The 57671-nt window shown below is 51.6% G+C and carries 41 protein-coding genes (1 of these 41 running past the window's edge); 29 read left to right on the forward strand and 12 right to left on the reverse strand.

From position 1 onward, the window contains the following. Nucleotides 1-151: 151 nt before the first annotated feature. The 8 genes from yegS to ACPUC8_RS18530 form a co-directional block, all read right to left on the reverse strand. Complete coding sequence (yegS, locus tag ACPUC8_RS18495; RefSeq protein ID WP_039333829.1) at nucleotides 152-1051, reverse strand: lipid kinase YegS; 900 nt, start codon at nucleotides 1049-1051, stop codon at nucleotides 152-154. A 231-nt stretch (nucleotides 1052-1282) separates the two neighbouring features. Continuing rightward, a complete protein-coding gene (gene trhP / locus ACPUC8_RS18500) occupies nucleotides 1283-2650 on the reverse strand; it encodes a prephenate-dependent tRNA uridine(34) hydroxylase TrhP (protein ID WP_039333831.1) in 1368 nt (455 codons plus the stop codon). A gap of 140 nt (nucleotides 2651-2790) precedes the next feature. Continuing rightward, nucleotides 2791-3498, reverse strand: coding sequence for an envelope stress response regulator BaeR (baeR, locus tag ACPUC8_RS18505; RefSeq protein WP_494926974.1), 708 nt, complete (start codon nucleotides 3496-3498; stop codon nucleotides 2791-2793). Nucleotides 3499-3501: 3 nt separating this feature from the next. Next, nucleotides 3502-4893 carry an envelope stress sensor histidine kinase BaeS gene (baeS, locus tag ACPUC8_RS18510; RefSeq protein ID WP_494926975.1) on the reverse strand — a complete coding sequence of 464 codons (1392 nt, stop codon included), beginning with the start codon at nucleotides 4891-4893 and terminating at the stop codon, nucleotides 3502-3504. Further along, nucleotides 4890-6296, reverse strand: a complete 1407-nt coding sequence (locus tag ACPUC8_RS18515; RefSeq protein WP_494926976.1) for an MFS transporter — start codon at nucleotides 6294-6296, stop codon at nucleotides 4890-4892. Before ACPUC8_RS18515 ends, baeS begins: the two co-directional genes overlap by 4 nt. A 122-nt stretch (nucleotides 6297-6418) precedes the next feature. Continuing rightward, nucleotides 6419-9490 (reverse strand): multidrug efflux RND transporter permease subunit MdtC, encoded by a 3072-nt coding sequence (mdtC, locus tag ACPUC8_RS18520; RefSeq protein ID WP_494926977.1) that lies wholly within the window; start codon nucleotides 9488-9490, stop codon nucleotides 6419-6421. Continuing rightward, nucleotides 9487-12609 (reverse strand): MdtB/MuxB family multidrug efflux RND transporter permease subunit, encoded by a 3123-nt coding sequence (locus ACPUC8_RS18525; RefSeq protein WP_494926978.1) that lies wholly within the window; start codon nucleotides 12607-12609, stop codon nucleotides 9487-9489. Before ACPUC8_RS18525 ends, mdtC begins: the two co-directional genes overlap by 4 nt. Beyond that, nucleotides 12609-13835 carry an MdtA/MuxA family multidrug efflux RND transporter periplasmic adaptor subunit gene (locus ACPUC8_RS18530; protein WP_039333843.1) on the reverse strand — a complete coding sequence of 409 codons (1227 nt, stop codon included), beginning with the start codon at nucleotides 13833-13835 and terminating at the stop codon, nucleotides 12609-12611. Before ACPUC8_RS18530 ends, ACPUC8_RS18525 begins: the two co-directional genes overlap by 1 nt. Nucleotides 13836-14074: 239 nt before the next feature. On the opposite strand from ACPUC8_RS18530, the gene ACPUC8_RS18535 reads away from it, so the two are divergent. Continuing rightward, nucleotides 14075-15037 (forward strand): aldo/keto reductase, encoded by a 963-nt coding sequence (locus tag ACPUC8_RS18535; protein WP_058969265.1) that lies wholly within the window; start codon nucleotides 14075-14077, stop codon nucleotides 15035-15037. A 214-nt stretch (nucleotides 15038-15251) separates the two neighbouring features. After that, nucleotides 15252-16592: a carbohydrate porin gene (locus ACPUC8_RS18540; RefSeq protein ID WP_039333847.1), complete on the forward strand. Its 1341-nt coding sequence runs from the start codon at nucleotides 15252-15254 to the stop codon at nucleotides 16590-16592. A 659-nt stretch (nucleotides 16593-17251) separates the two neighbouring features. On the opposite strand, the gene yegD is transcribed toward ACPUC8_RS18540, so the two are convergent. From yegD to ACPUC8_RS18555, 3 genes are all read right to left on the reverse strand, one after another. Beyond that, the gene (gene yegD / locus ACPUC8_RS18545) at nucleotides 17252-18604 is read right to left on the reverse strand and encodes a molecular chaperone (RefSeq protein ID WP_494926979.1); all 1353 of its coding nucleotides are present in this window, start codon (nucleotides 18602-18604) and stop codon (nucleotides 17252-17254) included. Between the two features lie 75 nt (nucleotides 18605-18679). After that, nucleotides 18680-21244, reverse strand: coding sequence for a diguanylate cyclase (locus ACPUC8_RS18550; protein WP_494926980.1), 2565 nt, complete (start codon nucleotides 21242-21244; stop codon nucleotides 18680-18682). A gap of 148 nt (nucleotides 21245-21392) precedes the next feature. Continuing rightward, nucleotides 21393-22007 carry a phosphatase PAP2 family protein gene (locus ACPUC8_RS18555; RefSeq protein ID WP_039333851.1) on the reverse strand — a complete coding sequence of 205 codons (615 nt, stop codon included), beginning with the start codon at nucleotides 22005-22007 and terminating at the stop codon, nucleotides 21393-21395. Between the two features lie 230 nt (nucleotides 22008-22237). Here ACPUC8_RS18555 and udk point away from each other — a divergent pair, with 230 nt between their 5' ends. From udk to asmA, 3 genes are all read left to right on the forward strand, one after another. Next, a complete protein-coding gene (udk, locus tag ACPUC8_RS18560; RefSeq protein WP_039333852.1) occupies nucleotides 22238-22876 on the forward strand; it encodes a uridine kinase in 639 nt (212 codons plus the stop codon). 88 nt (nucleotides 22877-22964) lie between these two features. Next, on the forward strand, nucleotides 22965-23546 hold the full coding sequence (gene dcd / locus ACPUC8_RS18565) for a dCTP deaminase (RefSeq protein WP_084935026.1): 582 nt from the start codon (nucleotides 22965-22967) through the stop codon (nucleotides 23544-23546). A 53-nt stretch (nucleotides 23547-23599) separates the two neighbouring features. After that, nucleotides 23600-25399, forward strand: coding sequence for an outer membrane assembly protein AsmA (asmA, locus tag ACPUC8_RS18570; protein WP_039327787.1), 1800 nt, complete (start codon nucleotides 23600-23602; stop codon nucleotides 25397-25399). 98 nt (nucleotides 25400-25497) lie between these two features. Here the strand turns inward: asmA and ACPUC8_RS18575 are convergent, their stop codons facing one another. Then, nucleotides 25498-27063: a TerC family protein gene (locus ACPUC8_RS18575; protein WP_058973674.1), complete on the reverse strand. Its 1566-nt coding sequence runs from the start codon at nucleotides 27061-27063 to the stop codon at nucleotides 25498-25500. A gap of 790 nt (nucleotides 27064-27853) precedes the next feature. Here ACPUC8_RS18575 and wbaP point away from each other — a divergent pair. The 24 genes from wbaP to ACPUC8_RS18695 all read left to right on the forward strand — a co-directional run. Further along, nucleotides 27854-29287, forward strand: coding sequence for an undecaprenyl-phosphate galactose phosphotransferase WbaP (gene wbaP / locus ACPUC8_RS18580; RefSeq protein WP_039327791.1), 1434 nt, complete (start codon nucleotides 27854-27856; stop codon nucleotides 29285-29287). 286 nt (nucleotides 29288-29573) lie between these two features. Beyond that, nucleotides 29574-30704, forward strand: coding sequence for a polysaccharide export protein (locus tag ACPUC8_RS18585; RefSeq protein ID WP_102136004.1), 1131 nt, complete (start codon nucleotides 29574-29576; stop codon nucleotides 30702-30704). Between the two features lie 9 nt (nucleotides 30705-30713). Then, nucleotides 30714-31148: an arsenate reductase/protein-tyrosine-phosphatase family protein gene (locus ACPUC8_RS18590; protein WP_039327795.1), complete on the forward strand. Its 435-nt coding sequence runs from the start codon at nucleotides 30714-30716 to the stop codon at nucleotides 31146-31148. A 12-nt stretch (nucleotides 31149-31160) separates the two neighbouring features. Beyond that, nucleotides 31161-33338, forward strand: coding sequence for a tyrosine-protein kinase Wzc (wzc, locus tag ACPUC8_RS18595; protein ID WP_039327797.1), 2178 nt, complete (start codon nucleotides 31161-31163; stop codon nucleotides 33336-33338). A 331-nt stretch (nucleotides 33339-33669) separates the two neighbouring features. Next, a complete protein-coding gene (locus ACPUC8_RS18600) occupies nucleotides 33670-34587 on the forward strand; it encodes a glycosyltransferase family 2 protein (RefSeq protein ID WP_039327799.1) in 918 nt (305 codons plus the stop codon). A gap of 73 nt (nucleotides 34588-34660) precedes the next feature. Beyond that, a complete protein-coding gene (locus ACPUC8_RS18605; protein ID WP_494926981.1) occupies nucleotides 34661-35413 on the forward strand; it encodes a glycosyltransferase family 2 protein in 753 nt (250 codons plus the stop codon). A gap of 152 nt (nucleotides 35414-35565) precedes the next feature. Continuing rightward, the gene (locus tag ACPUC8_RS18610; RefSeq protein WP_494926982.1) at nucleotides 35566-36600 is read left to right on the forward strand and encodes a glycosyltransferase; all 1035 of its coding nucleotides are present in this window, start codon (nucleotides 35566-35568) and stop codon (nucleotides 36598-36600) included. A gap of 179 nt (nucleotides 36601-36779) precedes the next feature. Continuing rightward, nucleotides 36780-38990 (forward strand): phage tailspike protein, encoded by a 2211-nt coding sequence (locus tag ACPUC8_RS18615; protein WP_494926983.1) that lies wholly within the window; start codon nucleotides 36780-36782, stop codon nucleotides 38988-38990. Nucleotides 38991-39271: 281 nt separating this feature from the next. Further along, complete coding sequence (gene wcaK / locus ACPUC8_RS18620) at nucleotides 39272-40534, forward strand: colanic acid biosynthesis pyruvyl transferase WcaK (protein ID WP_039327807.1); 1263 nt, start codon at nucleotides 39272-39274, stop codon at nucleotides 40532-40534. A 3-nt stretch (nucleotides 40535-40537) separates the two neighbouring features. Beyond that, a complete protein-coding gene (locus tag ACPUC8_RS18625) occupies nucleotides 40538-41761 on the forward strand; it encodes a glycosyltransferase (protein ID WP_039327809.1) in 1224 nt (407 codons plus the stop codon). Beyond that, complete coding sequence (locus ACPUC8_RS18630; RefSeq protein WP_283226376.1) at nucleotides 41758-43098, forward strand: lipopolysaccharide biosynthesis protein; 1341 nt, start codon at nucleotides 41758-41760, stop codon at nucleotides 43096-43098. The genes ACPUC8_RS18625 and ACPUC8_RS18630 overlap by 4 nt, the downstream gene beginning before the upstream one ends. Before the next feature lie 456 nt (nucleotides 43099-43554). Then, the gene (galF, locus tag ACPUC8_RS18635) at nucleotides 43555-44448 is read left to right on the forward strand and encodes a UTP--glucose-1-phosphate uridylyltransferase GalF (protein ID WP_494926984.1); all 894 of its coding nucleotides are present in this window, start codon (nucleotides 43555-43557) and stop codon (nucleotides 44446-44448) included. Nucleotides 44449-44492: 44 nt separating this feature from the next. Then, a complete protein-coding gene (gene galE / locus ACPUC8_RS18640) occupies nucleotides 44493-45506 on the forward strand; it encodes a UDP-glucose 4-epimerase GalE (protein WP_058973878.1) in 1014 nt (337 codons plus the stop codon). 438 nt (nucleotides 45507-45944) lie between these two features. Further along, nucleotides 45945-47024, forward strand: a complete 1080-nt coding sequence (gene rfbB, locus ACPUC8_RS18645) for a dTDP-glucose 4,6-dehydratase (protein ID WP_039327818.1) — start codon at nucleotides 45945-45947, stop codon at nucleotides 47022-47024. Beyond that, nucleotides 47024-47911, forward strand: a complete 888-nt coding sequence (gene rfbD, locus ACPUC8_RS18650; protein WP_494926985.1) for a dTDP-4-dehydrorhamnose reductase — start codon at nucleotides 47024-47026, stop codon at nucleotides 47909-47911. The genes rfbB and rfbD overlap by 1 nt, the downstream gene beginning before the upstream one ends. Before the next feature lie 37 nt (nucleotides 47912-47948). Further along, nucleotides 47949-48830, forward strand: a complete 882-nt coding sequence (rfbA, locus tag ACPUC8_RS18655; RefSeq protein WP_039327823.1) for a glucose-1-phosphate thymidylyltransferase RfbA — start codon at nucleotides 47949-47951, stop codon at nucleotides 48828-48830. Then, nucleotides 48830-49378 (forward strand): dTDP-4-dehydrorhamnose 3,5-epimerase, encoded by a 549-nt coding sequence (rfbC, locus tag ACPUC8_RS18660; protein ID WP_494926986.1) that lies wholly within the window; start codon nucleotides 48830-48832, stop codon nucleotides 49376-49378. Before rfbA ends, rfbC begins: the two co-directional genes overlap by 1 nt. Nucleotides 49379-49430: 52 nt before the next feature. Beyond that, nucleotides 49431-50360 carry a glycosyltransferase family 2 protein gene (locus ACPUC8_RS18665; protein ID WP_494926987.1) on the forward strand — a complete coding sequence of 310 codons (930 nt, stop codon included), beginning with the start codon at nucleotides 49431-49433 and terminating at the stop codon, nucleotides 50358-50360. 17 nt (nucleotides 50361-50377) lie between these two features. Continuing rightward, nucleotides 50378-51667, forward strand: a complete 1290-nt coding sequence (locus ACPUC8_RS18670; RefSeq protein WP_494926988.1) for a rhamnan synthesis F family protein — start codon at nucleotides 50378-50380, stop codon at nucleotides 51665-51667. Further along, nucleotides 51667-52467, forward strand: coding sequence for an ABC transporter permease (locus ACPUC8_RS18675; RefSeq protein ID WP_058973883.1), 801 nt, complete (start codon nucleotides 51667-51669; stop codon nucleotides 52465-52467). Before ACPUC8_RS18670 ends, ACPUC8_RS18675 begins: the two co-directional genes overlap by 1 nt. Before the next feature lie 4 nt (nucleotides 52468-52471). Beyond that, a complete protein-coding gene (locus tag ACPUC8_RS18680) occupies nucleotides 52472-53245 on the forward strand; it encodes an ABC transporter ATP-binding protein (RefSeq protein WP_058973884.1) in 774 nt (257 codons plus the stop codon). Between the two features lie 130 nt (nucleotides 53246-53375). Continuing rightward, a complete protein-coding gene (gene gnd, locus ACPUC8_RS18685; RefSeq protein ID WP_039327832.1) occupies nucleotides 53376-54785 on the forward strand; it encodes an NADP-dependent phosphogluconate dehydrogenase in 1410 nt (469 codons plus the stop codon). Between the two features lie 173 nt (nucleotides 54786-54958). Then, the gene (locus tag ACPUC8_RS18690) at nucleotides 54959-56008 is read left to right on the forward strand and encodes a hypothetical protein (RefSeq protein WP_494926989.1); all 1050 of its coding nucleotides are present in this window, start codon (nucleotides 54959-54961) and stop codon (nucleotides 56006-56008) included. Then, nucleotides 56008-57671: the 5' portion of a capsular polysaccharide export protein, LipB/KpsS family gene (locus ACPUC8_RS18695; protein ID WP_494926990.1), read on the forward strand. The gene runs 148 nt beyond the window's last position; 1664 of the gene's 1812 nt are visible here — the first part of the coding sequence; the start codon lies at nucleotides 56008-56010; its stop codon lies beyond the right edge, outside the window. Before ACPUC8_RS18690 ends, ACPUC8_RS18695 begins: the two co-directional genes overlap by 1 nt.

The following is a 57671-nucleotide window of genomic DNA, read 5'->3' on the forward strand; positions in this document are numbered from 1 at the left end:
GATGAAAAAGCTGCTGCAGCTGGCTTATGGAGTGCTGAAATCAGGCCGCCCGTTCGATGCAGAAATATGTCTTGCCAGGTAACTGGCAAGACGGTATCTACGAATACAGAACCGAACCCTTGTAGGGTGCGCATTTATGCGCACCAGGTCACTAAGCCAGTAGCGGACACTGTGGTGGCAATCGGCAGCTCAACGCGCCGGGCATCACCTCAATCTCGAACTCGCTGCCGGTCAGCGGTTCACCATCCAGATTAAAGGTCATCTCGTGCGGTGAGCGGATAGTTAATGACTGCAACTGCGCGGTGGTGATATTCGGATTCTCATCATTACGCGTCAGCGAATGCAGCAGAGTCGGTAGCAACTCCTGCGCGGTGACGATGCTGAGATTCAGTTGCCCATCATTGATCAGCGCCTCCGGGCACAGCTTCTGCCCACCGCCTGCCTGACGGCCATTACCGATGCCAATCACCAGCGCATCACCTTGCCAGTTAAAGCCAGGACCGCTGATCTCACAGCTGTCGGGTTTCAACGCATCGACTCGCATCAAACCGTGAATAAAGTAGGAGACGCCGCCCAGTGCAGATTTCAGCTTCTCCGGGGTTTCGGTGGTAATGCGTGTGCCGAAACCTCCGGTCGCCATATTGATGAAGTAGCGATCGCCATTGACGCGGGCTAAATCAATTGCGCTGGCTTTGCCTAACACAGCAAGACGCAGCGCCGGTTCCATTTCGGGCGGAATGCCGACGCTGGTGGCAAAATCATTGGCGGTACCCAACGGCAAAATGCCCAGTGCGGGACGTTTTTCAGCGTCGATGGCGGCCAGAGCCGCGGCAATTTCATTGATGGTGCCATCGCCACCGCCCGCCACCACGGTTTCAGCTTGCAGGTCTACCGCTTCTTGAACATAACGGTCGCCGTCACCTTTTTCCCAGGTGACACGCACCGCCAGATTGAAACCTTCATCTCGCAGCGTATTCACCGCCGCGCGCAAATCTTCATTACCAGCACCTTTACCATTGAGGATCAGCAGGGTGAGCGGTTTGTTTTGCATAATCAGTTCCTTGAGGCGAAAAACGATGCAGTGGTTATAGCATAGCTGGGCGGGGAACTTTATCGGCGGGCGACGAAAAAAGAAAACCCGCACGGGGGAGCCGGGCGGGTGAATGAGGTGGTTCCTGGTACTACCTGCTGTTTATTGTTACTCGTTAGCAGCAGGCAGGATTCTAAAGCGAGGCGCAGCGGCGGTCTGTGATCCTGTTCTAACTTCGCTGCATTCTTTTCATTATGTGCGCTTTTTTCCGTGCGGATCGTAAGTGCTGTTGCCATCGGTGAAGTTACGCAGCAGCAGGGCAAACGACAGATCCACCGTTTCGGGGACCGGGATCCACACCCGATGACCATCCCCTGGCGCCACGTCCACCGCTGCACCTTTATCATTCTGCATGGTTTCCAGCGTACAGTTCAGGTTGCCTTCGGGTGTCATTATCTCAACCGAATCCCCCAGCAAGAACTTGTTCTTAACGGCAATTTGCGCCCAGTCACCGCGACGTTCGCCGGTAAACTCTCCGACAAACTGCTGGCGTTCTGAGACCGAGAACCCTTGCTCATAGTTTTGATAACTGTCATGAGTATGGCGGCGTAAAAAACCTTCGGTATAGCCGCGATGCGCCAACCCTTCTAAAGTCTCCAGCAGCGCGGGATCAAAAGGTTTCCCCGCCGCCGCATCATCAATGGCACGGCGATAGACTTGCGCAGTGCGCGCGCAGTAGTAAAACGATTTGGTGCGCCCTTCAATTTTCAGCGAATGCACGCCCATCTGCGTCAGGCGCTCAACGTGCGCCACCGCGCGCAGATCTTTAGAGTTCATGATGTAGGTGCCGTGCTCATCTTCAAAGGCACTCATCACCTCGCCGGGCTTCATTTTCTCTTCCAGCAGGAATACGCGGTCTGTTGTCGTGCCGATCCCGAGCGTCGGTTCCTGAACGGCAACCGGTTGATGGAAACCGACGATATTGCCGATCTCATCCTGCTTGCCTTCCTCCACGTTGTATTCCCAGCGGCAGGCGTTGGTGCAGGTTCCCTGATTGGGATCGCGTTTATTCAGATAGCCAGAGAGCAGGCAGCGCCCTGAGTATGCCATGCACAATGCGCCGTGGACGAAGATCTCGATCTCCATTTCGGGTACCTGCTGGCGGATTTCCGCGATCTCATCCAGCGACAGCTCGCGCGACAAAATCACCCGCGTCAGCCCCATCTGTTGCCAAAACTTCACGGTCGCCCAGTTAACGGCATTGGCCTGTACCGAAAGATGGATCGGCATCTCGGGGAAGGCTTCACGCACCAGCATGATCAGACCGGGATCGGACATAATCAGGGCATCGGGTTGCATGGCCACCACGGGTGTTAGATCGCGAATAAAGGTTTTTAGCTTGGCGTTGTGCGGCGCGATGTTGACGACCACATAGAATTTTTTACCGAGCTGGTGGGCTTCTTCGATGCCCTTCGCCAGCACCTCGTGGGTAAATTCATTATTACGCACGCGCAGGCTGTAGCGGGGTTGCCCGGCATACACCGCATCAGCGCCATAGGCAAAGGCATAGCGCATATTCTTCAGCGAACCCGCTGGAGACAGAAGTTCAGGTTTAAACATGGGGGATTTCTCACTGATGTCAGGTCAGCATGCCATCACGGATGGCAGGTGCAGAGGCCGCGCTAAGCGGCCCTGCAAAAGGTGGGGAATTGTAGGCGGGCCCGCACCCTGAGTAAATTGATCTGGATCAGTGAAAAGGGCTACAGCAGACGGCAAACATCCGCTTCCCAACGATATCCCATGCCGTACACCGCGCGAATAAACGGTTGGTCGGCATCCAGGTTCTCCAGCTTGCGCCGCAGATTTTTGATGTGGCTATCAATGGTGCGGTCGGTGACCACGCGGTAATCATCATAGAGATGGTTCAACAGCTGTTCGCGTGAAAACACTTTGCCCGGTTCCAGTGCCAGCGTCTTTAACAGGCGGAACTCAGCAGGCGTCAGCTCCAGCTGCTGTTCGCGCCAGCTGGCCTGAAAGCGACCTTCATCGATCTGCAGATGCGAGGCTAACTGCGCTTCCTCCGGCGAACGCTTCACGCGGCGCAAAATGGTTTTCACCCGTGCCACCACCTCACGCGGGCTGAATGGCTTACAGATATAGTCATCCGCGCCAATCTCCAACCCGAGCAGGCGATCAATCTCTTCAATACGCGCGGTGACCATAATGATCGGCAATTCGGAGAAGCGACGTATCTCGCGGCACAGGGTTAAGCCATCACGACCGGGCAGCATCAGGTCCAGCAGCATCAAATCGGGTGGGGATTGCTGGACATAGTTAAGCGCCTCGTTGCCATCGGCAATGTGGTGCGTGCGATAGTTAGACGCCTGCAGATAATCAATCATCAGTTGCGCCAGTTTGGGTTCATCTTCAACAACAAGGATCAGGGGATCGTTATTATCCGGGCTCATAAGCTATTTCTGGTGAGGAACATACGGCAAGTTTAGCGTGATTTGCAGTCCACCTAAATCAGAGTGATCCGCAGAAATGCTGCCGCCATGTGCTTCAACAATGTTTTTACAGATAGCTAATCCCAATCCAGAGCCGCCGCTGGCGCGATTGCGCGAGTTTTCAGCACGGAAAAAACGTTCAAAAAGTTGTGCCTGATGTTCAGCATCCACGCCGGGGGCGCTGTCGGCAAAGCGTAATTGCCAGTAATTATCCTGCTGCTGCAGACTGATACGTGTTTCGCCACCGGCATCGGTGTAGCGCAGGCTGTTTTCCAGCAGATTGGTAAACAGTTGCATCAGGCGATCGGGATCGCCAAAGCTATCAGCCTTGGGGGGCAGCGCCAGATTGAGGGCCAACTCACGGCTGCGATAGCGCTCGCTAAAGCTGCCAGCCACGACTTCCAGCAAATTCACTACATCCACCGGCTGCTTGCGGTAGGCGAGGGCACCGGCATCGGAAAGGGCAAGCTGATGCAAATCGTCCACCAGTTTCGTCAAGACCACCACTTCACTTTGCAGCGAGGTAATGGCTTCCGGCGTCATTTTACGTACGCCATCCTGCATCGCTTCCAGTTCACCCCGCATAATGGCGAGCGGCGTGCGTAATTCGTGAGAGATATCCGCCATAAAGGCACGACGATTGCTCTCATTCTTCTCCAGCGAACTCGCCAGCTGGTTGAAGTCACGCGCCAGTTGGCCAATCTCATCGCTGCTGCCGACTTCCACTCGCGCGGTAAATTTCCCGGCAGCCAGTTCGTGGGTGCCGTCCACCAGGCGTTTCACCGGTGCCAGTAGACCGCGCGCCAGCAGCCAGGTGACCAGTGCGGCCAGCAGGGTGGTAAGCGCGACGATCATCCAGCTGGTTTGCCGCTGCTGCTGATCAAAGTTGATGTCGGTGCTGCGCGTCAGGCGCTCGGCGGGCGAGGCGATCACCCAACCCACCACTTTGCCGGTGCTGGTGGTGATATTGCGCCGCGTGCCCTCCGGCGGAACCGGTGAACGTGGACCCGACAGCACTTTGTATTGCTGATCGATAATCCAGAACTGGGTGCGCCAACCGTGCGGTGGCAGCTGGTTACTGCTGCCTGGGTTTTGTTCCAGCGAGCGCAAAATGGTGAAAATTAACCGGTCATTGTTGCGCAGAAAATCCCAGTCGCCATGCTGCTCATACTGATCGGCCAGCGCATCACTCAGCAGCGTCAGACGCTGCTCGTTGCCCTTCTTAATGTAATCGACAAAACCATGCTCAAAGCTGAGGCGCACGCCCCAGTGCATGGTGATGATCACCAGCATGCAGGTGGAAAAAATCGCCATAAACAGCTTGGCGCCAATGCCCAGTTTGACTGGCTGCTTCATGCTTTTCTCCTGCCTCTGAGATCGACGTTTTTACTGACATCTTTCGGTACGCGCCAGAACACCAGGGCGGGCAATATAATCACCAGGGCCATACTCAGATAGGTGTAAATAAAGGTTTGATGGGCGGCTGCGCTGTCGGTCACCGCGCCGTGCCCAAAGGCACCAAGCAGCAAGCCGGCAACGGTGACGCCAATACTCATTGATAACTGCATGATCATCGACAACAGGCTGTTGCCGCTTGACGCTAAATCATCCGGGAGCTCTTTAAGCGTCAATGTGTTCATAGATGAGAAGCGGATGGCGTTCACCATGCCTTGCAGCAGCAGGACCACGGGCAGCGCCCATGTCCAGCCCAGTAACGCCACCACAGGGAACAGCAATACCACTAAAGCCAGTGCAACGGTCGCGCCGACCAACGCATTGCGATAGCCAAACAGATTAACGATGCGCACCACTACGCGTTTGGTACCCATGTTGCCGAGCACCATCGGGATCATCATTAAACCGGCGTGGAACGGGCTGTAGCCGAGGCCCACTTGCAGGAAGATCGGCGTCATAAATGGAAGCATGCCGCTACCGATACGCCCGGTAAAACTGCCAAGCAGACCAATAGAGTAGATGCGGTTGTCAAACAACTTGAGGCTAAACAGCGCGTTGTCGTTGTTGCGGCCATGCATCAGATAGAACAGCAGGGAAAACACGCCAACCAGAATCAGTGCGCCAAGCAACAGCGGTGAGCCACCGGTGCTACGCTGCCCGTCCAGCGCCAGGGTCAGTGTCGCCATGCCCACCGCCAGCAGCACAAACCCCAGGAAATCGAAGCGTTTGGTCTGCATGGTGTAGTTCGGCATCAGCGTCAGGGTAGCGATAGCACCAATAATCCCGACCGGAATATTAATCAGGAAGATCCAGTGCCAGCTGGCGTACTGCACCAGAATCCCGCCCAGTGCCGGGCCGAGCAGGGGACCGACCTGGCCGGGTGTGGTGACAAAGGTCATGGCCGACATGTACTGCTCTCGCGGCACGATTTTCATCACCGTTAAGCGCCCAACCGGCACCATCATGGCACCGCCTACGCCTTGCACCACGCGTGCCATCACTAATTGATCGAGCGAGGTTGAAAAGGCACACAACACCGAACCGATACTGAACAGCACGATGGCGCAGAAGAAGATGTTACGCACACCAAAGCGGTCAGCCAGCCAGCCGCTGATCGGCAGCGTCACGGCCACCGTCAGCACATAGGAGACAATCACCGAATGCATATTCAGTGGGCTGACGTTCAGGTCGCGCGCCATGGACGGTATCGCGGTGTTCACGATGGTGGTGTCCAGCGACTGCATAAAGAAGCCGAAAGCGACGATCCACAGTTGCCAGCGCACGGTGGCGTTTTGCGAGTTCATAGCCATTCCTGTGTTAAACCAATTTCATCAATCGCATCCATCGTAGCGGCGTGATTTATCACGCTTATCTGTAGCGGCGGTGCGGCTGATACATGCGCAATAAATTGCGCCGCTACGGGTCATTACTCAGCGATTAACACACGTTTACTTCTACGCCGGCTCAGCTTGTCCATCATCAGATACACCACCGGCGTGGTGTACAGCGTCAGCAGCTGACTCATCACCAGCCCGCCGGCGATGGTGATACCCAGCGGTTGGCGCAGCTCCGCACCATCACCGCTGGTCAGCACCAACGGCAATGCGCCAAACAGCGCGGCCAGCGTGGTCATCAGAATCGGGCGGAAACGCAGCTGGCAGGCCTGGAAAATTGCGTCACGCGCGGAAAGATTGCCGTTGCGCTGCGCCTCTAGCGCGAAATCCACCATCATAATGGCGTTCTTTTTGACGATACCGATCAGCAGCAAAATGCCGATTAACGCAATCAGGCTGAAAGGCGTGTTAAACAGCTCCAGCGCCAGCAGCGCCCCGACGCCCGCCGAGGGCAAGGTCGAGAGGATCGTCAGCGGATGCACGTAACTTTCATACAGAATCCCCAGCACGATATACACCGCTGCAATCGCCGCCAGCATCAGGTAAAGCTGGTTGGATTGGGACTGCTGGAACACCTGCGCCGTACCGGCAAAGCTGCCGCGCACGCTGGAAGGCACGCCGAGTGCGGTGACGGTACGATCAATGGCGTCAGACGCCTGAGATAACGACACCCCTTCCGGCAGGTTGAATGAGATGGTGGACGCGGCGGACAAGCCCTGATGATTGACGGACAGCGGGGCGTTGGCTGGCTGCCATTTGGCAAACCAGCTCAGCGGGATCGCCTTGCCATCACTGTTAATCACGAACATCTGATCCAGTGCACTGATATCCTGGGTATAGCGCGGATCGACCTCCATCACTACCTTGTACTGATTAAGCGGCTGATAAATGGTGGAAATCTGACGTTGCCCGAAAGCGTTATTGAGCAGGGCGTTAGCGGCTGACACATCAATACCTAAGCGCGCCATGCTTTCGCGGTCATAGGTCAGGTCCATTTCGCTGCCGTTATCCTGTTGATCCGAGTTAACGTCTGCCAGCTCAGGCAATGCGGCAAACGCCTGACGGATTTTCGGCTCCCATTCCCGCAGATCAGCGAGATTATCCGACAGCAGGCTGTACTGATAGCTGGCGTTGGATTCACGGCCACCGATGCGGATATCCTGCACCGCGTTGAGATACAGGTTGGCACCGGGTTCCTTCGCCAACTTGGTGCGGAGGCGGGCAATCACTTCCTGTGCGCTTTCGCTGCGCTCTGACAGCGGCTTCAGGGAGACGAACATCGAGCCGCTGTTAGTGCGTGAACCGCCAGTAAAGCCGGTGACATTATCCACCGCCGGATCAGCCTTGATGATGTTCATGAAATCCTGCAATTTGCCGCGCATCGCCTGAAATGAAATGCTCTGATCCGCCGAGATAAAGCCGTTAAGACGGCCGGTATCTTGTTCTGGCATAAAGGTTTTCGGGATCGAGATAAACAGCCATACTGTTAGCCCCACCGTGGCCAGCAACAGCATCAGCACCCAGATGGCGTGATTCAGCACCCATCCCAGTGAGCGCGCGTAGCCGTTTTGCACTCTTAACATCACCTTCGCAAACCCACGCGTGCGCGGCTGGCTGCGTTTCGCCTGGGGTTTGAGCAGGTAGGCGCACATCATCGGCGTCAGGGTAATGGAGATAAACAGTGATATCAGGATCGCCACTGATAGCGTGATAGCAAATTCAGAGAAGAAGCGGCCAATGATGCCGCCAATCATCAGCAGCGGCAGGAACACGGCAATCAACGACAGACTCATCGACAAGACGGTGAAGCCCACTTCGCGCACGCCGGTAAGCGCGGCTTGCAGCGGTTTCATCCCTGCCTCAACGTGGCGCGCAATGTTTTCCAGCACCACAATCGCATCATCGACCACGAAGCCAGTGGCGATGGTCAGCGCCATCAGTGACAAATTATTCAGGCTAAAGCCGCACAAATACATGGCGGCGAAGGTGCCGATCAGTGAAACCGGCACCGCCGCTGCTGGAATCAGCGTGGCGCGCCAGTCACGCAGAAACACAAACACCACCAGAATCACCAGCGCCACCGCGATGATTAATGACTGTTCCACCTCCTGCAACGAGGCACGAATGGTGGGAGAGCGGTCCTGGGCAATTTGCAGATCGATGGCGGCCGGGATCACCTCATGCAGCAGCGGCATCTCACTGCGGATACGATCCACGGTTTCGATGATGTTAGCATCCGGCGACTTGCGCACAATCAACAGGATGGCGGGCTTGCCGTTAGTCATCCCGGCATTGCGCACGTCCTGTACCGAGTCCTGCACATTAGCCACATCGCTGAGTCTGACAGCGGCACCGTTGTTGTAATGCACCACTAACGGTAGGTATTCGCTGGCGGTTTGCAGTTCATCGTTGGTGCGTACTTGCCACCGCTGCTGCACATCATCAATCGCGCCCTGAGGACGTCGCTGGTTGGCGTTGCTGATGGCGGTACGCACCGCATCCAGCGAGACGCCCTGGTTGAACAATGCCTGAGGATTGAGATCGACACGCACCGCAGGCAGCGAACTGCCGCCGACGGTAACGTCCCCCACGCCCTGAATTTGCGACAGCTTCTGCGCCAGCTGTGTTGAGGCATAATCATAAAGCTGACCGGGATTATAAATATCCGAGGTCAGCGTCAGGATCATGATCGGTGCATCGGACGGGTTCGCTTTGCGATAGGTTGGGCGGCTCGGCATGCCGGTGGGCAGCAGGCTTTGCGCGGCGTTAATCGCGGCTTGCACGTCACGCGCGGCACCGTTGATGTCACGATCGAAGTCGAACACCAAAATCACTCGCGTGCTGCCGAGTGAGCTGGTGGAGGTCATCTCACTGACCCCGGCGATACGGCCAAGCGAACGTTCCAGCGGCGTAGCCACTGAAGCAGCCATGGTCTCAGGTGACGCACCGGGCAGTGAGGCGGTGATAACGATCACCGGGAAATCGAGTTGCGGCAGCGGTGCCACCGGCAGCAAGCGGAAGCCAAGAATCCCGGCCAGCGCTATCGCCAGCGTCAGTAGCGTGGTCGCTACCGGGCGATGGATAAACAGCGCGAAGAACTTCACGGCTGCGCCTCCGAGCGCTTAAAGCGACGGCGCGTGGCGTGAGCCAGACGATCAAACAGCAGATAGATCACCGGCGTGGTGAACAGCGTCAGTACCTGGCTCAGTACCAGCCCACCGACCATGGCAATCCCCAGCGGACGCCGTAACTCCGCGCCAACGCCGGCACTCAACATCAGCGGCAGAGCGCCGAGCAGCGCGGCCAGGGTAGTCATCAGAATCGGGCGGAAGCGCAATAAACACGCCTGATAAATCGCCTCACGCGGTGCCATGCCTTGTTCTCGCTCTGCGGCCAGCGCAAAGTCGATCATCATGATGGCGTTTTTCTTCACGATACCAATCAGCAAAATAATGCCGATGATGGCGATGATATCCAACTCGTTGCCGCTCAACATCAGCGCCAGCAGCGCGCCAACGCCCGCGGTGGGCAGCGTGGAGAGAATAGTGATCGGATGAATAAAGCTTTCGTACAGCACGCCGAGCACGATATACATCGCCACTACAGCGGCGATAATCAGCCACACCGTGCTGGTAAGCGCGGCTTCAAAGGCCAGCGTGCTGCCCTGGAACTGCGTCATCATCTCGGCGGGCATGCCCACCTCATCTTCCGCTGCGCTGATGGCTTTCACCGCTTCACCCAGCGAATAGCCTTCGGCCACGTCAAACGAGAAAGTGGCGGAGGGGAACTGATCGAGATGATTGATACTTAACGCCGCATTACGCTCCTCAACCTGCGCAATGGCGCTGAGCGGCACGCTGCCGCCTGCACTGCTGGCGAGGCGAATGCCGTCGAGACTGGCCAGCCCCGGCGTTGCCTCACTGTTCTGCTCCAACACCACGCGATACTGGTTGGCTTGAGTGTAAATGGTGGAGATCAAGCGTTGCCCAAAGGCGTTATACAGTGCGTTATCCACATCCGCCATGGTAATGCCGAGGCGGCTGGCGCTGTCGCGATCCACGCGGATAAAGGCTTCGAGCCCTTGATCCTGCCAGTCACTGCTGACATCGCGCAGTTCTGGCAAGGTATTTAATTGCGCCAGCAGTTTCGGCACCCAGGTGCTCAGCGATTCCAGCGAGCCGGATTGTAGCGTGAACTGATAGGGCGTGCGGCTGGCCTGGGTTTCAATGGTTAAATCCTGCACCGGCTGCAACCACAGCGAGACGCCGGGCACTTTATCGATCTCCTGTTGCAGCCGTTTTTGCACCGCAGGAATACGATCGTCACGCTCACTCAGCGGTTTAAGGTTGATCTGCAAGCGTGCGCTGTTCAGCGCCGCGTTGGTGCCATCGACACCGACAAACGACGTCAGGCTCTGCACCGCCGGATCTTTCATGATGACCGAGGCCACATCACGGGTGCGCTGCGCCATGCTGGTGTACGACACCGATTGGGGTGCCTGTAAGGTGCCCTGAATAATGCCGTTGTCCTGCTGCGGGAAGAAGCCTTTCGGGATAACGATCCACAGCAGCACCGTGAGCAGCAGCGTACCAAAGGCGACGGATAAGGTCAGCCACGGATGCTGCAACACACGCGTCAGCCAGCGACCATAACCGGCAATCACCCGATCAAACATCGCTTCACTGGCTCGCGAGAAGCGGTTCTGCTTGCGCAGCGATTCTGCACTCAACATGCGCGCGCACATCATCGGTGTCAGCGTCAGTGACACCACCGCCGAGATCAGAATCGCTACCGCCAGCGTCACGGCAAATTCGCGGAACAGGCGACCAATAACATCGCCCATAAACAGCAGCGGGATCAACACCGCGATTAACGAGAAGGTGAGTGAGATGATGGTAAAACCGATTTCGCCTGCGCCTTTGAGGGCTGCCGTCATCGGCTTCTCGCCTTTTTCGATATACCGCGAGATGTTCTCGATCACCACGATGGCGTCATCCACCACAAAGCCTGTAGCAATGGTCAACGCCATTAACGTCAGGTTGTTGATCGAGAACCCGAGGAAATACATGGCGGCAAAGGTGCCCACCAGCGACAGCGGCACAGCCACCGCCGGAATAATGGTGGCGGGGACGTTACGCAGGAACAGGTAGATGATCATCACCACCAGCCCAATCGCCAGCATCAATTCGTGTTGGGTATCCGCCACCGAAGCACGGATGTTGGTGGTGCGGTCGGTAAGCAGTTTCACATCCACCGATTTCGGTAGCGTTGCGGTGAGCGAAGGCAGCAGCGCACGAATACTGTCGGCGGTGGCGATGATATTGGCACCCGGCTGGCGCTGCACATTGAGCACAATGGCAGGCTGGCGGTTGGCCCACGCACCCAACCAACTGTTTTCCGCACCCTGTTCGATAGTGGCGACATCACCCAGTCGCACTGGTGCGCCATTGTTATAGCTGATGATCAGCTTGCGGTAATCCTCTACCGAGGTCATCTGGTCATTGGCGGCCAGCGTAATCGAGCGCGTTGGGCCATCAAGACTGCCTTTGGCGGAATTGACGTTGGCATTGGTAATCGCGGTGCGCACCGTTTCACTGGTTAAGCCGAGTGCGGCCAGCGCCTGAGTGTTCATTTTGACCCGTACCGCTGGGCGTTGCCCACCCGATAACGTCACCAGTCCGACACCGGAAACCTGGGAAATCTTCTGTGCCACGCGGGTTTCCACCATGTCCTGCACTTGCGTCAACGGCATGCTGGTGGTGGTGACCGCCAGCGTCATGATCGGCGGATCGGCGGGGTTAACTTTGCTGTAGACCGGCGGGTTTGGCAGATCGCTCGGCAGCAGATTGGTGGCGGAGTTGATGGCCGCCTGCACCTCTTGCTCGGCGACATCCAAGGAGAGCGTCAGTTGGAACTGCAGAGTCACGACGGAAGCGCCACCGGAGCTTTGTGACGCCATCTGTTTCAGCCCCGACATCTGACCAAACTGACGCTCCAGTGGGGCGGTGATTGAGGAGGTCACCACATCCGGGCTGGCACCCGGATAGAGCGTCACCACCTGAATCGTGGGGTAATCCACTTCGGGCAGCGCGGACACTGGCAGAAAACGGTAGCCGAGCACGCCTGCCAGCAGAATGGCGATCATCAATAGCGTGGTCGCCACCGGGCGCAGAATAAACTGGCGAGAGGGTCCGCCGCTACTGTCTGGAGGCATCACCTGCATTATTGACGCTCTCCACGGGCAGGCTGGGCCGCGCGGGTGCTGTGCGTGGCGGTGCTTTGCGGCGATACCACTTCAACCGTTGCCCCTTCCGTCAGGCGGTCGAGGCCATCCGTCACCACGCGGTCACCCGCTTCCAATCCGGCACTGATCACCACTTTCTGGCTGTCTTGTAATCCGGCGGTGACGCGTTTTTTACTCACTTTGTTTTCGCTGTTCACTACCCAGACAAAGTGCCCGTCATTGCTCATCTGCAAGGCTGCAGTGGGGATCACCACCGCATCCTGCAACGTATCGACTTTCAGCCGCGCATTGACAAACTGGTTAGGGAACAGCGTGTCATCTTCATTAGTGAAGCGGGCTTTGAGTTTGATGGTGCCGGTGGTGGCGTCAATCTGGTTATCCAGACTGAGCAGGCTGCCGCTGGTGAGCAGGGTTTTGTTGCTGCGATCCCAGGCTTCGACAATCAACGGCTGGCCGCTTTTCTGCGCCTTCAGGATCTGGCTGATGTTGTTTTCGGCGACGCTAAAGACCACGTCGATCGGGTGCGTTTCAGTGATCACCACCAAACCGGTGGTATCGCCAGAGGTGATGTAGTTGCCCACGTCGACCTGTTTCAGCCCGACACGACCGGAAATTGGTGCGGTGATGCGGCTGTAGGTGAGATTGAGCTGGGCGCTGGCGACGTTGCCTTCATCGGCCTTAATGGTGCCGAGGGTTTCACTCACCAGCGAACGCTGAGTATCCAGTTCCTGCTGCGAGACTAAGGAGGTTTTCGCCAGTTTTTCATAGCGGCTGAGATCGCGTCGCGCATTGGCGAGTGTTGCCTGGTCTTTTGCTAACTGGCCCTGCGCCTGGATTAAGGCCACCTGATAAGGTCGTGGATCGATCTCGGCCAGCAGTGCGCCCGCCACCACCTGCTGCCCCTCCTGGAAGTGCAGCGCCATCAATTGCCCGTCAACGCGGCTTCGCACCGTGACGGTATTCGCGGCGGTAACGGTGCCGAGACCGCTGAGATAGTAGGGCACGCTCTGAGTGGTTGCCGCAGAGGCCTGAACCGGCGCTAGCGGGCGACGTCCCGCACCGCCTGCGCCGCGTCCATGATGCTGTTGCCCCTCGGCCTGCGGTTGCTTACTCGGCTCTGCTGGATGCTGCCACCAGTAATATCCGCCGGCCAGTGCGGCAATCACGACAACGGTTATCAGACTTTTTTTTAATCGGCTGCTCATGGCTAAGTTGCTCTCCAGCGGTTTCGTTTTCCCCACATGCGAAAGCAAAATAACCGTTTCGCAAACGAAATGATTGTAGTCGCCCGTGCCGGGCAAAAATTGAAGGAATTAAGAATATCGTCCTGCGCGCGCTAAGTATTCATATTACGTAAACATTTTGGCAGGAAAACGCATAAGCGCAGCGATTTCCTTTGCTAAGCTCAAAGACAGTCCTGTCTCGTTTCAATAAGGAGAACAAAATGAGTCAACAGAAAACCCGTCAGCTTGGCGATAGTGGTATTCAGGTTCCGCTTCTCACTTTTGGCGGCAACGTTTTTGGCTGGACAGTGGACGAGAAGACCTCGTTTTCGCTGCTGGATGCGCTGGTGGAGAAAGGGTTGTTCTTTATCGACACGGCAGATGTCTACTCGCGCTGGGCACCGGGTAATGAAGGGGGCGAATCCGAAACCATTATTGGTAAATGGCTGAAGAAAAGCGGCAAGCGCGACAGCATCGTGCTGGCCACCAAAGTCGGCATGGAATTGTCCCCTGAGAAAACCGGATTAAAACCGGCATACATTCGCCAGGCGGTGGAAGATTCGCTGCGCCGTCTGCAAACCGATGTCATTGATCTCTATCAGGCGCATCGCGACGATCAGGATACGCCGCTGGTGGAGACCTTAAAGGCCTTCGATTCGCTGATCAAGGAAGGCAAGGTGCGTGCGATTGGTGCTTCAAATTACAACGCTAAACGTCTGCAGGAAGCCTTGGATATCAGTAAGAAAGAGGGACTGGCACGCTACGAAACCTTGCAACCAGAATACAACCTCTATGACCGTCAGGAGTACGAAAGCGGTCTTGAGCAGGTGGCGGTGAAAAATGGTTTGGGCGTGATCAACTATTACTCGCTTGCCAGCGGTTTCCTGAGCGGTAAATACAAAAAGCCCTCTGATGCCAGCAAGAGTAAGCGCGGGCAGGGCATTGTCGAGAAGTATCTCAATGAGCGCGGCTCCCGCATTATTGAAGCGCTGGAAGATGTAGCGGCTTCACATGACGCCTCGGCCACTCAGGTTGCACTGGCATGGCAAATCGCGCGTCCGAGCATCACCGCGCCGATTGTCAGCGCCACGTCGCTGCAACAGATTGATGAACTGGTAAAAGCCACCGAGCTACAGCTGAGTAAGCAAGAAATCGAAGAACTGGCCAGTGCCAGCAAAGCCTAGAGAAGCCTGGGGCGCTGCGGTGCCCCACCTTATCTTTCTTTTTTTGCCATGCAAAAAATGCCATTTTTGTAAAAAGATATTCATTCATAGACCATTGTCACAATTGCGTTAATTAACTATCAGCTGTTCTTTCACTGCGCACATATTTGCAAAAATTGACATATCCCCAGCACTATCCTCTGTTCGATCCTTTCCAGTAACTCACAAAAGAATAATGATCATGAACAGAAAAAAAGCAGTGCAGCATATGCCCCGCCTGGCAGCGGGAACCCTGATGTTTGCGATGCTGAGTGCATCTGCGATGGCCGCCGATGCATTCAGCGCTGACTCACCGTACATGTTTGGTGACTGGGGTGGTTACCGAACGCAGCTGGAGAATGACGGGATTAAATTCGACGTCAACTACACCATGGAAAGCGCCTCTAACCTTGGCGGTGGCGCGGATACCAACACCTCTATGCGTTACAGCGACCAGTGGGCGTTTGGCGCAAACTTTGACCTGGAAAAACTGCTGAACTGGCAGGATGCCGAGTTCCAGATGACCATTACCGACCGTAATGGCCAGAACATCTCCGATCAGGTGGCTGACCGTCGTACCGGCATGCTCTCATCCGTGCAGGAAGTGTATGGACGTGGGCAAACTTGGCGCCTGACGCAATTCTGGTTGCGTAAAGGTCTATTCAACGATGTGGTCGACCTGAAAGCCGGTCGCGTTACCGTCGGTGAAGACTTCGATAACTTTGACAGTAAGTTCCAGAACCTGGCATTTGGTAGTGGCCAGGCCGGTAACTGGCGAGGTGACCGTTGGTTCAACTGGCCGGTTTCCCAGTGGGGCGGTCGCGTAAAAATCAACATCACGCCTGAAGTGTTCTTCCAGGTCGGCTTCTATAACCAGAACAGTTCGAACTATGATCGCGGCGATGGTTTCCGCCTCGACACCAGCAATTCCGAAGGCAACATGGTGCCAGTGGAACTGGGCTGGAAACCGACCTTCGGCGCGGACAAACTGCCGGGTAATTACCGTATTGGTTATTACTACTCGTCAGCAAACAGCGATAACTACGGTAGTTGGAGTAATGGTGCTTACCAGAGCCAGGATCACGCCTACGGCGGCTATGTGCTGTTACAACAGCAGTTGACCGCGCAGGGTGGCGATGCCAGTCGTGGCTTGGGTGTGACTGTTCAGGCAGTCATGAACGATCATAAAACCTCGAAAACCGATAACTACCAGTCCATCAGCTTTACCTGGAAAGGGCCGTTTGATGCGCGTCCACAGGATGAAATTGGTGTGGGTGCCGCACGTATTCATGTCAACAGCGCCTATACTCGCTCGCTACGTGAACAGAACAACGCTAACGGTGAAACGGACTTTAATAGCCCAACCTATCTGCCGATTCAGGATGGTTCAGAGTACAACTACGAGATTTACTACAACGCTCAGCTGACCAAATGGCTGCAACTGCGTCCTAACCTGCAGTATGTGGTGGCACCGGGTGCCGTCAGTGAAGTGAAAGACGCCTTTGTTGGCGGCATCGCAGCGAATATTAATTTCTGATTCGCGGATGCAAACAAAAATGGCGGCCAGGTGGGCCGCCTTTTTTATGACGGGGCGCCATGAATGGCGTAATGCTCATTAGTTAAGCGACTGACGATAACGCCGTCTGGAGCCGCACCGGGGCAGGCGGTCCTCACGCCGCTACGCGGTACCTTCACTTCATTCGTCTGCCTTACGGACCGGTGCCGATGGAACATCCATGTTCCAGCGCCACCTTCGCCCGCGTCCTGCGGGCTCTCCTGGCATACTCACGCCGTTCAGCGCTGCGGATGCCTGCCCCGGTGCGGCCCCAGCCGGCTCATTAGCTTCAGTGCGCGTTGTCAAAAAGGGCACATTGCCTGAAGCTCTGACGCCTCTGCTGCCCCCTCAGGGTTATCCGCAGCGCTTAGACTTTTACGTTGGGCCAGGAGCCCCACGCGGGGAGGCGTGGGGCAGTTCGCGGCCGACCATGGATGGTCATCCGCGAACGGTCCGTCCGGCACGACGTGGAAGTCGAAGGCACCGCTTTAGCGGCGCGAGGACGGCCCAGAGGGGGCAGTAGTGGCGGCAGAGCCCGCACAGAAAAAAAAGGCCACTTATCAATAAGCAGCCTGAGTTCTTAACTGACGAACATTACGCCATGAAGGGTGACCTTACGACGAGCGTGCGCACCGGATTTATCAACGGAACATCACCTCGGCCCAGCGCGCCAGACCGGCGGTGACCGATCCAAAATCATCGCCACCGGCAATAGGTGTATCCGGAAGCGCCTGTTGCAGTGCCGCTCGCAGCACCGGAGAACGCGCGCTGCCGCCTGTCAGATAAATCACTTCAGGTTTGGTTTCGCATGTCGCCAGAGCCAGATGAACCTGCTCCAGAATACGCTCCAGCGGCTGATTGATGGCTTCTTCCAACTGTGCGGCGCTGATTTCAGCCTGCAAAGATTGCGCAATAAACGCCAGCGACGCATCGGTCTCATTCTGTTCAGACAGGGCGATTTTGCTCTCTTCCGCTGCACGCACTAAACGATAGCTCAGCTTCTGCTGCCATACCTTAAGCAGGTGTGCCACTTTATCCGCTTCTTCGGCATCACGAATCAGGTCGCGCAACAGTTTGCCGCTTGCCGCTGAATAAAAATCGCTCTGCGCCGGAACATCGTTAATCGCCACCGCATTCCACCAGGGGAGCGCGGGCAGGGCGGTGCCTTTTTGCGTATTGCCGCCTAGACCCAGCAGCGGCATCAGGGTTTTGAACGCCAGGATAATATCCAGATCGTTTCCGCCTACGCGGCAGCCGCTGTGACCTAATAAACTCTCACGACGATCGGTTTTATTGCGCCATTCTGGTCCCATCAACAGCATCGAGCAGTCTGTGGTACCGCCGCCGATGTCGACCACCAGCACGCGTGTCTCTTTCTCCAGCGTGGCTTCAAAATCCAGCCCTGCAGCCACCGGTTCAAACTGGAATTCAACGTCACGGAAGCCCGCACGTTTCGCGGCACGCAGCAAAATCCCCTGTGCCTGCTGGTTGGCGTCTTCGCCACCTAAGCCCTGGAAGTTAATCGGGCGACCAATCACCGCCTGCTCAATCGGGCGGTCAAGCTGGGTTTCACCCTGCTGGCGGATGTGCAGCATCATGGCGCACACTAAATCCTCAAAGAAAGCAATTTGCTGCGGCTTGAGACCGTTGGCACCAAGGAAGGACTTTGGTGATTTCACAAACCACACGTCTTCAGGGTCAACCATATATTGTTGCAGTGCGGTGATGCCGAACTGCACGCTACCCGGCGTGACCTCGATATCTTCTTCACGGTTGAAACGCAGCGCGCGTTGCAACAGCGCCGTGCCTTCACTGTCCGGTGTCGGCACCTGATGATGACGATGCAGCCATTCGCTGATCGCTTCGCGCGTGGGCGCACAAATCATGGAGGGAAGCAGGCGCTGACCCTTCTCCAGTGTCAGCAGGCGCGGTGTGCCGTTATCGCTCACTGCGATAGAACAGTTAGCCGTGCCGTAATCGAATCCGATAAACATAATGATCCCCCATGCCAGAAAAAAAGGGGGCGACTTTAGCGCAGCCAGCGCGGGCTGGCAATAAGCAGGTGGTGATTACATCTGCACTTCCTGGTAAACGTGATATTGACCACGTCCCGCGTGTTTTGCGCTATAGCAGGCGACATCGGCCTGCGACATCACCACATTACTGATGCAGTTGTGCTGATCAATCTGCGTCACACCGGCGCTGGCACCCACGTGATAAGGCTGTTCATGCCAGATAAAGGTGAAGTCATTGACGGCAGAAACAATGCGTTGCACCACATCGCGCATCTGATCGACATCGCTGTTAGGCAGTAACACACCAAACTCATCGCCACCGAGACGCGCCAGAACATCGCTGCTGCGCAAATACTTTTGCATCAGATCCGCCAGTTCACGCAGCAAGGCATCTCCCGCGGCGTGCCCGGCGCTGTCGTTGACAGCTTTAAACTTATCCAGATCGATAAACACCAACACGTGCTGGTTTTTATTCGCTGCGGCATCATTTACCAGCCGCTTGAGCCGTTGTTCGAAGCTGTGGCGGTTTGGCAGACGGGTGAGCATATCGTGTGACGCGCTGTAACTCAGTCGCTTCATCATTCTGCGCGATTCACTGACATCCTGGATAACCATCACCGCGCCAATGCTGGCACCGGTCAGGGTTTTCAGCGGGGTGATGCTGTAGTGGATTTCTACTTGTGCGCCATCCGGCGTATGCAGCACCAACTCCTCTTCCAGGTCAGGCGAGGTTTTTTCATCGGGCAGGGTGCAAAGCAGCAGATTCTCCACGCGCGGTCCCTGTACCCCGCGCGTGATATTTAACAGATCAGTAATCGGGATGCCCGCCGCTTTACTCTGCGTCCAGCCACTCAGGGTTTCAGCCACCGGGTTCATAAAGGTCACGCGCATTTCATCATCGGTGCTGATTACCGCTTCACCAATCGAATCCAGGGTGATCGCCATGCGCTCTTTTTCCTGGAACAGCGCTTCATTCAACGCGCGCAACGAGGTGATGTCCTGACAGATGCCAAGCATGCGCTCTATCTGCCCATCCTGGCTCAGAATACGGTTGGCCTCGGTGCGGATATAACGCGGACCAGTAGGCAGGTTCACGCGATACTCCAGATGAAACGCTGTACGGCGCTCAATCGCCTGCTGGACAGTCAGAGCAGCAGATTCACGCTCGGCGGGTTCCAACAAATGCAACCAAAGGTCGTAAGTCGGGGTCTGATGGGGGCCTAGCGCGAACAACTCATACATGCGCTTATCCCACAGCATTTCGCCATTCAGCAGATTCCATTCCCACACGCCAATTCCGCCCGCTTCGTTGGCCAGCGTGATGCGTTCCATCAAGCGCCGATTAACTTGCTCACTCTGTTTCAGTTCCGAAATATCGATGATCTGGGCGATGAAATAGAGCGGTTGTGAATTGGCGTCACTGACCATCGAAACCGTTAAACGCGCCCAGACAATCTCCCCATCCCGGCGGAAATAGCGCTTCTCCATGGTGTAGGTCAGGATTTCTCCCGCCACGAGCCGCTCTAACTGTTGTAAGTCGATATTAAGGTCGTCGGGATGGGTGATTTGCTGGAACGTCAGTTTCTTTAACTCGTCAGCGGGATAGCCCAGTGTTTGACACAATGATTGGTTGACCTGCTGCCAGCCGCCGCTGGGCGACACCAACGCCATACCAATCGCCGAATATTCCATGGCGTTACGGAAGCGGGTTTCACTTTCGCTGATATGGTGTTTTTCACGCTGGAAGGCATCCATCACCAGCGCCATGACATGGCTGGGCAGCAGCACCAGCAAGAAAGGTAACCAGGTGCTGACCTGGCCGAGCAATAAACCCGTTTGTACCAGGTTCACCCAGCCAAAAGCCAGCAGAATAGAGATAAAACTGGCATTCAGGAAGAACAGCAGGAATGCCTCGAATTTCGGCAATCGCACTGCGCACCAGAACAGGATCACGACAATAAAGGTAAAGGGCCACGGCAGGAAACGCAGTGAAAGATAGCTGGCGAAAAGCGTGAAGATCAGCGTCAGTAAGGTTTCCAACTGGCGGCCGGGAGTAATCAACTGGCGCAATGGCTTGTTGGGCCACAGTAATAGCACGGGGCCAAATGCCAGCACGCCGATGATTTCTGAAATCACCCAGGTGGAAAAGAACGGCAGTGACGCTTTATGACCCACGTGCAGCATCCACAGCGCCAGCACTCCCCCGATCAGTGGGGCAATCAAGCCCGCGCACAAGGCAAAACGCACCCAGTCGAGCAAAGAGTTCAGCGGGGCTTTGCGATCGAGCAGTGCGCGCAGCATCAGGCCAGCGAGCACACCCTGCACCATGTTTAAAATGGCAAATTTAAGGTTGCTGAACGCGGGTCCAATCACCAGCAAGTTAGCTAATGACGTGCCAATGACACAGCTCAGCAGCAGTAAGGGAACACGTTTGGAGGGAGCACGAAACACCACCACGGTCATTAAAGCCGTGGAATACCAGAGCGGGGAAATACGCCCACTGACGACAATCAGTTCCAGACAAAACAACGTCAGCAAAAAGGCTAAAGCACCCAGCAATAAGGCGTTGAGCCAATTTCTTTGCGGTCTATCCTGTGAGGTCAATATCTCAAGGGTCATGCACGAATCCAGCTTCGCGCATCCGTTATACGACGAAAAATGCGCCATTCAATCTCTGCTTTGCATGCTAGCACATCTGCATAAGATGTCTGCGCAGAAATCAAATTTAGTCGCTATTCAAACGATTGACTGGCCCTTGTGAACCCGGTCACTGGCGGTAAAGATCCGCGCGGGTGAAGGGCTTTTCTAAACCGGCGAGATTGGCGGAAAAACGTTCGAGAAATTGCTGCGTGGTGGCAACGCGGCCATGGCCCATTAATACCACTGGCACTAATAACGCCACACACACTTGCGCCAGACTAAACCCTTTTAGCGCTGTGCGGCGTTGAGTGACCAGGAAGGCGCTGCTCAAGGTGAAGCCCAGCATCAGGCCGGTTAACACTTCGCTAAAGGAGTGAGCATGGATGACCAGGCGCGAGAAGCCCACCATCATCGGGATAAGATATCCCACACCAATGGTGACGGTACGCCAAAAAGCAGGGAAGCGGCCGGAGACCAGCCACATCATCACCGGCCAGAGTGTCGCTGACATGGCACTGTGTCCGCTGAAACCGGTGAAGTTAAATCTGGCGCTACCAATGCCAAAGCCGAGAAACAGGATTTTTGAGATGCTGACCAGCAAACCCGCCAGACCAAAGGCCAGCAGCCAATACCACACGGTTTGGCGGTTGTCGCTTTTCCAGGGCAGTATCAGCGCGATGATCACCGCAGTGGGGATCAACAGCATGCTGTCACCAAAATAGGTCAGGGTTTTCCAGCTCATACATTTCCTTGTGGCTACGTTCGGTCAACCTGCGCTGGACAGAGCACAGGCAGATGAACAGTGTATCGATTATCTGTCTGGCTGCAAAAGGGGATATTCTGAAAAGCCTTGGGTCCATTTCTCTGGCATCAAACCGGTGAAATACCTATAATTGCCGCCAACTAACCCTCTCAATCGGCCCATTGTCGTTTCGGCTCCAATTGGCTCCAGTTATCAGGTCTTAAAAAAGTATGACTGACAAGTCTCATCAGTGCGTGATCGTTGGCATTGCAGGTGCATCCGCATCCGGAAAAAGTCTTATTGCCAGCACGCTCTATCGTGAAATCCGTGACCAGGTCGGTGACGAGCATATCGGTGTCATCCCCGAAGATGCCTACTATAAAGATCAGAGCCACCTCACCATGGAAGAGAGGGTGAAAACCAACTATGACCATCCGAGCGCGATGGATCACGACCTGCTGTTGCAGCACCTGCGTGCTTTAAAGGCAGGGCAGGACATTGAGTTGCCGGTTTACAGCTATGTTGAACATACCCGCACCAGCGACTGCATTCACCTCAAGCCTAAAAAAGTCATTATCCTTGAAGGGATTCTGCTGTTAACGGATTCGCGCCTGCGTCAGGAGATGAACTTCTCGATTTTCGTGGATACGCCGCTGGATATCTGCCTGATGCGCCGTATGAAGCGTGACGTCAATGAGCGCGGTCGCTCGATGGACTCGGTCATGAGCCAGTACCAGAAAACCGTGCGTCCGATGTTCCTGCAATTTATTGAGCCTTCGAAGCAGTACGCTGACATTATCGTGCCGCGCGGCGGGAAAAACCGCATCGCCATCGATATCCTCAAGGCAAAAATCAACCAGTATCTTTAATTCACTCTGTCCGGATATGGACGTGACGCGCTAAGGTTGTCACAACAGTGGTGACCTTTCGCTACACTTAAATCATGGAGTACCAGCGATGAGATTGTGCGATCGCGATATTGAAGCGTGGCTCGACAACGGTAAATTAGCCATTGAACCACGCCCACCCGTGGAACGCATTAATGGTGCCACCGTGGATGTGCGCCTTGGCAACCAGTTCCGTACCTTTAGTGGTCATACGGCACCCTTTATCGATTTGAGTGGTCCAAAACACGAAGTCAGTGCGGCTTTGGATCGTGTGATGAGCGACGAAATCGTGCTGCCGGAAGGCGAAGCCTTCTTCTTGCACCCCGGTGAGTTGGCGCTGGCGGTCACGCTGGAGTCGGTGACGATTCCAGATGACTTAGTGGGCTGGCTGGATGGACGTTCTTCACTGGCTCGTCTGGGCCTGATGGTGCATGTCACCGCGCACCGTATCGATCCCGGCTGGCAGGGGCGCATCGTCCTCGAGTTCTACAATTCCGGTAAGCTCCCCCTGGCATTACGTCCAGGCATGTTGATTGGTGCTTTGAGCTTTGAGCCGCTGTCTGGCCCGGCTGCACGTCCGTATAACCGCCGCGAAGATGCAAAATATCGTGGTCAGCAGGGCGCAGACGCGAGCCGTATCGACAAAGACTGATAGTGCGCAGCCAAGGCTGCTGCAGTTCGAAGTAACACGGTAACTGAGGGATTATGAAGAGACTGATAACGACGCTGGCCATCCTGTTAGTGGTGGTGGTCGCGGGCATGACGGCACTGGTGTTGCTGGTCAATCCCAACGACTTTCGTACCTATATGGTGCAACAGGTACAGCAGCGCAGCGGTTATCAGCTTGAAGTAAGCGGCGATCTGCGCTGGCACGTCTGGCCGCAACTCAGTATCCTCGCCGGACGCATGAGCCTGACCGCACCGGGCGCCAGCCAGCCGATGGTCACCGCAGAAAACATGCGGCTGGATGTGAACCTCTGGCCGCTGTTGTCACATCAGTTGAGCGTCAGCCAGGTGATGCTGAAGAATGCCGTGATTCGTGCCACGCCGGATAGTGCTCCGCAAAAAATCAGTGGCTCTCCGGTGGGGCCGCGTGACGCGGAACCGGTGAGTACGGGCACAAATGGTTGGTCATTTGATATCGCAAAACTTCGCGTCGCCGACAGTCTGCTCATCTGGCAGCAACCGGGCGGTGAAGAGTACAACTTCCGCAATCTCAATCTGAATCTCGATCAGGATGCCAGCAAAAACGCCAGCATTGAACTTGCCACGCGTATTTCGCGTAATCAGCGTAACGTCAGCGTCAATCTCAAAGGCCAGATGAATGTGGCGCAGTATCCACATCGGTTAGTGGGCCAGCTAGATGAGCTGGATTACACGCTGGATGGCGCCAATCTGCCACCGCAGGGCATCAAAGGTACGCTGAGCGGGCAGGGAGAATGGAACGGTGATAAGCAGCAGTTTTCAATGCAGAAGATGCAACTGACGGCCAACGACAGCACGCTGGATGGTTCGGCAGAAGGGCGCTTAACCCTGCCACAACAGCTTAACCTGGCGCTGCATGCCACCACATTAAATCTCGACAACCTGATGGCCAGCGCGCCAGCCAGCGATAACAGCACGGCGCAGCACGCCAGCGTGATCCGCACGCCGGTTATTGCCGAGCCGCGCAACCGGGAAAATGCGGATTCCCCGCTGAATTTGATGGATCTGACTCTGAGTCTCAATGCGGACAGCGGCGTATGGCGTGGGCTGACGCTGACGAACCTGCAAATTGATGCCAGCAATCAGGAAGGTCTGATGACGCTGAGTAAGCTGCAGGGCAAAATCGGCGACGGTCATTTCTCTTTGCCTGGCTCAGTGGATATTCGCCAACCGGTGACGCAGGTCGCGTTACAGCCAGAAATTGAGAACATCAGCATAGCACCGCTGATGAAAGCCTTAGAGTTACCTGAGAGCCTGCAAGGCACGGTCTCAATGAAGGGCAATCTCAGTGGCGCGGGCTTAAGCGTGGAGGAAGCCAAACGTAACTGGCAGGGCAGTGCGGAAATGGAAGCCACCAACCTGCAACTGTCGCAGTTGAATTTGCAGCAGATGGTGCGCCGCGCAGTGTCGCGCGTCAGCAATCGCGTGAGTAATGATGAACCGGACGATCAGGGCATTCAGCAACTGAGCGGACGTATTAGCTTGCAGCAGGGGAAAATTGTCATGCCGGACCTGCAGGGTGGCAGTAGCCGACTGGCGGTGCAGACCAAGGGCAGTATTGATGTCGTGAACCAACAACTCGACGTGACCATTAATATGATGCTGCGCGGCTGGAAAGGTGACGACAAGCTGGCCGGTCTGTTGAACTCGCAAACCATTCCGCTGCGTATGTACGGCGGCTGGAATAATTTGCAGTATTCATTGCCAGTGGACGATGTGGTGCGTCAGCAGTTGCAGAGCGAAGCGAAGTCGCGTTTGAACGAGTGGCTTGACCGCCAGCAGCCAGCGAAACAGCCGTAATACCTGGTGCGCATAAATGCGCACCCTACGAAATTGTGCACTACCGCGCGATAAATCGCGCCGCTACACAAATGATGCTCGTACCGTAGCGGCGCAATTTATTGCGCGGTATCTGAACCTGGCACAATCTCCACCTTCTGCACCCGATGATTTTCGACCTGCAACGTTCTTAACAAATAATCTCCCACCTGCAACTCTTCACCCTCTTCAGGCACATGCTGCAAACTGTCCATCAGGAAACCCGCCAGCGTATGGTAATTGCCTTTTTCATCCAGCGGCAGACGCACATAGGCGGCTAAATCCTCCAGCGGGATATGACCGTTAGCCACCCAACCTCCGTGCGGGAGCGGTTGAATGTCATAGCGTGCATCAATCTCTTCGCCTTCATTGGGCAGATTGCCCGCAATGGTCTCCATCAGATCGCTCAGCGTCACCACCCCTTCCACGGAACCGAACTCATCCACTACAAAGGCGAAGTGGGTTCTGGCGTGGCGGAACTGCTCCAGCGCCTGCAATAACGTCAATCGTTCAGGGAAAATCAGCGGCTGGCGTATCAGCGCGCGCAAATCCAGCTGGTTGCTGTGTAAAGACTGATGCAGCAGATCAATGACGTGCACCACGCCGAGTGGATCCTGCCCCCGTTCCGTCACCAGAATGCGCGTATGCTGATTGCTGTCCAGCTTCGCCATGATGGCCGCAGGATCTTCACTCAGGTCGATATGCTCAATATCGTGGCGCGATGTCATGATGCTGCTGATATGGCGTTGGCCTAATCCCAATACGCGCGCAATCATGCGGCGTTCCTGGCGATTAAATAGCTCGCCTTCTTGGTGATCGCTCAGTAATGAGGCGGTGTCGGCATCCAGTTCAGCCCGTTGCGCTTCGCCACGCAGAATACGCAGCACCGCTTCAGAAGTGCGCTGACGCAGCGGGCGCCCGGCGGTGAGAAAGCGGCGACGATTAAACAGCGCCAGCTGATTAAACATCTCAATCAGAATCGAGAAGCCAATGGCCGCATACAGATAGCCCTTAGGAATAATAAAGCCTAATCCTTCGGCCACCAGGCTGAAGCCAATCATCAACAGGAAGCTAAGGCAGAGGATCACAATGGTAGGGTGGTTGTTGACAAAGCGCGTCAGCGGCTTGCTGGCCAGCAGCATCAGCAAGATCGCCACCGTCACCGCCGCCATCATCACTGGCAGCTCATTTACCATGCCCACGGCGGTAATCACCGCATCCAGCGAGAAGATGGCATCCAGCACCACAATTTGCGCTATCACTGGCCAGAATTTAGCACCGTTCTTACTTTGACCATTCTCCTCATCACCGCCTTCCAGGCGACTGTTGAGTTCGGTGGTGGCTTTATAAAGAAGAAACAGACCACCGGAGAGCAGCAGGAGATCGCGTGCGCTGAAATTATGTTGCCACAGGGAAAACAGCGGTTGGGTGAGTGTCACCAGCCACGAAAGGGAGGCCAGCAGCACCAGCCGCAGCATTAACGCCAGCAGCAGGCCGACCACTCGGGCGCGGTCGCGCAGTGTCGGCGGTAATTTTTCCACCAAAATAGCAATGAAAACCAGGTTATCAATACCCAACACCAGCTCAAGAACGATTAGCGTCACTAATCCTGCCCAGAGCGAAGGATCAAGGATCCACTCCATCATGCTTTCATCACCTGAATGTCTGAAAATGCGTTTTGTCTGATGATAGTAAATCGACCCACAAGGTACAAACAGGCATTAACGCCCGCACCATCGGGTTGACTTGAGGATTAGGCATAATCTTAGTCGTCACAATTCACCGATAAGATGAAAGTATGGATAAACATCTCAGCAAGGTGATTGTCACTATTAATTGCGAATCACGCATCCAGGCGTACGTTTTTAATGCGAAGCGCTCTGAAGCTGAGTATCGAATTAATCTGAATTTTATGCAGGAAAGGGCTGAAAGGGATGGCATCAATACTTATGGCTGGTAGTCTTTTTCCTAAAATAGTGCAGGGAACACGGGGCCTACTTGTAAACAAGCCAGTAATAACTAGTATAGCAACGTGTTAGTAAATGTCTGCGCCGATGTTGTTAATAGCGCGCTGTTTAGCTTCTTGATGTTGTGAATTGTGATCGTGCACAGGATAAGCCTGTTTCCGGCTAAGAATAATCTGACTGCGTGCGATGAAAATAGATGTCTTGGTAGCGGTATTGGCAGCGACAGCCAAGGGCGGTAGCGTTCCCGAAGTGCTTTTCTTTGTTCAGAATATGTCTGGGGTTGTGGCAAGGGAAGTCAGACTAATCTGTTGGTATTTATTACAATTCTTTGGCTTTACTAAATAGAGAATTGGCGTAATACCGGAGAGTTCGCCGCAGATTGCCTCACTGATTGCAGTAGATATATCGCTCATTTATTACACAGGGCAGAGGCGTTAGGGATTAAGGAAATAAAATAAAAGAGTTAAATATGCGCGATAAAGAAATTACATATAAAAGTCTCCTCACAAAAATTTTACTGGCGTGCTCGGATTTAATTTGTTTCAACGCGGCATTGTTTATTGCACTGGCGTTGATTAATTCGTTCACTAACTCTCCACTGGCAGATATTTCTGAAAAATACCTGAATTTAAAAATTGCCACCCACGTCTGTCTTTCGGTTATTTGTACCGGCTGGTTCTGGGTCCGCCTGCGTCATTATACCTATCGCAAGCCGTTCTGGTTCGAGTTGAAAGAGATCTTTCGTACCATTCTTATTTTCTCTGTCATCGATTTGTCAATTTCGGCGTTATCGCAATGGCAGATGTCACGCTTTGTTTGGGTTATTACCTGGATTCTGGCGTTGATTTTGATTCCGATTGCCCGTGCTATTTCAAAACGCGTGCTTAACCACTTCGGCATGTGGAAAAAACAAACCATCATCATCGGCAGCAGCCGTAATGCCCAGGAAGCCTGGCAGGCACTGCAAAGTGAAGAGGTGATGGGTTTTGATGTGATTGCCTTTTTCGACGTTGACGGCAGCTGCCCGCAGGCCAGCATCTCCGGTGTGCCGGTACTGCATAACGAGCAAGAGCTATGGCAGCTGACCCACAGTGAGACGCAGTTCATTGTGGCAGTGGAGTTTGAACAGAGTCAGCACCGTGACAACTGGCTGAAAATGCTGGCCATGCATAACTGCCGCTCCGTCTCTGTGATTCCAACATTACGCGGCGTACCGCTGTACGGTACCGATATGGCTTACATCTTTAGTCATGAAGTGATGATTCTGCGCGTGAATAACAATCTGGCGAAACGCACGTCGCGCTTCCTGAAACGGGCTTTCGACATTGTTGGTGCACTCGGCATCATCATTGCGCTGTCGCCGGCGCTGCTGGTTCTCGGTTTTATGGTCGGACGCGATGGCGGCCCACCGATTTACGGTCATGAACGTGTTGGTCTGAACGGTCGCAAGTTCAAATGCCTTAAATTCCGCTCGATGGTCATCAACTCGAAAGAGGTGTTGGAAGAAGTACTGCGTACCGACCCGGTCGCACGTGCGGAGTGGGATAAAGATTTCAAACTGAAAAACGACCCGCGTATTACCAAAGTTGGCCACTTCATCCGTAAAACCAGTCTGGATGAGCTGCCGCAGCTGTGGAATGTGGTGCGTGGCGACATGAGCCTGGTGGGCCCACGTCCCGTGATTGAAGACGAACTCTGTCGTTATGCCGGTGATGTTGATTATTACCTGATGGCGAAACCAGGCATGACGGGATTGTGGCAAGTCAGTGGTCGTAACGACGTTGACTATGAAACGCGCGTCTATTTCGATTCGTGGTATGTCAAAAACTGGTCGCTGTGGAATGACATTGCGATTCTGTTTAAGACCGTGGGTGTCGTATTAAAACGCGACGGCGCTTATTGATAGAACGTAGGGCAGGGGACGAAATCATTATCCCCGTCTGAAATGCCGGTGTTGGGAGTGCCCATTATCCAACCTGAATAGAGTGTGGTGTTTCAGTTGTCTGGAGATTCACCCACTTTAATTGATGTCGTCCTAAGGCACGGTGACAACATAAAACCAAGGGAGCAAATGATAATGACCCACAGTTTCAGTGTTTAACCCGTCAGGTTTTATTTTTTATAAGACGCTACACAGCGGCGTTTTCGCCTCTATCAATCATTAACTGATAGCGAAGAATCAGATGATAATGAAAATTAAATTGATACCTTTACTGGTATCCGCAACTTTTCTCGCCGGGTGCACCATTGAACCAGGTTCGCACCTTTCCACTAGCGGAAAAGATGTCATTGAGCAACAGGATAGCAACTTTGACATCGACAAATACGTAAACGTCTTCCCAATGACGCCGCGTCTGGTTGAACAGATGCGTGCTAAGCCGCTGGTCGCGCAAGCCAACCCAGCGTTGCAGACCGAAATTCAGAGCTACGAATATCGCGTAGGTATCGGCGACGTGCTGAACGTCACCGTGTGGGATCACCCTGAGTTGACCACGCCTGCCGGTCAGTATCGTAGCGCCAGTGACACCGGTAACTGGGTACAGGCCGATGGCACTATTTTCTACCCGTACATTGGTAAAGTGCGCGTCGCAGGACGCACCGTTACCGAAATCCGTGCTGAGATTGCGCGCCGTCTTGCGCAGTTCATTGAAAGCCCGCAGGTTGACGTCAATGTGGCGGCATTCCGCTCACAGAAAACCTACGTGACCGGTTCGGTGACCACGTCGGGTCAGCAGGCAATCACCAACGTACCGCTGACGGTACTGGATGCCGTCAACGCCGCCGGTGGTTTAGCCGCCGACGCTGACTGGCGTAATGTGGTGCTGACACATCAAGGTAAAGAACAACGCATTTCACTGCAGGCGCTGATGCAAAACGGCGACCTGAGTCAGAACCATCTGCTCTATCCGGGCGATATTCTCTACGTGCCACGTAACGATGATCTGAAAGTCTTCGTGATGGGCGAAGTGAAACAGCAGGCCACGCTGAAAATGGACCGCAGCGGCATGACGCTGGCCGAAGCGCTGGGTAATGCGCAGGGTATGGATCAAACCACCTCTGACGCCACTGGCGTATTCGTTATTCGTCCAATTCGTGGTGCTAACCGCACCAAGATCGCCAACATCTATCAGCTGAACACGAAAGATGCGGCATCCATGGTGATGGGCACCGAATTCCAACTGGAGCCGTACGACATCGTCTACGTCACCGCCACACCAATTACCCGTTGGAACCGCGTGATTTCTGGGCTGTTGCCAACCATCGTCGGTATCGATGATGCAAGCTCCGCCGCACTGCGTTTCCGTACCTGGGGTAACTAAGGTTTCAGCATGATTAAGTCCGTGTTAGTTGTTTGCGTGGGCAATATTTGCCGCTCCCCCACCGGGGAGCGTCTGTTTCAACGCGCGCTGCCTAAAACCCGGGTGGCTTCTGCAGGGCTTGGCGCTCTGAAGGGCTATCCGGCGGACCAGACTGCCAGCGATGTCGCCGCTCAACACGGCGTGTCGCTGGAAGGTCATCAGGCTCAGCAGTTAACGGCCAGCATGTGCCGTGACTATGACCTGATTCTGGTGATGGAGAAGCGCCACGTTGAGCAGGTGAATCGCATTGATCCAGCTGCACGCGGAAAAACCATGCTGCTTGGGCATTGGCTCAACCAACAGGAAATTGCGGATCCGTACAAAAAAAGTCGCGAGGCCTTTGAAGAGGTCTACGGGTTACTGGAAAACGCTACCCAGAAATGGGTCAACGTACTAAGCCGATAGTTGGGAATATCCATGAATATCAAAAACAAGGTTATGACCGCGCCAAAAGAAGATTCGAATGGATGGGATCTGGCGCATCTTGTGGGACAGCTGATTGATCATCGCTGGATCATTGTTGCGGTTACTGCCTTCTTTATGCTGGCGGGAACGCTCTACACACTGTTCGCCACCCCGATCTACAGTGCCGATGCCATGGTGCAGGTTGAGCAGAAGAACACCGCTTCTGTTCTGAACGAACTGCAAGACGTATTGCCGACCACGCCGGCATCCGATACTGAAATTCAGATCGTTGAATCGCGTATGGTGTTGGGTAAGACGGTTGACGACCTCGGTTTAGATACTGTGGTGCAGCAGAACTACTTCCCGGTGATTGGTAAAGGTCTGTCGCGCCTGATGGGCAACAAACCGGCGCAAATCGCTATCTCGCGTCTGGAAATTCCTAAGTCTATCGACAAGCGCACCGTGCAACTCGAAGTCACCGGTCCACAGACCTACACTGTGACCAATGATGGCGATGAGCTGTTCAAAGGACGTGTCGGTCAGCTGGAGCAGCACGGCGATGTGACCATGCTGGTCAGCGGTATTCAGGCGGATGAAGGCACCAGCTTCAACGTCACGAAACTCAGCGACCTGCAGGCGATTAAAAACGTGCTGGGCGCGCTGACCGTCGCGGATAAAGGCAAAACCACCGGTGTACTGGGTCTTGAGTTCGTGGATGAAGATCCCGATCAAGCCAGCCGCGTGCTGAATCAGATTGTGAACAACTACCTGCTGCAGAACGTTGAGCGCAAATCTGAACAGGCTGAAAAGAGCCTCGACTTCTTACGTAACCAGTTGCCGCAAGTACGTGCCAACCTTGACGACGCTGAGAACAAGTTGAACGCTTATCGCCGCCAGAACGAATCGGTTGATATGTCGCTGGAAGCGAAGTCAGCGCTGGATTCCTCCGTGAGCGTACAGAGCCAGTTGAACGAACTGACGTTCAAAGAAGCTGAGGTGTCACAGCTCTATACCAAAGATCACCCGACTTACCGTGCGCTGCTGGAAAAACGTAAAACGCTGGAAGATGAGCAGGCAAAGCTGAACAAGAAAATTGCCGGTATGCCGCAAACCCAGCAAGAGATTCTGCGTCTGACCCGTGATGTGCAGTCAGGCCAGGAAATCTACATGCAGTTGCTGAACCGTCAGCAAGAGTTGGGTATCAGCAAAGCCAGTACCGTGGGTGATGTGCGTATCATCGACCGTGCCGAAACCGCTGGCAGCCCGGTAGCACCGAAAAAACCACTGATCATTATCGCCAGCTTTATTCTGGGTCTGATGCTGTCCGTTGGCCTGGTGTTGCTGAAAGCGCTGTTCCATCACGGCATTGAAAACCCAGAGCAGCTGGAAGAGCTGGGCATGAACGTCTATGCCAGCGTGCCGCTGTCTGAATGGCAACGTAAGAAAGACACGGAAGCGTTGGCGCGTCGCGGTCATAAAGAGAAGAGTGATCCGCACAACACGCTGTTGGCGCTGGGTAATCCGACTGACCTCTCCATCGAAGCGATTCGTAGCCTGCGCACCAGCCTGCACTTCGCGATGATGGAAGCGAAAAACAACATTCTGATGATCACCGGTGCAAGTCCGGGTATTGGTAAAACCTTTATCTGTGCCAACCTCGCCACGCTGGTGTCGAAAGCCGGTCAACGCGTGCTGTTCATTGATGGTGATATGCGTCGCGGCTATACCCATGAACTGCTGGGTTCGGATAACAAATTGGGTCTCTCCAATGTGCTGTCCGGCAAGAGCGAGTTCTCACCGAGCATGATTCAGAAGGGCGTTTACGGGTTTGACTTCCTGCCACGTGGCCAGGTGCCACCGAACCCGTCTGAGCTGCTGATGCATCGCCGCATGAGTGAGTTACTGGATTGGGCAAGCAAGAACTATGACCTGGTGTTGATTGATACCCCACCAATTCTGGCGGTCACCGATGCCTCTATCATCGGTAAGCTGGCCGGTACGTCGTTGATGGTGGCGCGTTTCGAAACCAACACCACCAAAGAACTGGATGTCAGCTACAAGCGCTTCGCGCAGAACGGCATCGAGATTAAAGGCGTCATCCTTAACGCCGTGGTTCGTAAAGCGTCAAATGCCTACGGTTATGGCTATGACTACTACAACTACGAATACGGTAAAGAAACAAAGAGCTAAATACTGGGGCGGATTTTCCGCCCCTTTTTCTTCCTCGTCATAATTTGAGCCACAGCGGCGTTGGCTACGCCAGCAAACCCCGGTCACTTACTGATGTAAGCTCCCGGTGCTTTGCTGACTTGCCGCCTTGCTGTGACTCGAATGATTTAGGGGAAGGTTTTTGTCAAAAATACACACAGCACAAACTTCGATAGGAACTTCCGTGATGGAACGCAACAGCATATTGGTTAAGAGAAATAACGGTATGATTTTTCAGAACAAAGCCGATTCCTTTCTGATAGCTGCTCGCGTTACCGTTAAATCTGGAACAGCTGTTTAAGAGGTGCTGGCAATGCAGGACATCCGCTTCTCAATTGTCATTCCCGCGTATAACGCGTCGGAGTCAATTGTCACAACGTTAGATTGTGTCAAAGCGCAAACTTACCGCAATTTTGAGGTCATCATCGTTGATGACAAATCCGCTGATGCGGCCGAACTGGCGCAGGTGGTGCAGAGTGAGCGTTATCAGGGCTTGGATATCAAGCTTGAACTCTCTCAGGTCAAACTCAACGGTGCTGGTGCCCGCAACAAAGGTATCGAACTGGCAGAAGGAGATTTTATTAGCTTCCTCGATGCCGATGACGAATGGCGTGAAGACAAACTGCAGGTGGCGTATGACACCATCACCAAACTTGAGGCGCAGGGCAAATCCCATTACCTGATCTTCAGCCAGGTGAACATTCACCAGGATGGCCATTTCCTGAAGGTGATGCCGATGCAGCCGCCAGGAAAAGACGAAACCGTGGCGGAGTACCTTTTTGGTTGCTATGGCTTTATCCAGACCAGCACCATCGTGTTGAAACGCGAAGATGCCGAGAAAATCCGTTTTGATGCGCGCTACATTCGCCATCAGGATTATGACTTCTGCATCCGTGCCGATCGCATGGGTTATGACTTTGTGATGATTGACCAGCCGCTGACCACCTACCATCTGGTGACCAAATTTGGTTCCAAACACAAGGGTGAGTCGGTGAAGTACTCCTTCTTCTGGCTGGATACCATGAAACCGCATCTGACCGCGCGTGATATCCATACCTACAAAGCTTTCAAGCTGCCGCTGCGCTACAAGATGGATGGCAATTCACTGCTGGCGAGCCTCAGTTTTGCACGCTATTTCTTTCTGACCAACCGGGACAACCGCGCTTACTTTATGAATCGCTTGCTCGACAAAGTGAAATCGCGCTTCTCGGGTGGACGCGCCGTTTCCTGATTCATTTTTAACGACTTTCACTTGCTCCCGCATCGGGGGCAATTTTTTGGTTCCTGACACTCCGGGTATTCAAATGACAAATCATGTTGGCACCGTCGGTATCGTGATGCCGATGTATAACGCGCGTAAAACGGTATTGCGCGCGGTTGAGTCGATCGTCAAGCAGACTTACAGCGACTGGCATCTCTACCTGGTGAACGATCAGTCCACTGATGATTCTTTAGCGTTTGTGCGTGAACACTGCACCGACGCGCGCATTACCATTCTTAACAACGAAGTGAACCTCGGCGCAGCGGAAACCCGCAATGTCGGTTTGCGTGCGGCAAAAGAGGAGATCATTGCGTTCCTCGACAGCGACGACGAATGGTATGCGGATAAGCTGGCTGAGCAGACCGCCGCCATTGCCGCAGGTGATGATTTTGTTATCACGCATTATCACTACAAAACCAAAAGCGCCGACCACGACATCCTCTACAGCAAACCCTATCTGCAGCAGGAAAACTTCGTGAAGAAGCAATATCGCGTGTGCTTCTCTTCCGTGTGTTTCCGCCGTCCCCCGCAGGGCATCTTCTTCCAGCGCAAAGGGCATGAAGACTTCCTGTTCCTCTATGAGTTATTCCTCCGCTACAAACAAGCTCGGGTGATCCAGAAGACGCTGGTCAACTATTACGAGCTGGGCGACTCACTGTCTCGCAACAAGAATAAAGCGGCGAAATGGCACCTCGAATTATTAAGAATTATCTATAAAAACAATCCGTTAAAAATCTATTACTATTACGGCTGGTATATGGTGAATGGGGTCCTTTTCACCCTTAAGCATCGCTAAGACCCAGCGTCCTTCGCGCTTTAGCTGCGTTGGCTGCAGATGTCCAACCCAGTCACTTACTTGTGTAAGCTCCTGGGCATGAACATCTTTGCCGCCTTGCTACAACGCAAATGACTTGGGTCTTAGGTACACATTTTGAGGTGGGAAGGTCCATGAAAAAGATAGTTTTGGTCATCAAAGATGCCTACTCGTACGCGGGTACTGAGAACATCTGCAACTTCATGTCGGAGTGCCTCGGTGAGCAGCACTCCGTCACCATTTATTCGCTGGAAGGGCATGGCAAAACCTTTTACCCGTTCGATCGTGTGAAACAGATTGTCAGCTTTGAAGGCCACAGCAACCCGATTAAAAGCGCCGTGGCGGCTATCCATCAGGAAGGCTTCGACAGCGTATTCCTGATCAGTATGGGCCGCCTGAGCGTGATGTTCGCCTTCTGGAACCTGATGGCGATGAAGAAAAAACGCTTTAAGGCCTATGCCTGCGAACACATCGCCATTAACTCCTTCAGCAAGCCAATCAAGCTGCTGAAATGGATGTTGCTGCGCTATTACGACCAGGTGATTGTGCTGACAGACAAAGATCACCAGGTGTTCAGCCGCTGGAATATCGCCAGCCAGCAAATCCCGAATCCGGTGGTGTACAAAGCGTTTCAGCGCCAGACGCGCAGCCGTCAGGCTTTAGCGGTGGGGCGACTGGATAACCAGAAAGGTTTCGATCTGCTGCTGGATATCTGGGCCGACTTCAGCAAAACCCATCCTGAGTGGAAGCTGGTGATTGCCGGGGACGGCGAGCTGCGCCAACAGCTGCATGACCAGGCTGCTGCGCTGGGCATCACTGACAGCGTTAATTTCGTCGGCAAAGTCAGCAATATCAATGATTACTACCGCGATAGCGATATGGCGCTGATGACCTCGCGCTATGAAGGTCTGCCGCTGGTGCTGCTGGAAGCGAAATCCTGGTCGCTGCCGGTGGTGGCATACGACTGCCCAACCGGGCCGCAGGAGATCATCAACCACGGTGAAGATGGCTTCCTGGTGCCGATGAATGACAAATCAACGTTCCTTGCGCGGATGGACCAGCTCGCCAGCGATGATGGCCTGTTCTACGCGATGAGCGAAAAAACCAAAGAAACTGCGCTGAAGTTTGACGGTAATCAGATCAAACAAAGCTGGCTTGCATTGGTTTAGCCAAAATAATTCATGCCGCAGGAAGGCGGCAAGTGCTTGAGTCGCCGTGAGCTTACACCAGTAAGTGACCGGGGCGAAGGCAAGCAGCCAACGCCCCTGTGGCGTGAAGTATGACGGCTAAATGCCTCCGGGATCACACTTATGGCCTCATGGCCCAATATGACCACGGGATTGAAAGCATGAAAAGAAGAGAAGTCTTGCAGACTGCAGCCTCCTCCATTGTTGCCGCGCTCTCAGTGAGTGCATTTTCCAGCTACGCCGCAAAAAGTGGTCAACCTGCGTTGAAGGCTGTTGATCCGTCCAGCGTACCGCAGGGCGATGTCCCGATTCTGACGCCGGAAAATGTCTACACTATGCCGCCTCAGTTCTGGCAGAACTTTGAGGGCAAACTGTGGATCGGTAAAGCGGGTAGCGATGCCAGCCAATCCGGCAACCAGATCCCGGTATTCCTGCGCGACGCCAACGGCAAAGTGTCACAGATTAGTCAGCCAATTGCGCTGAATAAAGGCAACTTTGCGCAGTTTATTCACGATAATGCTGCATTAATTGCCGATCCTGCTCACTCGATGGTGGTGGAGGATAATCAGGGCAACACGCTGTTTTCGATTACAGATGTATCGCGCCCCAATCAGAGCAACTTCAGCCAGCGTCTGGCCCAGCCTAATGGCTACCAGCTGATTGGCGAAATTCCTTCAGTGGATGAGCTGCGCAAAACCCGTCCGCTGTTTGCCGGTGCCAAAATTAAGCTGAAAAGCTGGCACGAAGGGCTGGAAGTTGGCGGCGGCGAATTTGTTGGCGCATTTGGCGAAGGCAAAGATGATGGCGGTGTGATCTTCGCCGGCAACGGCTTCTACTGGCGCCGCGTGGTGGAAGATTTCAACCGCCTGACGCTGTTTGATTTCGGTGCCATCGCCGACGGTAAAACCGACTCGGCACCGGCGATCAAAGCCATGTATCAGTGGTCACATGATGCCGATCAACCGATCTGCGTGCAGTTCCCGGCCGGGACCTTCTTTGTTTCAGGCTGCGATTTCGGCAATGAGCAGCTGCGCTTCTTCCGTATTTCGGGCGCGATGGTCAACTTCGGCTACTTCCCGGCGACCACACTGGTATCAGATGGTCGCTCCGAGTTTCTGTTCTCGGTGAACGCGCGCTGGACTGAAATCTCCAACCTCAATTTCAACGGTAACAACGACTCGCGTCCGAATAAGCAGGGGTTGTTCCACAATACCTGTCCGGGCGGTCAGTTCTTCCGTGGTGCCTGCCTGCGCTTCAACCGCGTGGGCGGCGTGTGTCTGAGTCTGATGGACACGCTGGATTGCAAAATTGACCAGTGGTATGCGGAAACCTGTACGGGCGATGTGATCAAAGCGACCTGGTCCGGACAGAAAGTGGGCGTGTGGGATCACAGCACCGCGATTGAACTCTCTAACTTCAATGCGCAGCACTGCTCCGGCGGCAAAGTGCTCAATCTGCCACGTTGCGGTCAGTCGATTATTCATAACGGCTGGATTGAGCACACTGAACATCCCGGCGACATCTCTGACGGTCAGTGGATTATTGATGCACTGAGTCTGGAAGATTGTAAAAACCCGCTGATTGCGCACAACTCGCGCCTCAATATGCGTCAAACCAATTTGCAGTCTGGCAGTTGGATCGACAACTCACTGCAGGGCAAACCCTGGTTAAGCATGTGGGAGATGGGCTCGACACGCGTCGAGTCTTACGGCGTCGCCATCGATGGCAGCCTGAAATACAACTACATCACCTCGCGTTTCCGCCTGAGTAATAACACCAATCAAGAGACCTGGTTTGAGTTAGGTAACTTCTACTCGCCGACGGTGGGTGACAGCTGGGAAATCGAGGTATTTGGTCAGTCGCAGTTTAACAACGGCACCACCAATCAACCGCTGATGGATCCGATTGGCGGTAAAACCACCGGTGGACGTGCGGTTATTCATCTGCAACGCAAAACCAAAAATGCCGAGGCGACCTGGTCAGCAGAAGGCAGTTCACCGGTATTGGAAGTGCGTTTTGACCCGCGTAGCGAGGCCGACACCCGAGTGTTCGTCAAGCTGGCGGGCTGGATGCCCACTGCGGTCGTACTGATTAAGAGCACGGCCAAAGATCGCTTTATGACCGGCCGCTGCGCGCGCGTTGACGCCAAAATGGACAAAGGCAATCCGAGCAGTGGCAGCCAACAGGCAGCACAGCGCTTTAGCCTGCATAACGGCAAAGCGGGGATTGGCGGCAACGAGCAGGGCGACCTGTTGCTGGCGTCTCGTGCATTGAAGCCGGAACAGGTGGATACGCGTGAGCCGAAAGGCTTTGTTTCGGTGGTGATTAACGGCGAGCAGGTCGCTCTGCCGTATTTTGCGCTGAAGTCTTAGTTTTAATGGCGCGATTTATCGCGCCATGGTTATCAGTAACGTGCTTTACGGTCGCCATAAATGGCAACCCTACGAGGATCGTACGCGGTTTTCGTAGGGGGGCATTCATGATGACAACCCTACGAGGATCGCACGCGTTTTTCGTAGGGTGCGCATTAATGCGCACCGCTGGATTTATTTAGGGCATTGTTCCCATTGCAGTTTTTTAATACAGAGTTCACTTTGCCAGTTCAGGAAATGGCGCGGCTTGCACAATTAAAAAAATTTTATCTGGAGTTTTTATGAAGATTTTATTGGTGGGAAACCATACCTGTGGAAATCGTGGGGATGGCGCGATTTTACGTGGATTGATTGATTCACTGCATTCCGCGCGTAAGGACCTCGATATCGATGTCATCAGTCGTTATCCAACAAGCTCCGGATACTTACTGCAGCAGGATATCCAGCAAGATTCCCTGTTCCTGCACAACAGCAAATCAGCCAAAGGGCTGGTGGGTACGGTAAAACGCAAAGTCGCGAACCGCTTAATGCCCGACATTATGATGGCGCACTTAGGCAAGGGCGGCTTGTACAAATCGTTTTCGGTGCCACCGCACCTGGAAGCATTCACCAAAAGTCTGGCGCAATATGACGCGATCATTCAGGTTGGAGGTTCGTTCTTCGTCGATCTGTACGGCGTGACGCAATTCGACCACGCGCTCTGTGCGCTGATGGCGAAAAAGCCGCTGTATATGATTGGCCACTCGGTGGGGCCGTTTGAAAATCCACGCGTGAACGCGCTGGCGAACTTCGTGTTTGACCGCGTTGACAGCCTGGTGCTGCGCGAGGAAGTGAGTTTCGACCGCCTGAAACAGGATGGCGTCACCACACGTCGTGTGAAGAAGGGCGTGGACACCGCCTTCCTGGTGGAAGCGCGTCAAGTGGAGAACCCAAGCCACAACTTGCTGCACTGGCAAAATATCATCCGCTCACGCAAAACCATTGCTATCACCGTGCGCGAACTGGCGCCGTTTGACAAACGCTTGGGCGTGACGCAGAAAGAGTATGAAGCCGCATTTGGTCGAGTGATTAACGCGATGATTGCCGAGGGATATCAGGTCGTGGCGTTCTCAACCTGTACTGGCATCGATAGCTACGCGAAAGACGACCGTATGGTGGCGTTAACCCTGCGCGATCACGTCGACCATCCAGAGCATTACCATGTCATCATGGACGAGTTCAACGACCTTGAAATCGGCATCCTGCTCGCTGATTGTCACCTGACTATCGGCACCCGCCTGCACTCCGCCATCATTTCCATGAACTTCGGTACTCCGGCTGTGGCCATCAACTATGAGCACAAGTCGCTCGGTGTGATGAACCAACTCGGCCTGCCACAAATGGCGACCGACGTACAAAGCCTGATGGACGGTTCACTGATCGACAAAGTGCAGACCGTGCTGGCGGACTACGACAATGTGAAGCGCAAAGTGGACACCGCGGTGGCGCAGGAGCGTGAAATGGGTAACCGCATTACGGCAGAAATTCTCAACGTGCTGGGGTAAGTGATGAAGCTGACCTTTTTCACCATGCGTTTTCCGGTTGCCTCTGAGACGTTTGTCCTCAATCAGGTGACGCATTTCATCGATGCAGGCTACGACGTGGAGATTATCTCCGTGTTTCCCGGCGATATGATCAATCGCCATGCCGCGTTCGATGATTACAATCTGGCAGCGAAAACCCACTATTTACTGCCGGAAGAGAAAGTCTCAAATCTGGATAAGCTGACGCAGCGTATTGGTCTGATGCTGCCGAAAATCGCCAAACCGTCGCTGATCAAATCGCTCAACGTCGGGCGTTATGGGGCGCAAGCGAAAAAGCTGCTGCTGCCCGCTATTGTGGCTAACGCGAAGCAAACCTTCACCGCTGATGTTTTTCTGGTGCACTTTGGCTATGCCGGTGCGCTGGCGAATAAATTACGTGAACTTGGCGTGTTGAAAGGCAAGCAGGCCACGGTGTTCCACGGCGCGGATATCTCGCGCCGCCACATTCTCGAAGAGCACAAGCTCGATTACGTCAACCTGTTCAAGCAGAGTGAACTGATGCTGCCTATCAGCCATTTGTGGGAGAACAAGCTGATCGAGATGGGCTGTCCGCGCGAGAAAGTACATGTCACCCGCATGGGCATCGAGCCGGAGAAATTTAACTTCAAACCGCGCGAGGCCTTCCACCAGCCGCTGCGCATCGTCTCGGTGGCACGTCTGACCGAGAAGAAAGGGCTGGATGTGGCGGTGAAAGCCAGTGAAATCCTGCGCAACAATGGTGGACAGTTCCAGTTCACCATCATCGGTAACGGTGAGCAGGACGGCATGATGCGCGAACACATCGCCCGTGCGGGGCTGGAAGCGTTTGTCACTATGCCGGGCTTTAAACCCCAGGAAGAGATCCGTCAGGCGCTGAATGAAGCGGATATCTTCTTGCTGCCGTCTAAAACCGCAGCGGACGGTGACATGGAAGGTATTCCGGTGGCGTTGATGGAGGCGATGGCGGTGGGCTTGCCGGTGGTCTCCACCTATCACAGTGGTATTCCAGAGCTGATTCAGAACAACGTGAGTGGCTGGTTGGTTTCCGAAAACAACGCCGAGGAACTGGCAGAAACGTTACTGCGTTTATCCCGTGGTGATGTGGATGTGGCACCTGTGGTCGCCGCTGCGCGTCACAAAGTGGAAACTGAGTTCAATCAGCATATCGCCTACGGCGAGCTGGCAAAAATTCTGGAGCAAATGGTGTGAGCGGATTAAAAAAACAGGCCGTTTGGCTGTTTGGTAGTACCTGCTTCGCAGCCCTGTTGCAGGTTCTCCAGCTTAGCGTGCTGGCGCGCAAGCTGGAAGCGCATGAGTTAGGTTTACTGGCGATCATTAATGCCATTCTGGCGGTGGCAACGGTGTTGCAGGATATGGGGATGAGCAGCTACATCGTGCATCGTCAGGACATCAATCGTCGCCAACAGAGCACCATCTATTGGGTGAACGTCTCACTCAGCCTGTGCACCGGTTTGATTATGCTGGCCATCGCCTGGCCGGTGGCATGGTTCTACCATCTGCCAGAGTTGACCGGGCTGATAATGCTCACCAGTCTCAACTTCCTGGTGCTGGGGCATTTGTCGCAGTATCAGGCGCACTATGTGAAAGCCAAACGCATGGTGACGCTGGCGAAGATTGAGATGGCGACCAAGCTGTTCGCGTTCCTCTGCACCGTGGCGATGCTCTATTTCACCTCGCTGACCGTTGCTGCCGCGATCCTTGGGCTGTTTATCAATGCCTTTACCCGCATCCTGTGCATGATCTACTTCGGCGAGAAATCGTGGCGTCCGACGTGGGAATTTGAAGGCAAAACCTTTTTCAGCGCAGTGCGTTACGGCATTTATCAGCTCGGATCGCAGACCATTAACCAACTGCGTACTCAAGCGGATGCGTTGATTGTCGGTAAGGTGATGGGCGCAGAGATGCTGGGTATCTACTCACTGGCGAAAGAGCTGATTCTGCAGCCGCTGAAGCTGGTCTCCCCGGTGATTAACCGCCTGGCGCTGCCGCGTTTCGCTGAGAAACAGCACGATCCTGAGCAGTTGAAGAAGCTGTTCCTGAAGGGCACCTTCGTCATCATGCTGTTCAGCAGCCTGATGTATCTGGCGATTGGCATTCTGTCGCCGGTGATTGTGCGCGTGCTGTATGGCGCATCGCATGAACAGGTTTACCATCTGATTCCGCTGATGCTGCTGTTTGGCATGCTGCGTCCGATGGGCGGCTTGACTGGCGCGATCTCGCAGGCCAACGGTAAGACCAACGTCGAGTTCTACTGGAATATCGTCGCGAGTCTGGTGGTGGTAGTGGTATTGGCAACCACTTACATCTGGCCGAATGTGCTCTACGTGGCGTTGACACTCTCCATTTCGCAGGTGTTGATCTCCGCCTTTGCGCATCCGTTCTTCATCAAACCGGTTATTGGCATTCGCTTTGTACCCTATGCACGCCAGTGGGTGTCGGTGTCGGTGGTGTTTGTCGGCCTGATGCTGCTGGTGAATCACTTCAATCTGTTTGTGATGCCGGAGTGGTTTGAAGGCTGGCTGTAATCCACGATAAATGGCACCGGGGCGTGTCTTGGCGCGCCCGATGGCGACAACGGCCGGCCTGACACCCTACTAACCCATCGCAACCATCCGTAGCGGCGCCATTCATGGCGCGTCCTGGCAACCGTTACGCTGCCTGAATGCGCGATAATTCTCGCCGCTACGTTTTACCTTCCTGACGCCATCAAAAACGATGTAATCACTGCAAAATCCCCTGAAACCATTCTGAAAATCACTGGTCTTATCCTCCGTTCAAAATCCGGCATCCTCCCACTGTTTTTCAGCAGTTTAGCCCGCGCATTTCACACGCGTCAGGCGAAACGGCAGATGGGCATTTTGACGATTTTTGATGTCGTGACAGAGAGTTAGTGCCGGTTTTTCAGATAAAGATTATACTTGCTGCACCGGCCGATCCTGCATAATCGACCCCACGTATTCACTTCATGAAATGGAATAAATATGACCAAGCTTAAAGCAGTAATCCCGGTTGCGGGTCTCGGTATGCATATGCTCCCTGCAACGAAAGCCATCCCAAAAGAGATGCTGCCAATCGTCGATAAACCAATGATTCAATACATTGTTGACGAGTGCGTGGCTGCGGGCATCAAGGAGATTGTGCTGGTCACCCATGCTTCCAAAAATGCAGTGGAAAACCACTTCGACACCACTTATGAGCTGGAAGCGCTGCTTGAAGCACGTGTTAAGCGCCAATTGTTGAGCGAAGTGCAATCAATCTGTCCGCCGGGCGTAACCATCATGAACGTACGTCAGGCGAACCCATTGGGACTTGGCCACTCAGTACTTTGCGCGCGTCCAATGATCGGCGACAACCCGTTTGTGGTGGTATTGCCAGACGTCCTGCTGGATGACTCTACCGCTGACCACCTGCGCTATAACCTCGCAGCGATGGTTGCGCGTTTCGAAGAGACCGGCCACAGCCAGGTGCTGGCGAAACACATGCCAGGCGAAGATCTGACTGAATACGGTGTCTTGACCACCGAAGAGCCGATTGATAACCCAGGCGACATTAGCACCATCACTAACTTCGTGGAAAAACCGGAAGCGGGCCAGTTAGATTCAGACCTGACCGCAGTGGGCCGCTATGTGCTGTCTGCTGATATCTGGAAAGAGCTGGAGAACACCGAGCCAGGCGCATGGGGCCGTATCCAACTGACCGATGCGATTGCCTCTCTCAGCAAGAAGAAACCTGTTGATGTGCAATTGCTGACCGGTACCAGCTTCGACTGTGGTAAAAAGATGGGCTACATGCAGGCTTTCGTCTCTTACGGTCTGCGTAACAACGCGCAGGGTCGTGATTTCCGCGAAGCTATCCAGAAAATCCTGGCGAAATAATCCATTCTCATGCCGCGCCACTTGCGCGGTTTAAAGGAGTACACATGGCTATTTTGGTAACGGGCGGGGCAGGGTATATCGGCTCCCATACGGTGCTGGCGCTGTTGGAGCGCGGTGACGACGTTGTGGTCCTGGATAACCTTTGCAATGCCTCACGCGAAGCCATTAATCGCGTGGAGAAACTCTCTGGTAAGAAAGCGGTGTTTGTCGAAGGCGACATCCGCGATCGTGCCTGCCTGCGTGACCTGTTTGCTGCCAACGACATCTCTGCTGTGATCCACTTCGCTGCGCTGAAAGCGGTCGGCGAATCCACACGTATGCCGCTGGAATATTACGAAAACAACGTAGCGGGCACCGTGGTGTTGCTGGAAGAGATGCGCGCAGCGGGTGTGTGGAACTTCATCTTTAGCTCATCAGCGACCGTTTACGGTGCCGATGCGCCGGTTCCGTATGTGGAAACCACGCCAATTGGTGGCACCACCAGCCCGTATGGCACCTCTAAGCTGATGATCGAATTCGTGATGCGCGACTTCGCTAAAGCTGACCCGAACTTCAAAGCTATCGCGCTGCGCTATTTCAACCCAGTGGGTGCGCATGAGTCGGGTGAGATTGGTGAAGACCCAACCGGTATTCCTAACAACCTGCTGCCGTACATTGCGCAGGTGGCGATTGGTCGTCTCGAGAAACTGGGTGTGTTTGGTGATGACTACGACACGCCAGACGGCACTGCACAGCGCGACTACATCCACGTGGTGGATTTGGCCGAAGGCCATCTGAAAGCGCTGGACCATCTGCCAAAGGTCACCGGTTACAAAGCCTATAACCTCGGCGGCGGCGTGGGCTTCTCGGTGCTGGAGATGATCAAAGCGTTTGAGAAGGCGTCGGGTAAAGCGATTCCGTTTGAGTTTAAACCCCGTCGCGATGGCGACCTGCCGGCGTTCTGGGCGGATGCGAGCCTGGCGAACACCGAGCTGGACTGGCGCGTGACGCGCGGGATCGATGCGATGATGCGCGATACCTGGAACTGGCAGAGTAAGAACCCGGAAGGGTTTAAGTAAATTCCCTAAAAAGGCGGACTCGATGTCCGCCTTTTTTTATCCTGTTTTGATTCACTTCTGGTTTTCGTCACTTTCTGATTGCCTACGGTTGAGCACAGGTAGACGATCCTCGCATTAATCCGCAGCACAATTGGTTAATTAATGAACCAACACTTGAATGCGGGGTCCATTTTGGTCGTGTTCACTAACCCGCGGTGGTAAAATTAAACTTCCGAAATAATCAATTCTTTCTAATTAATTCTAAAGAATTAAAATTATTTCAAGCAGATAGTGCTGAAATTACAAAAAACGCACTATGCTTAAAGATGGTTTTACACACATCAGCATGTTGGGAGCTGCAACCCAAGGGCGGTAGCTTTGTCTATTGCGGGTGTGTCGCACACTTTTTCTCCTCTGGCCGAGATGGCTCGGCCGCAATGTCAGGAATAGCTCAACGTCATGAAGATTTTAATTACTGGTGGTGCAGGTTTTATCGGCTCAGCTGTGGTTCGTCACGTCATCAATGACACCAGTGATGAGGTTATTAACGTTGATAAACTGACGTACGCAGGCAATCTTGAATCCTTGAAAACGGTCAGCGACGATGCGCGCTATACCTTTTGCCATGTCGATATCTGTGATGGTGTAGCCATCGCCAAGGTATTAGCGGACCATCAACCCGATGCGATTATGCATTTGGCGGCAGAGAGTCATGTCGATCGCTCAATTACCGGCCCAGCAGAGTTTGTACAGACCAACGTTGTGGGGACTTACGCTTTATTGGAAGCGAGCCGTCAATACTGGATGGGGCTGCCAGAAGCGCGCAAGAATGCGTTTCGTTTCCACCACATCTCAACTGATGAAGTATACGGTGATTTACCGCATCCTGATGAAATGGAAGGCGAGCTGCCGTTGTTCACTGAAACAACACCTTATGCCCCGAGCAGCCCTTACTCTTCGACCAAAGCCGCCAGCGACCATTTAGTTCGCGCCTGGGGCCGGACCTACGGTTTGCCGATTGTTGTCACCAACTGCTCCAATAACTACGGTCCATACCATTTCCCGGAAAAACTCATTCCGTTAATCATCAGCAACGCGCTGGAAGGTAAGCCTCTGCCGATTTACGGTAAAGGTGACCAAATCCGTGATTGGTTGTACGTAGAAGACCACGCACGAGCGTTGTATACCGTCGTCAGCAAGGCGAAAGTCGGCACCACGTACAACATCGGCGGACACAACGAAAAACAGAACCTTGAAGTGGTACATAAGGTCTGTGAGCTGCTGGATGAGCTGCGCCCTAAAGACACCCCTTATGCCGAACAGATTACTTATGTTGCTGACCGTCCTGGCCACGATCGTCGTTACGCCATCGATGCATCTAAAATCGAACGTGATTTAGGCTGGAAACCACAAGAGAGTTTTGAAACGGGCCTGCGCAAAACCGTTCAGTGGTATCTGGACAACCATGAATGGGTTGAGCACGTTAAAAGCGGCGCATACCAAAACTGGATTGAACAAAACTACGAGAAACGTAGCTAATGAAGATTTTGCTATTAGGTAAGAATGGTCAGGTTGGCTGGGAACTTCAGCGCGCTTTGGCTCCGCTGGGTGAGGTGGTCGCCCTGGATCGCCACTCTTCTGATCACTGTGGTGATCTGACAAATCCAGAAGGCATTGCAAAAACGGTGCGGGACATTAAGCCCGACGTCATTGTCAACGCCGCAGCCTATACCGCCGTGGATAAAGCGGAGAGCGACCTGCATAATGCAGAGTTAATTAATGCTCTCAGTGTGGAAGCGCTGGCCTGTGCAGCGCGCGATGTGAATGCCTTGCTGGTCCATTATTCCACCGACTATGTATTCGACGGCAGCGGTGAGCGCCCGTGGAGTGAAGACGATGTCACTTCACCTCTCAACGCTTACGGCAGAACTAAGCGTCAGGGTGAAGAGGCGATTATTGCTCATGCGCCTAACTATCTTATCTTCCGTACCAGTTGGGTTTACGCGGCAAAAGGCAACAATTTCGCCAAAACCATGATCCGTCTGGCACAGGAACGAGAAGCACTGTCAGTGATTAACGATCAGTTTGGCGCACCTACTGGTGCCGAATTGATTGCCGACTGCACCGTGCATGCCATTAAGGCGACTCTGGCGCAGCCAGAAAAAGCAGGCATCTATAATCTGATTGCCTCAGGTGTAACGACCTGGCACGCCTATGCAGAATTGGTTATTGGGTATGTCCGCGAGAAGGGCCTACCGCTTAAAGTCGCTGCAATCAATACCGTGGATACCGCTGCGTTTCCAACGCCCGCTAAGCGTCCATCTAACTCCAGACTCAATACTGAAAAACTGACGACCGCATTTGGATTAACACTGCCGGAATGGCAACAGGGTGTTATTCGTATGTTGGATGAGCTGTATAGCTGAGTCATGTTTGGTCTTGCAAAATTCAAAGGGTACCGTTGTGAAAAGTAAAAAAGGAATAATTCTGGCTGGCGGATCTGGAACGCGCCTCTATCCGGTCACTATGGCAGTGAGTAAGCAACTTCTGCCTATCTATGACAAGCCGATGATCTATTACCCGCTGAGCACGTTAATGCTTGCAGGTATCCGTGACATTTTGATTATTAGTACGCCGCAAGATACGCCGCGTTTTGAAAGCCTACTGGGCGATGGTTCACAGTGGGGCCTGAACCTGCAATACATCGTCCAGGAAAGCCCGGATGGTTTGGCACAGGCATTTATTCTGGGCGAAGAATTCATTGGTGAAGACAACTGTGCGCTGATTCTTGGCGATAACATCTTCTACGGCCATGACTTGTATAAGCAGCTTGAAGACGCATCCAACAAAGAGAGTGGGGCTACAGTCTTTGCTTATCACGTTCATGATCCTGAGCGTTATGGCGTGGTTGAGTTCGATAAATCCGGTAAAGCCATCTCGCTGGTGGAAAAGCCAATCGAGCCGAAAAGCAACTATGCCGTGACTGGCTTGTATTTCTATGACAACAGTGTGGTTGAACTGGCGAAGAATCTGAAGCCTTCCCCACGTGGCGAACTGGAAATCACCGACATCAATAATCTCTACTTAGAAAAAGGCGAGCTGTCAGTTTCGATTATGGGACGCGGTCATGCGTGGTTGGATACTGGTACTCATCAGAGCCTAATTGAAGCGAATAACTTCATTCAAACTATCGAGACCCGCCAGGGGTTGAAAGTGGCATGCCCGGAAGAGATTGCTTATCGCATGGGCTTCATTGATGCCGAAAAGCTGAAAGAGCTGGCGCAACCGCTGCTGAAAAATGATTACGGCAAATATCTGATGGCGTTATACAACGGAAAACTATAATGAAAATCATTGATACTGAAATTCCTGATGTGAAAATTATTGAGCCTTCCGTTTTTGGCGATGAACGTGGTTTCTTTATGGAAACCTGGCAGCAAAAGAAATTTGAAGAACAGGTTAGCCCGCGCACCTTCGTGCAAGACAATCATTCAAAGTCATCTAAAGGCATTCTGCGCGGTCTTCATTACCAGACAGAAAATACTCAAGGCAAGCTAGTTCGAGTCGTGGCCGGTGAAGTTTATGATGTGGCCGTAGATATGAGAAAATCCTCACCTACATTTGGTAAATGGGTGGGGGTATATCTTTCAGCTGATAATAAGCGCCAACTATGGGTACCAGAAGGCTTTGCTCATGGTTTCTACGTGACTTCTGATAGTGCCGAATTCGTGTATAAATGCACCGATTATTATAATCCGCAGCATGAACACTCTTTACTGTGGAACGATTCAGATCTGAACATCCAATGGCCGATCTCTGAAGGTGATACTCCTGCTCTCTCAGCAAAAGATAAAGTCGGGACACCATTATCACACGCAGTAACATTTGATTGATTCCTAAAACTAAGGATGAGGTTTTTCCTCATCCTTTTTTATGTAGCTAATGATGATGAGCGATAAAGGTACAGTAAGTATCCTGATGGGGACTTACAACGGCGAAAAATACTTAGAAGAGCAACTTCAGTCTATTGCTTCACAAACGTACACTAACTGGAATCTGATTGTTTCCGATGATGGTTCGACGGATAGCACTTGTGAACTTATTGAGCAGTTTTCGCTCAACTATCCTAATAAAGTCGTACTATTGAAAGGGCCAGGAAAAGGTTTTGCAGCCAATTTTTTCAACATGCTGCAACGTAATGATATAAATTCTGATTTTTATGCATTCTGCGATCAAGATGATATTTGGCTGGATGACAAACTAGAATCTGCTGTCATGCAGCTAAACTCACTACCGCAGAATGAATACAAATTATATGGTTCGCGTACCAAGTTGATTGACTCAGATGGACAGTCCATTGGTTATTCTCCGTGCTTTATGAAAGCGTTCTGCTTCAACAATGCGCTTTTACAAAGCTATGCAGGTGGGAATACCATGGTATTTAGTCGCGGATTAAAGCAACTGTTCGAAACGCTCCCTGCCGACTTAAAAATTGTTTCTCACGATTGGATCCTATACATCATCTGCAGTGCAATGAATGGCACTGTTATTTATGATCGCGAACCCAAAATCCTTTACAGGCAGCATGGACAAAATCTTGTCGGTAGTAACACAGGATTGCTGTCCAAGGTTACACGGTTTAATCGACTTTTTGCTGGGGAATTTAAAACCTGGAGCAAAATGAACTGTATGGCACTGGATTGTATTAAAGAGAAGATGCCTGTAGAAGAAAGACTCAATTATGAAAAATTTAATGCTCTTGGGCATGGTTTGTTAAGACGCGTTGAGTGTTTTACTAATGGTGGATTTTACAGACAAAGCAGCCTTGAAACGTCTGCATTTTTTGTTATGAATTTATTTAGGAAAATAGTCTAACCATCGACGGTGTAAATATGAAAAAAACTATTTTTAAGATTTTAAGGTTCTTTTTAAAAGTTGCAGTGTTTATCTACTATGGTATTTTGTCCATCAGAGATGACTTTAGAACTAAGAAATATCGCGATGTAAAAGTAAAGAATGATTTTACCGGCGGTAAAGTTATGCTTTTGGCATTGTATGAAAAAACCTTACTCAGGAATGATGTACTAGAACTTCTCAAAGAAGCGAAGAAGAACAACATATTCATTGTTGCAGTTAATACTTTAAAGCTTGATTCCGAAAACTATCCCAAAGAACTCGTCGACGTATACATTGAACGTGATAATTATGGGAGAGACTTTGGTAGCTACAAAGCTGGGATGAAGTATTTTTATGACAATGGTATGGAAAAGCAATGTGAACGCTTGCTGATTATAAATGATAGCGTTTTCTTCTCCAAAAAAGGATTGCCAGATTTCGTCTTTAACCTATTTAACACAAGTTGTGAAGTTCTTGGTGCGACAGAGAACAGTGCACACTCTCACCATTTGGGCTCTTTCTGTATATCTGTTATTGGCGACATTGTAAGAAAAGAAAAATTCAAAAGTTTTTGGGATAACTATAAGCTTTCAAATGTTAGACCATTAGTTATTAAAAGAGGTGAGTTCGCACTAAGCAAAACCCTAAAAAGTTTAGCAAGTTCTGAAAAACATTTTAAATCATTGTTTGATGTTTCTTTCATGGAAAAGAAATTTAAAAGTGATCAGAATTTCTTCCAAAACTATCACTATTATCGTAGAGAAGGGGAAAGTGCATGGTTAAACAGAACTATAACAAGTATTATTGCAAAAGATGAAATACTTAATTCTTATTATAAAAAATATTTATTAGAAGAGAATAACACTGTACGTATTGGAAAAAATATCAATGGTGAGACAGTTGTTGTTCCAAAGAGCATAAAGGATGTAAAAAACCCACCAGTTGATTACTTAGGTGTGGTCAAGTTTTTTGGTAACTACAATTATTACGACAAGAAGCACAATGAACAGTTTGAAAGGAGATTAATTTCATTCTACCTTGATGAATTTACTCTTGGTTCGCAGATTCACATTAATTGCTTGGCATTGCATCATTGTGGTTTACCGATTATTAAGTTAGACCTGATGTTTAGATGTGTTTGCAATATGAATGATGTCATTAAATTGCGAGACCAGCTAGATGAGTCACAACAAGAAGAGTTCATGGGATTAATGTTATCACGACTTTGTGGTGACAGATTCTTGATTGGCTTGAACCGTCTTGCATACCAATTTGGGATTTTGTAATGTCGAATAAGCAAAAGTCTGTAGGATGGGATGACTTCACATCTGCATTAAAAAACTTTCACGTCGTGAAAGTGATGGGTGGTCAAGACATTCGCATGCGTTACAAACGCTCTAAAATGGGGCCGTTTTGGATCACAATCAGTATGGCGGTGATGATTACCACCATGGGATTAGTATTCGGCAACCTATTTAAAACCAACGTTAAAGAGTTCCTGCCTTACCTGACGTTAGGCCTGATAACCTGGACATTTATTCAGAGTTGCATCTCTGAGGGTTGTGATGCGCTGATCTCATCCGAAGGTATCATTAAGCAGCTACCCGTCCCCTTACATGTTCATGTGATGCGAGTAATTTGGAAGAATTTCCTAATTTTTCTCCATAATATTGTTATTTTTCCATTGGTATTACTTGCGGTTCAAAAGAGTGTAAGCTGGACAGTTATTCTGGCTATACCGGGTTTTCTGCTGCTTTTGTTAAATTTGACTTGGGTGTTAATGATTCTCTCAATGATTTGTGCACGTTTCCGCGACATGACACAAATTGTGCTTAGTATCATGCAAGTGATCTTCTATCTCACTCCTATTATCTGGATGCCTAAGCTGCTTTCTCATAATTCTGCGGCTGTTTTGCTTAATTTTAATCCGCTTTATCACCTTATAGATTTAGTGCGCAGTCCGTTGCTAGGCGAGGTGCCAATGATGAGCAGCTATATTATCGCTGCTGTGATGGCAATAGTTGGTTTGTCGCTTTCGATAGCAATGACCAGTAAGTTTAAATATCGCGTTCCTTATTGGGTGTAATTCAATGGCAATTATTAAATTTGAAAATGTATGCATTGACTTCCCAATTTTCGATGCTCGAGCAAGATCTATTAAAAAGAACTTTATCAACTTTGCTACCGGCGGGAAAGTTGGCCAGCACGACGGCAAAGTGGTTGTTTCTGCCTTAAATAATCTTAATTTTGAGATTAAGGATGGCGAGAGAGTCGGCTTAATTGGACATAACGGTGCGGGTAAAACCACGTTGTTACGTATGTTTAGTAAGGTTTACCACCCAACAAGCGGACAAGCCACCATTGAGGGTGATATCGGTTCATTGATCTCAATTTCTCTCGGTATTAATCAAGAGTTTACAGGCAGAGAAAACATTTACATCCGTGGTGCGCTTTTAGGCCTCAAAAAGAAAGAAATTGATGCACGCATTGAAGAGATCATTGATTTCACCGACCTTGGTGATTTTATCGACATGCCGGTAAGAACTTACTCTTCTGGTATGCAGATGCGCCTTGGATTCAGTGTCAGTACAATTTTTACTCCAGAAATTTTGCTGATGGATGAGTGGTTATCTGTGGGGGATGAAGGCTTTAAAGAAAAAGCTGAAACTCGATTAACCAACATCATCAATGCGACTAAAATTCTCATTCTTGCCAGCCACAGTAATGAATTGTTAAGAAAAACCTGTACGAGAATTCTTTGGCTGGAACATGGCACGGTAAAAATGGATGGTACGCCGGAAGAAGTGCTACCACTCTATTTTAAATCGAATATTCAAAGAGGTGATTTGTTAACCAACGCCTAATCCTGCACAATTTTTAGGTGTTTAATCATCGCACCATTCACTACCTAAAATGTGCATAGATGAGTTAACATATTTGCCACTTCAATCACAAATCTGATTTTGTGATGGTAACTTCAGACAGGAGTAGATGATGTCCAAGCAACAAATCGGTGTTGTCGGTATGGCAGTAATGGGCCGTAACCTTGCTCTTAACATTGAGAGCCGCGGCTACACGGTGTCTATCTTCAACCGTTCTCGCGAAAAGACTGATGAAGTCATCGCTGAAAACCAAGACAAGAAACTTGCCCCTTACTATACCGTTGAAGAGTTCGTTGAGTCCCTGGAGAAACCACGCCGTATCCTGCTGATGGTGCAGGCGGGTGAAGCGACCGATAAAACAATCGCGTCTCTGACTCCACACTTGGACAAAGGCGACATTCTGATTGATGGTGGTAACACCTTCTATAAAGATACCATCCGCCGTAACAAAGAACTGTCTGACCAGGGCTTCAACTTCATCGGTACCGGTGTCTCCGGCGGTGAAGAGGGTGCACTGAAAGGCCCTTCAATCATGCCTGGTGGCCAGAAAGAAGCGTACGAGCTGGTTGCGCCAATTCTGGACAAAATCGCTGCGCGTGCTGAAGATGGCGAGGCTTGTGTTGCTTACATCGGTCCAAACGGTGCTGGTCACTATGTGAAGATGGTGCACAACGGCATCGAATACGGTGATATGCAGTTAATCGCCGAAGCTTATGCATTGCTGAAAGGCGCGCTGGGCCTGAACAATGAAGAACTGGCAAAAACCTTCACCGACTGGAACAACGGTGAGCTGAGCAGCTACCTGATCGACATCACCAAAGATATCTTCACCAAGAAAGATGAAGAAGGTAAGTATCTGGTAGATGTTATTCTGGACGAGGCCGCTAACAAAGGTACCGGTAAATGGACCAGCCAGAGCTCACTGGATCTCGGCGAGCCGCTGTCCTTGATCACCGAATCTGTATTCGCTCGTTACCTCTCTTCTCTGAAATCTCAGCGTGTTGCTGCCTCTAAAGTACTGAGTGGCCCACAAGCCAAAGCTTTCACTGGTGATAAAGCAGAGTTTGTTGAAAAGGTGCGTCGCGCATTGTATCTCGGCAAAATCGTTTCATATGCTCAGGGCTTCTCACAGCTGCGTGCTGCTTCAGAAGAGAACAACTGGGATCTGCACTACGGTGAAATCGCTAAGATCTTCCGCGCTGGTTGTATCATCCGTGCTCAGTTCCTGCAGAAGATTACCGATGCATACGCAAGCAATGCAGACATCGCTAACTTGTTGCTCGATCCTTACTTCAAGAACATCGCTGATGAGTACCAGCAGGCGTTGCGTGATGTCGTTTCTTACGCAATTCAGAATGGTATCCCAACACCAACCTTCTCAGCTGCTATCGCATATTACGATAGCTACCGCTCAGAAGTTCTGCCAGCGAACCTGATTCAGGCTCAGCGTGACTACTTCGGTGCGCACACCTACAAGCGTATTGATAAAGACGGTGTGTTCCACACCGAGTGGTTAGACTAATTTCCGCATTATAATAAGGGGCCTATTTAGGCTCCTTTTTTATTATATCTATCTAATAGTTAGTTGTGATTTCCCATCAAATATATAGTGTTGTTTGTTTCATGTGGAAACCACGATATATTATTGTCATTGCTGAAATTATTTTATTTTGGTTAAGTTTTAAAGGATGGATTATGTCATCTGAGCGAATTCTTTTTGTTGGTAATACAAGTAAACTCGACCGTCCTTATATGGATCCGTCAACTCGCTATAGATGTTTTAATATTGCATATTCTTTGAGAGAGAGAGGCCACACCACCGAGGTGGTTACATTGTCTTATTTCATAGATCATTTGGATGTTGCAGATAATTTTGACACGATTGTATTCCATCGTCCATCATTAAACAATGAGGCGTTACTGCGCTTTTTATTCAAGAATCAAGATAAAAAGAATTTAATCGCAGATTATGATGATTTAATTTTTGATGTTAAAAGTGTTATTGATATACCTAATATAGAAAGCAGAGATCCTTACCTGAATTCAATATCTGATTTCATTTCAAGGAATGCAGCGGCCAATAATTTTTTTAGAAAGTTCAGCGTCTCCACGACACCTTTATCAGATAGGCTAAAGAAAGTAATCCCCTCTGCAGAAGTGAATGTAATTTCAAATGCGCTATCACTAGAATACATCCAACTATCACGAAAACTATTTGCGCTTAAAAAAAATAAAGAATATAAGATTGGATATTTCCCAGGAACTGCTAGCCACGATAACGATTTTAAACAGGTTGCTCCATATATAGCTAAGTTCTTATCAGAAAATAATAAAGAGAAAATGTTTATTCTAGGGCCGTTGAAAATACCTGCCGTACTTAATAAGTTTAATCATAGAATTGATCATGTTAAAGAAGTTGTGCCGTTTTCTCATCTACCCTATATAAAAGCAAATGTTGAGAATATTATAGCACCGTTGACTAATAATCAATTTAATGAGTGTAAAAGTGGCCTGAAGTTTTTCGAAGCCATGCCACTAGGTTGCCGGGTAATTGCAACTCCAATTCCTGATATTGATAGATTTGAATCCGAATATTTGTACAAATGTAAAAGCATTGAAGAATGGGATGAATTAACAAACATCCCAAAAATATCACATGAAAATTATGAAGTAGAATTAAACAATACACTATTAAAAGTTGGGTCAGATAATATTGCAAAAATTTGGGAGGAGAAATTTTTATAATGAAAAAAGTTCTGTTTTTTGTTGAACCTCATCCAATTAGGAACATCTTTGTTGAGTTTATAACTCCTGGTGATATGTTCGCGAAAATTGCATCCCATGAAAATTTTGACGGTATTGAATGGCGTATTTTCTCAAACAAGTACATTCTTGATTTAATGATTGAACATTTTGTAAATGATGATCATACCGTTGATTTCATTTACCCCCATGAATTATCTGGCACAGATTTAGAAAAAAAAGAAGCCTTAGTGGATTTTAAAAATAAACTGATTTATCCAAGTAATGAAGACCATAAGAAAATATGTTCATTTTTGGATGAATGGGATGGCGATGGCATTTTGTCTAGAAACACTTTAGTTGATGGTGTTGGCGAAATATCATTATATTATGAGTCCTTACTTGAAAAGATTCATGCTGAGTATCAATTTACTCACATTGTTCTTTGGTCAGAAAACGGAGCAGTAAAACAATTTTGTTCCAAATTTGACGTCCAATCTCTTCATTTTGAACTTGGTCCAACAAGATTACCTTTTCAAGATACAATCCTCATAGACCCTCAAGGCACCAATGGGAATGCAACGATCTGTACTGAAAAAGTAATTAAATCAGAAAATGCCATTAGTACTAATTTATGGATGTCTGATTTTTCCGACAAAGGGTACTTATCTGTTCTTGAGAGTTATTTAGCTCCATCGAATACTCATTCAGTTGAAAATTTACATGGTGAAAGCCTGATTCTTACTGATATTGGGTATTCAGGCAATGTCACAGTAGAGATAAAATTAAAAGCCAATTTTATTGATAATTATGTAGTTATTTGTCTCCAGTTAGCTGATGACTTGAACACCTTAAATCATTCAAAATATGCTAATCCTTTGGAATTCTTGGATGATGTTGTCCCTAAGGTTATATCTCTAGGATATAACGTTATAATTAAAAGGCATCCTGGTGCGCCAGGAAGAATTTTCAATTTGGTTAAAGAAGTTGAAGCAATTGAACATGCTAAAAGCCTGTCTGACAAAGTGTTGGTCTTGCATCCGGACACAACGTCTGAAGACTTCTTAGCAATAACAAAAAACTCAAGAGTTGTTATTTCAATTAACAGTTCCGTAAGTTGTGAGTCTTGGATATTAGGAACTCCGGGGCTGATTCTTGGAAATGCAGCATATGACATTAACAATAGCATTAAGAATCTCAGCATCGATTTCCTTCAAGGTGGAAATCTTTTAGATAATGAAGAATATTTAATTCGTGTGAGGGACGATATTAAGTTTTCACTTAATCATTATTTTATGCCAAGGAACCAATATCTCTTATCTGAAGTTTTAGCGAAAGTGGTGAATGAATACTCTGCCAGTTCTTCAAAAAGTTATGTGCAATGGCTTAAAGATAATGTAGATATTTTTGAAATCATGATGAAAGAGAAATTATTAATAATGAATAATAATATCTCAAAGGATGAAAAAGTAGACACTGCTTTATTGGCTGAAACCGCAATACCTAATGAGAGTTTTTACAGCGTTACCATTGAAGAATTCAAATGTACTCATAATGAATTTATTATATCTGGTTGGGCAGAAGCAGATGATGTTAGTGTAATTAAAGTATTTATCGAATATGAAAATGAGTACTTATTTGCTGAGAGTTTTGATCGACCAGACGT

This window comes from Pantoea sp. CFCC18177 (genome assembly GCF_059412425.1).

Excerpts from the sequence above, each read along its gene's own strand:
- ACPUC8_RS18625 (WP_039327809.1), top strand. The coding sequence starts at position 40,538 with ATGAAGCTGACCTTTTTCACCATGCGTTTTCCGGTTGCCTCTGAGACG.
- yegS (WP_039333829.1), bottom strand. The coding sequence starts at position 1,051 with ATGCAAAACAAACCGCTCACCCTGCTGATCCTCAATGGTAAAGGTGCT.
- ACPUC8_RS18535 (WP_058969265.1), top strand. The coding sequence starts at position 14,075 with ATGAGTCAACAGAAAACCCGTCAGCTTGGCGATAGTGGTATTCAGGTT.
- ACPUC8_RS18600 (WP_039327799.1), top strand. The coding sequence starts at position 33,670 with ATGCAGGACATCCGCTTCTCAATTGTCATTCCCGCGTATAACGCGTCG.
- rfbC (WP_494926986.1), top strand. The coding sequence starts at position 48,830 with ATGAAAATCATTGATACTGAAATTCCTGATGTGAAAATTATTGAGCCT.
- ACPUC8_RS18605 (WP_494926981.1), top strand. The coding sequence starts at position 34,661 with ATGACAAATCATGTTGGCACCGTCGGTATCGTGATGCCGATGTATAAC.
- ACPUC8_RS18670 (WP_494926988.1), top strand. The coding sequence starts at position 50,378 with ATGAAAAAAACTATTTTTAAGATTTTAAGGTTCTTTTTAAAAGTTGCA.
- gnd (WP_039327832.1), top strand. The coding sequence starts at position 53,376 with ATGTCCAAGCAACAAATCGGTGTTGTCGGTATGGCAGTAATGGGCCGT.
- rfbB (WP_039327818.1), top strand. The coding sequence starts at position 45,945 with ATGAAGATTTTAATTACTGGTGGTGCAGGTTTTATCGGCTCAGCTGTG.
- ACPUC8_RS18540 (WP_039333847.1), top strand. The coding sequence starts at position 15,252 with ATGATCATGAACAGAAAAAAAGCAGTGCAGCATATGCCCCGCCTGGCA.
- ACPUC8_RS18590 (WP_039327795.1), top strand. The coding sequence starts at position 30,714 with ATGATTAAGTCCGTGTTAGTTGTTTGCGTGGGCAATATTTGCCGCTCC.
- ACPUC8_RS18585 (WP_102136004.1), top strand. The coding sequence starts at position 29,574 with ATGAAAATTAAATTGATACCTTTACTGGTATCCGCAACTTTTCTCGCC.
- baeS (WP_494926975.1), bottom strand. The coding sequence starts at position 4,893 with ATGAAGCAGCCAGTCAAACTGGGCATTGGCGCCAAGCTGTTTATGGCG.
- ACPUC8_RS18665 (WP_494926987.1), top strand. The coding sequence starts at position 49,431 with ATGATGAGCGATAAAGGTACAGTAAGTATCCTGATGGGGACTTACAAC.
- trhP (WP_039333831.1), bottom strand. The coding sequence starts at position 2,650 with ATGTTTAAACCTGAACTTCTGTCTCCAGCGGGTTCGCTGAAGAATATG.
- galF (WP_494926984.1), top strand. The coding sequence starts at position 43,555 with ATGACCAAGCTTAAAGCAGTAATCCCGGTTGCGGGTCTCGGTATGCAT.
- ACPUC8_RS18530 (WP_039333843.1), bottom strand. The coding sequence starts at position 13,835 with ATGAGCAGCCGATTAAAAAAAAGTCTGATAACCGTTGTCGTGATTGCC.
- dcd (WP_084935026.1), top strand. The coding sequence starts at position 22,965 with ATGAGATTGTGCGATCGCGATATTGAAGCGTGGCTCGACAACGGTAAA.
- wcaK (WP_039327807.1), top strand. The coding sequence starts at position 39,272 with ATGAAGATTTTATTGGTGGGAAACCATACCTGTGGAAATCGTGGGGAT.
- ACPUC8_RS18610 (WP_494926982.1), top strand. The coding sequence starts at position 35,566 with ATGAAAAAGATAGTTTTGGTCATCAAAGATGCCTACTCGTACGCGGGT.
- ACPUC8_RS18515 (WP_494926976.1), bottom strand. The coding sequence starts at position 6,296 with ATGAACTCGCAAAACGCCACCGTGCGCTGGCAACTGTGGATCGTCGCT.
- yegD (WP_494926979.1), bottom strand. The coding sequence starts at position 18,604 with ATGTTTATCGGATTCGATTACGGCACGGCTAACTGTTCTATCGCAGTG.
- ACPUC8_RS18680 (WP_058973884.1), top strand. The coding sequence starts at position 52,472 with ATGGCAATTATTAAATTTGAAAATGTATGCATTGACTTCCCAATTTTC.
- ACPUC8_RS18525 (WP_494926978.1), bottom strand. The coding sequence starts at position 12,609 with ATGCAGGTGATGCCTCCAGACAGTAGCGGCGGACCCTCTCGCCAGTTT.
- rfbD (WP_494926985.1), top strand. The coding sequence starts at position 47,024 with ATGAAGATTTTGCTATTAGGTAAGAATGGTCAGGTTGGCTGGGAACTT.
- ACPUC8_RS18575 (WP_058973674.1), bottom strand. The coding sequence starts at position 27,063 with ATGATGGAGTGGATCCTTGATCCTTCGCTCTGGGCAGGATTAGTGACG.
- ACPUC8_RS18690 (WP_494926989.1), top strand. The coding sequence starts at position 54,959 with ATGTCATCTGAGCGAATTCTTTTTGTTGGTAATACAAGTAAACTCGAC.
- wbaP (WP_039327791.1), top strand. The coding sequence starts at position 27,854 with ATGCGCGATAAAGAAATTACATATAAAAGTCTCCTCACAAAAATTTTA.
- galE (WP_058973878.1), top strand. The coding sequence starts at position 44,493 with ATGGCTATTTTGGTAACGGGCGGGGCAGGGTATATCGGCTCCCATACG.
- ACPUC8_RS18550 (WP_494926980.1), bottom strand. The coding sequence starts at position 21,244 with ATGACCCTTGAGATATTGACCTCACAGGATAGACCGCAAAGAAATTGG.
- udk (WP_039333852.1), top strand. The coding sequence starts at position 22,238 with ATGACTGACAAGTCTCATCAGTGCGTGATCGTTGGCATTGCAGGTGCA.
- wzc (WP_039327797.1), top strand. The coding sequence starts at position 31,161 with ATGAATATCAAAAACAAGGTTATGACCGCGCCAAAAGAAGATTCGAAT.
- asmA (WP_039327787.1), top strand. The coding sequence starts at position 23,600 with ATGAAGAGACTGATAACGACGCTGGCCATCCTGTTAGTGGTGGTGGTC.
- ACPUC8_RS18615 (WP_494926983.1), top strand. The coding sequence starts at position 36,780 with ATGAAAAGAAGAGAAGTCTTGCAGACTGCAGCCTCCTCCATTGTTGCC.
- ACPUC8_RS18555 (WP_039333851.1), bottom strand. The coding sequence starts at position 22,007 with ATGAGCTGGAAAACCCTGACCTATTTTGGTGACAGCATGCTGTTGATC.
- baeR (WP_494926974.1), bottom strand. The coding sequence starts at position 3,498 with ATGAGCCCGGATAATAACGATCCCCTGATCCTTGTTGTTGAAGATGAA.
- ACPUC8_RS18675 (WP_058973883.1), top strand. The coding sequence starts at position 51,667 with ATGTCGAATAAGCAAAAGTCTGTAGGATGGGATGACTTCACATCTGCA.